Annotated in this window: 31 protein-coding genes (2 of these 31 cut by a window edge); 18 read left to right on the top strand and 13 right to left on the bottom strand. The window is 46.8% G+C overall.

Features of this window, described 5'->3' with window-relative positions; all coding sequences use genetic code 11:
- On the bottom strand, positions 1 to 351 hold the 5' end (the start) of the coding sequence (locus tag IDJ77_RS23700) for a tetratricopeptide repeat protein (protein WP_191191466.1). The gene continues 372 nt to the left of window position 1, outside the view; the window shows 351 of its 723 coding nt (coding positions 1–351); it begins with the start codon at positions 349 to 351; the stop codon falls past the left edge of the window.
- A 205-nt stretch (positions 352 to 556) separates the two neighbouring features.
- On the opposite strand from IDJ77_RS23700, the gene IDJ77_RS23695 reads away from it, so the two are divergent.
- From IDJ77_RS23695 to IDJ77_RS23660, 8 genes are all read left to right on the top strand, one after another.
- A complete protein-coding gene (locus IDJ77_RS23695; RefSeq protein ID WP_191191465.1) occupies positions 557 to 1,792 on the top strand; it encodes a TolC family protein in 1,236 nt (411 codons plus the stop codon).
- Positions 1,789 to 2,730, top strand: a complete 942-nt coding sequence (locus tag IDJ77_RS23690; protein WP_191191464.1) for an efflux RND transporter periplasmic adaptor subunit — start codon at positions 1,789 to 1,791, stop codon at positions 2,728 to 2,730. Before IDJ77_RS23695 ends, IDJ77_RS23690 begins: the two co-directional genes overlap by 4 nt.
- Entirely contained in the window at positions 2,727 to 5,792 is a 3,066-nt protein-coding gene (locus IDJ77_RS23685; RefSeq protein WP_224751212.1) for an efflux RND transporter permease subunit, read from the top strand. Before IDJ77_RS23690 ends, IDJ77_RS23685 begins: the two co-directional genes overlap by 4 nt.
- A gap of 140 nt (positions 5,793 to 5,932) precedes the next feature.
- Positions 5,933 to 6,610 (top strand): response regulator transcription factor, encoded by a 678-nt coding sequence (locus IDJ77_RS23680; protein ID WP_191191463.1) that lies wholly within the window; start codon positions 5,933 to 5,935, stop codon positions 6,608 to 6,610.
- 8 nt (positions 6,611 to 6,618) lie between these two features.
- Entirely contained in the window at positions 6,619 to 7,992 is a 1,374-nt protein-coding gene (locus IDJ77_RS23675; protein ID WP_191191462.1) for an ATP-binding protein, read from the top strand.
- A gap of 81 nt (positions 7,993 to 8,073) precedes the next feature.
- Positions 8,074 to 9,345 (top strand): TolC family protein, encoded by a 1,272-nt coding sequence (locus IDJ77_RS23670; protein WP_191191461.1) that lies wholly within the window; start codon positions 8,074 to 8,076, stop codon positions 9,343 to 9,345.
- Between the two features lie 38 nt (positions 9,346 to 9,383).
- Positions 9,384 to 10,478, top strand: a complete 1,095-nt coding sequence (locus IDJ77_RS23665) for an efflux RND transporter periplasmic adaptor subunit (protein WP_191191460.1) — start codon at positions 9,384 to 9,386, stop codon at positions 10,476 to 10,478.
- A gap of 72 nt (positions 10,479 to 10,550) precedes the next feature.
- A complete protein-coding gene (locus IDJ77_RS23660; RefSeq protein ID WP_191191459.1) occupies positions 10,551 to 13,688 on the top strand; it encodes an efflux RND transporter permease subunit in 3,138 nt (1,045 codons plus the stop codon).
- A 75-nt stretch (positions 13,689 to 13,763) separates the two neighbouring features.
- Here IDJ77_RS23660 and IDJ77_RS23655 read toward each other — a convergent pair whose 3' ends face one another.
- The 8 genes from IDJ77_RS23655 to IDJ77_RS23620 all read right to left on the bottom strand — a co-directional run bounded on the left by IDJ77_RS23655 (position 13,764) and on the right by IDJ77_RS23620 (position 27,047).
- The gene (locus IDJ77_RS23655; protein ID WP_191191458.1) at positions 13,764 to 14,795 is read right to left on the bottom strand and encodes a YncE family protein; all 1,032 of its coding nucleotides are present in this window, start codon (positions 14,793 to 14,795) and stop codon (positions 13,764 to 13,766) included.
- A 137-nt stretch (positions 14,796 to 14,932) separates the two neighbouring features.
- The gene (locus tag IDJ77_RS23650; RefSeq protein ID WP_191191457.1) at positions 14,933 to 15,832 is read right to left on the bottom strand and encodes a glycerophosphodiester phosphodiesterase family protein; all 900 of its coding nucleotides are present in this window, start codon (positions 15,830 to 15,832) and stop codon (positions 14,933 to 14,935) included.
- Positions 15,833 to 15,850: 18 nt separating this feature from the next.
- Positions 15,851 to 16,984 carry an alpha/beta hydrolase-fold protein gene (locus IDJ77_RS23645; RefSeq protein ID WP_191191456.1) on the bottom strand — a complete coding sequence of 378 codons (1,134 nt, stop codon included), beginning with the start codon at positions 16,982 to 16,984 and terminating at the stop codon, positions 15,851 to 15,853.
- A 24-nt stretch (positions 16,985 to 17,008) separates the two neighbouring features.
- Positions 17,009 to 20,203: a TonB-dependent receptor gene (locus tag IDJ77_RS23640; protein ID WP_191191455.1), complete on the bottom strand. Its 3,195-nt coding sequence runs from the start codon at positions 20,201 to 20,203 to the stop codon at positions 17,009 to 17,011.
- Between the two features lie 325 nt (positions 20,204 to 20,528).
- Complete coding sequence (gene rhaM / locus IDJ77_RS23635) at positions 20,529 to 20,843, bottom strand: L-rhamnose mutarotase (RefSeq protein WP_191191454.1); 315 nt, start codon at positions 20,841 to 20,843, stop codon at positions 20,529 to 20,531.
- 106 nt (positions 20,844 to 20,949) lie between these two features.
- The gene (locus tag IDJ77_RS23630) at positions 20,950 to 23,217 is read right to left on the bottom strand and encodes a GH92 family glycosyl hydrolase (protein ID WP_191191453.1); all 2,268 of its coding nucleotides are present in this window, start codon (positions 23,215 to 23,217) and stop codon (positions 20,950 to 20,952) included.
- 74 nt (positions 23,218 to 23,291) lie between these two features.
- A complete protein-coding gene (locus IDJ77_RS23625; protein WP_191191452.1) occupies positions 23,292 to 25,595 on the bottom strand; it encodes a family 20 glycosylhydrolase in 2,304 nt (767 codons plus the stop codon).
- A gap of 12 nt (positions 25,596 to 25,607) precedes the next feature.
- Entirely contained in the window at positions 25,608 to 27,047 is a 1,440-nt protein-coding gene (locus tag IDJ77_RS23620) for an alpha-L-fucosidase (protein ID WP_191191451.1), read from the bottom strand.
- A 344-nt stretch (positions 27,048 to 27,391) separates the two neighbouring features.
- On the opposite strand from IDJ77_RS23620, the gene IDJ77_RS23615 reads away from it, so the two are divergent.
- The 6 genes from IDJ77_RS23615 (at position 27,392) to IDJ77_RS23590 (ending at position 39,697) form a co-directional block, all read left to right on the top strand.
- On the top strand, positions 27,392 to 28,027 hold the full coding sequence (locus IDJ77_RS23615; protein ID WP_191191450.1) for an RNA polymerase sigma-70 factor: 636 nt from the start codon (positions 27,392 to 27,394) through the stop codon (positions 28,025 to 28,027).
- Positions 28,028 to 28,540: 513 nt separating this feature from the next.
- Complete coding sequence (locus tag IDJ77_RS23610) at positions 28,541 to 31,675, top strand: SusC/RagA family TonB-linked outer membrane protein (protein ID WP_191191449.1); 3,135 nt, start codon at positions 28,541 to 28,543, stop codon at positions 31,673 to 31,675.
- Positions 31,676 to 31,679: 4 nt separating this feature from the next.
- Positions 31,680 to 33,275 carry a SusD/RagB family nutrient-binding outer membrane lipoprotein gene (locus tag IDJ77_RS23605; RefSeq protein ID WP_191191448.1) on the top strand — a complete coding sequence of 532 codons (1,596 nt, stop codon included), beginning with the start codon at positions 31,680 to 31,682 and terminating at the stop codon, positions 33,273 to 33,275.
- Positions 33,276 to 33,464: 189 nt separating this feature from the next.
- Entirely contained in the window at positions 33,465 to 36,719 is a 3,255-nt protein-coding gene (locus IDJ77_RS23600) for a VCBS repeat-containing protein (RefSeq protein WP_317174368.1), read from the top strand.
- On the top strand, positions 36,719 to 38,053 hold the full coding sequence (locus IDJ77_RS23595) for a vanadium-dependent haloperoxidase (RefSeq protein WP_191191446.1): 1,335 nt from the start codon (positions 36,719 to 36,721) through the stop codon (positions 38,051 to 38,053). The genes IDJ77_RS23600 and IDJ77_RS23595 overlap by 1 nt, the downstream gene beginning before the upstream one ends.
- Positions 38,054 to 38,137: 84 nt before the next feature.
- Complete coding sequence (locus tag IDJ77_RS23590; RefSeq protein WP_191191445.1) at positions 38,138 to 39,697, top strand: FG-GAP repeat domain-containing protein; 1,560 nt, start codon at positions 38,138 to 38,140, stop codon at positions 39,695 to 39,697.
- Positions 39,698 to 39,891: 194 nt separating this feature from the next.
- Here IDJ77_RS23590 and IDJ77_RS23585 read toward each other — a convergent pair whose 3' ends face one another.
- Positions 39,892 to 42,558 (bottom strand): glycoside hydrolase family 2 protein, encoded by a 2,667-nt coding sequence (locus IDJ77_RS23585; protein ID WP_191191444.1) that lies wholly within the window; start codon positions 42,556 to 42,558, stop codon positions 39,892 to 39,894.
- Positions 42,559 to 42,991: 433 nt separating this feature from the next.
- Here IDJ77_RS23585 and IDJ77_RS23580 point away from each other — a divergent pair, with 433 nt between their 5' ends.
- The 4 genes from IDJ77_RS23580 (at position 42,992) to IDJ77_RS23565 (ending at position 51,728) form a co-directional block, all read left to right on the top strand.
- Entirely contained in the window at positions 42,992 to 44,104 is a 1,113-nt protein-coding gene (locus IDJ77_RS23580) for a FecR family protein (protein ID WP_191191443.1), read from the top strand.
- 133 nt (positions 44,105 to 44,237) lie between these two features.
- Positions 44,238 to 46,400: a glycoside hydrolase family 3 N-terminal domain-containing protein gene (locus IDJ77_RS23575; RefSeq protein ID WP_191191442.1), complete on the top strand. Its 2,163-nt coding sequence runs from the start codon at positions 44,238 to 44,240 to the stop codon at positions 46,398 to 46,400.
- Positions 46,401 to 46,780: 380 nt separating this feature from the next.
- A complete protein-coding gene (locus IDJ77_RS23570) occupies positions 46,781 to 50,221 on the top strand; it encodes a SusC/RagA family TonB-linked outer membrane protein (protein WP_191191441.1) in 3,441 nt (1,146 codons plus the stop codon).
- A gap of 7 nt (positions 50,222 to 50,228) precedes the next feature.
- Positions 50,229 to 51,728: a SusD/RagB family nutrient-binding outer membrane lipoprotein gene (locus IDJ77_RS23565; RefSeq protein ID WP_191191440.1), complete on the top strand. Its 1,500-nt coding sequence runs from the start codon at positions 50,229 to 50,231 to the stop codon at positions 51,726 to 51,728.
- A gap of 13 nt (positions 51,729 to 51,741) precedes the next feature.
- Here IDJ77_RS23565 and IDJ77_RS23560 read toward each other — a convergent pair whose 3' ends face one another.
- From IDJ77_RS23560 to IDJ77_RS23550, 3 genes are all read right to left on the bottom strand, one after another.
- A complete protein-coding gene (locus IDJ77_RS23560) occupies positions 51,742 to 52,815 on the bottom strand; it encodes a sialidase family protein (protein ID WP_191191439.1) in 1,074 nt (357 codons plus the stop codon).
- Between the two features lie 67 nt (positions 52,816 to 52,882).
- Positions 52,883 to 54,637 carry a hypothetical protein gene (locus IDJ77_RS23555; RefSeq protein ID WP_191191438.1) on the bottom strand — a complete coding sequence of 585 codons (1,755 nt, stop codon included), beginning with the start codon at positions 54,635 to 54,637 and terminating at the stop codon, positions 52,883 to 52,885.
- A 6-nt stretch (positions 54,638 to 54,643) separates the two neighbouring features.
- On the bottom strand, positions 54,644 to 57,671 hold the 3' portion of the coding sequence (locus IDJ77_RS23550; RefSeq protein ID WP_191191437.1) for a glycosyl hydrolase. It continues 227 nt past the right edge of the window; only the last 3,028 of its 3,255 coding nucleotides appear in the window; its start codon lies beyond the right edge, outside the window; the stop codon is at positions 54,644 to 54,646.

Genomic DNA, 57,671 nt, shown 5'->3' with positions numbered 1-57,671 from the left:
CAATCCCTTATGCAATATTTCCTCACACTTATCAAAATTTCCGGATTGCCCATACATATAAGACAAGTCGAGGTATTTCAATTTGTTCCTTGGATTCATTTTGAGTAAAATCTCACAATCATTAGCTGCCGATTGATAATCTTCTAACTCGGCATACGCACTGGCGCGCAGCTGCAGAAATTTGCCATATAACGAATCCTTCGGCGATAACCTGTCAATTTCATGCGTGCATATTTCAATCGACTTCGAATATTGCTTGTTATCGAAATAGGCATTGGCCTCAGAAAGTTTACTGGTTTGTAGTGTAAATACACAACCCAGCACTAAAATTGTATTTATAAGGTGAGACATATGATATTGGAAAATCTGAATTAAAATTAAGAAAAAGATCTGATTGGCGTAGCTGTAGTTAATCGTGGTTATTGCGAGCCCGCAGAGCCTCTTTGAAAAAGGTGTAGTCTGCAATGCCTACATATTATCGCACACAAAATTTCTACAGATTTCTGTACCAGATTTACAAACAAACCTTTTAAACAGGTTCTGTAGCCGATACCGAATGAAATACATCTTATCCCTGTTTGCTTTTATCCTCACCATATCCATCTGTTATGGGCAAAGCAAAACGCTGGATGAATACCTGCAGCAAGCTTTAAAGAACAGCCCGCTGATAAAGGACCTGAACAACCAGGTGCTGGCAGCCCAAATAGATAGCGTACGCATCCTCGCCGGTTTTAAACCACAGGTTGCCCTGAATGCGGGCGGGCTTTATGCCCCGGTGATAAAAGGTTACGGCTATGCCGCTGCCATCACTAACGAACGCACGCTAAACGGGCAGCTTACGGTTAGCAAAACCTTCATCGGTAACAATTACCTCAACACCCAATTCGCGGCCATCGGGCTTAGCCAGGATTCGTTGCGCAACAGCGTAAAACTATCCGAGCAGGACCTGCGCCGTACCATTATTGGCCAATATATTACCGCTTACGGCAGCCTGCAGCAACAGCAGTTTAACCAGGAAGTTGTTGACCTGCTTACAAAGGAAGAAGAACTGCTAAAAAAACTCACCCGCAGCAACGTATACCGCCAAAGCGATTACCTCACCTTTTTGGTTACCCTAAAAGGGGCGCAGCTACAGCTCTCGCAAACCAAACTGCAATACAAAACAGATTACGCCACGCTGAACTATTTAAGCGGCATAGCTGATACCACCATCAGTGAGATAGCCAAACCCGAATTGCAGCGCGCCGTAGTTTACGACCGCAGCAACAGCATATTTTTTAAACAATACCAGCTGGATAGCATGCGCCTGGCAAACAGTCGTAAGTTGATAGATTATAGTTATCGCCCAAAATTAAGCGCCTTTGCCGATGGTGGCTACAACTCTGATCTCACCAGCCAGTACTACAAAAACTTCGGCGCAAGCGTTGGCTTTAGCCTTACCATGCCTATATACGATGGCGGGCAAAAAAAGCTTGCTTACAAAAAACTCTCCTTAGAGCAGGAAACACAGCAGGTGTACAAGGCTTTTTACTTTAACCAGTACAAGCAGCAAATAAACCAGCTAAACCAACAGATAAGAGAATACGACAAACTGATCGCCGAGATAAACGAGCAGTTTAAATATTCGGAAAGCCTGATCAAGGTAAACACCCAGCTGATGCAAACCGGCGATTTGAAGATTGCCGACCTGATACTGGCCATAAACAGCTACCTCAGCATAAAAAATCAGCTTGCCCAAAACGTAATAAGCAGGCTGCAATTGATAAACCAACTTAATTACTGGAGCAGATGATGAAACAATATATAAAACCCTTTACTGTTTTACTGGCCTGCCTGGTAATTACCGCGATTTACAGCTGCGGCGGTGGCTCTGCTGCCGATGAGGAAGAAACCGTGGCAAATCCGCAAACACCCGTTACCATCACTACTATTGATAACAGCGCGTTAGCCGATTCTATCGAATTGAATGCCACCTCCTCTTTCCTGCAAAAAAACTATGTAAAGGCCAATGCTATCGGTTACATCCAAAAAGTGAATATACAGCCGGGGCATTATGTAGAGAAGGGGCAGCTGATGTTCACCATTAAAACCAAGGAGGCGCAAAGCATTGGCAATACCATCAATGTGCTGGATACAACCTTTAAATTCTCGGGCATCAACAATATCCGTGCGTCGCGCAGTGGCTACGTAACCGATCTTATCCACCAGGTGGGCGACTATGTACAGGATGGCGAACAGCTGGCCACCATCAGCGACCGCGAAAGCTTCGCCTTTGTTTTACAGCTGCCTTACGAACTGAAAAAGGTATTGCAAAACAACCAAAACCTGGTACTCACCCTCCCCGATGGCGAAAAGCTGAACGGGCATGTGGCCAGTACCATGCCGTCGGTAGATTCGCTTTCGCAAACACAGGGCATCGTCATTAAAGTAAACAGCAGCCACCCGATCCCTGATAACTTGGTTGCTAAGGCGCTCATTATTAAAACGGCGAAAAGCAGCGCGCCATCGCTGCCAAAATCTGCCGTACTCTCCAACGAAACGCAGGACGAATTTTGGGTAATGAAACTGATAAACGATACCACCGCCATAAAAACGCCGGTGAAAAAAGGCATCGAATCGGGCGGCAGGGTGGAGATCATCTCGCCGAAATTCAACACTAACGACAGGATAGCCGTAAGCGGCAATTATGGTTTGGCCGACACCGCTAAGGTTAAAATTGTGAAACCATGAACCAGCTGGAAAACTTTTTCATCACCCATAAAAAGCCCATTAGCCTGGTGCTTTTTATGGTGCTGCTGGGCGGGATCTTTTCCTACTCGCGCTTGCAGACCTCGCTTTTCCCCGAAATTACCTTCCCAAAAATAAAGATCATCGCCGATGCAGGCCTGCAGCCCGTAAACAAAATGATGGTTACGGTTACCAAGCCGCTGGAGAACGCCGTTAAGCAAGTGCCCGACTTGCATTACGTGCGCAGTACCACCAGCCGCGGCAGCTGCGAGATCTCGGCTTATATGAATTGGGATGCCGATATCGACCTTAGTCAGCAACGCATCGAATCGCGCATAGCGCAGATCAAAAACATCCTGCCGCCCGAGGTAAATGTATCGGTAGAGAAGATGAACCCTTCCATCCTCCCGGTGAGCGGCTACACGTTAGAGAGCCATAATCTCTCTCCCATAGAACTGAAGCAGCTGGCCACTTACACAGTAAAGCCATTCCTGTCGCAGGTGGATGGCGTATCCGAGATCAGGGTTATTGGCGGCAAAACCAAAGAATATTGGCTGGTGCTCGACAGGCAAAAAATGAGCGCGCTGGGCCTTACGCCCGATATGATCAGCAATACGCTTACGCAAACGGCCTTCATCAAATCAAACGGGTACCTGGCCGATTATAAGATGCTGTACCTCACTGTGACCGATGCCAGCGTAAACACCAGCGAGCAACTGCAAAACCTGGTGCTGAGCAATAACCGCAAGCGGGTTATCCAGTTGAAAGATATTGCGGAGATCCAAATAAACCCCGGCGTGGAGTATACCAAGATAAACGCCAACGGGCACGAGGGTGTGCTGATAGCGGTTATTAAACAGCCCAACTCCAACCTGGTAGACCTCTCTGCCGCCATAACGGCCAAAGTTGCCGACCTGCAAAAGGTACTCCCCAAAGGCGTTACCCTAAAACCCTACTACGTACAGGCCGATTTTGTAAACGAATCGGTAAAGAGCGTGAGCGATAGCTTGTGGATTGGTTTAGCGCTGGCCATTATTGTGGCTATTATTTTTCTGCGCTCGTTAAAGGCAAGCGCAACGATATTGATCACCATCCCCATTACGCTTTGCCTTACGCTTATTATGCTGTATGCCTTTGGCTACACACTAAATATCATGACGCTGGGTGCTATTGCGGCTGCCATAGGTTTAATTATTGATGATGCCATTGTGGTGGTAGAGCAAATTCACCGCACGCATGAAGAGCACCCCGAAGAGCCAACGCTCACCCTGTTAAAGAAAGCTATCGATTACCTGTTCCCTGCTATGGTGGGCTCCTCTATCAGTACCATCGTCATATTTATCCCCTTTTTGATGATGACCGGGGTGGCAGGCGCCTATTTTAAGGTAATGACCGATACCATGATCATTACCCTTGCCTGTTCCTTTTTTGTAACCTGGATAGGCTTGCCGGTAATATACCTGCTGCTCACCAAAGAAAAACCTGCCAACAGCAAGCTGGCTAAAGAGGAGGTGCATGAGGTAAAAAGACAGCGCTGGGTATCGTTCTTTATCCTCAATCCTCTTATCAGTATTATCATGATCCTGGCCCTGGTAGCCGTCATCATATTTATCCCGGGCAGGCTCGAAACCGGCTTTTTGCCCGATATGGATGAAGGCAGCATCGTGCTGGATTACACTTCCCCCCCGGGTACCTCCTTAGAGGAAACCGACCGGATGCTGCGCGAGATAGAGAAACTCATTATTAAAGAACCGGATGTTGCCACCTATTCGCGCCGTACAGGCACGCAGATGGGCTTTTTTATTACCGAGCCAAACACCGGCGATTACCTGATCCAGTTAAAAAAGGGCCACAGCAAAACTTCCGAGGAAGTAATTACCGATCTGCGTACACAGATAGAAGCTTCGCAGCCTGCCCTGCGGGTAGATTTTGGGCAGGTAATTGGCGATATGCTGGGCGATTTGATGACATCCACGCAACCTATCGAAATAAAAGTATTTGGCGACGACCAAGCCAAACTGCAAACGCTCGCCAAACAAATAGCAGATATCACCACCAACGTACAAGGCACGGCCGATGTATTTGATGGCATTGTGATAGCGGGCCCATCGGTAAACATTGTGCCCGATTATGCCAAACTTGCGCAGTATAACCTTACCCCCGCCGCGCTGCAAACGCAGGTACAATCTGCACTGGAAGGGAACGTAATCGGTAACCTCTTCGAGCGGGAACAGCAATCACCTATTCGCATGGTATACCCAGGCAGCCGGATGCAGGATGTAGCAGGCATCAAAAACCTGAATGTATTTTTAGCCGACGGCAGGCTGATCCCCATCACCTCGCTGGCTACGGTAGAACTTCACCCCGGCGATGCCGAGGTTGAACGCGAAAACCTGCAGGCCATGGGCGTTATCAGCGCCCGGTTAGAAAACAGCGACCTGGGTACGGTGATCCCTGCCATCCAAAAAGGCATTGCCGATAAGGTAAATTTACCGCCCGGTTACCACGTAGAATATGGCGGCGCCTACGCCGAGCAGCAGCAATCGTTTAAAGAATTACTGATGATATTGATCACCTCCAGTCTGCTGGTTTTTGGGGTGATCCTGTTCCTGTTCAAGCAGTTCAGGATAGCGCTGCTAATATTGGTAATAGCCGTGCTGGGCATTGGCGGCAGTATGCTGGCCCTATTCTTAACCAATACCCCGCTGAATGTGGGCAGCTATACCGGGCTCATCATGATCGTAGGCATCATTGGCGAGAATGCCATTTTCACTTTCTGGCAATTCCGCGAAAGCGCGAAAACCGGCTCGATAGATGAGGCGATAGTTTATTCCATCTCCACCCGCCTCCGCCCAAAACTGATGACAGCGCTGGGTGCCATTATCGCCCTTGCCCCACTGGCATTAGGTATAGGCGCGGGCGCGCAACTGCACCAGCCATTGGCCATAGCCGTTATCGGGGGCTTTTTGGCGGCCCTGCCCTTGTTGCTGATTGTTTTGCCAAGTATGATCCGCGTGTTTTACCGTAACCATAATTTTAATAAACCGGTGGTAAAGCAACCGTAAAGTGGCTTGTTCGGGCTTGTTCGCGCTACAGGTCGAACGCGAACAAGCTTTTAACTTACCCTATTATTGCTATTGGATATTATAATCCCAATAGGCTAACTTTGCCGCATCGCCTTATTTGAAAGGGCAGTATTTGATCTATGGATACCATTTGCCTTGTTGAGGATAACGAAAAGGTTTCATCATTTATAAAAAAGGGGCTCAGCGAGCATAAGTACGGTGTTGATGTTACCCCAACAGCCGAAGCCGCCCTGCAAATGCTGCAGCAAAAGAATTACAACCTCGTTATATTGGATGTGATGTTGCCCGGCATGAGCGGTATCGACCTTTGTAAAGAGGTGAGAAAGAACCAGCCGCTGTTGCCCATTTTGATGCTGAGCGCCCTTGGCACCATTGACGACCGCGTTAACGGCCTAAAATCCGGTGCCGACGATTACCTGGTAAAACCCTTTCACTTTAATGAGCTGCTTGCCAGGATAGAAGCCCTGCTGCGCCGCAAAAAAGTAGCCGAGGAAGAGAACCACATCCTCAGTTTTGGTGGCTTAAAGCTAAACACCTGGGATAAAACCGCCGAGCGCGAAGGCCAGCAGATCATCCTCACCGCAAAAGAATACAGCCTGCTGGAACTGTTTATCCAGCACCCTGCAAAACTCCTTTCGCGCGAGTTTATCATGGAAAAAGTATGGGGCATTAACTTTGATACCGGCACCAACATGGTGGATGTGTATGTAAACTATCTCCGTAATAAAATTCAAAAGGGCTTCGATAAAAAATTGATCCATACGGTAATAGGCATGGGCTATATTTTAAAGGATTAATACCGGCCATGAAGATAAAAACCCGCCTCTCCCTTTATTTTACGCTCATTAGTTCGGGGGCGTTGCTATTGGTGTTGGTGGCGGTGTATATCGCGGTTTTTTCTTTTTTTACAGCCGATTTTTACAACCGCCTGCAGGAACGTACCCGGCTGGCCTCGCAGCTTTATTTAAAAGCCGATGAACTTGCCAATGACTCGTTGATGCAGGTACAGCAAAAATACCTGGAGAAGCTGCCCGATGAAGTGATTCGCATTTACGACGATTACAATCTCTCGGCCTTCGATATGAAAAATCATATTTTCTGGAATAAAGAAATCATTGAACAGGTACGTAAAGAGGGCACTATTGAGTACGAAGAAGGCAAGCGTAAAGTATTTGGCAAGTACTACCACGATAACCAGGGCAATTATGTCATCCTGGCTTCGGCGGTAGACACTAACCTGTCGCACCGCACCGTAGTACTGGCAAAAATAACGGGGGTGCTCTTTATAATATTTGGTACCGGCTTGTTTTTCGCCGGGCGGGTGTTCGCGCAAAAGGCTTTGTCGCCGGTAGATAGGATCATCTCCCAAATAAGTAATATCCAGGCCAGCAACCTGCATTTACGGGTAGACGAGGTGAACACCAAAGATGAGATTGCCCAACTGGTAAATAACTTTAACCGCCTGCTGGAGCATTTGCAAAACGCCTTTGAGCTGCAGCAAACCTTTGTGGCCAATGCATCGCACGAACTTCGTACACCCCTTACCAGCATCATGGGCGAGGTGGATGTAGCCCTCAACAAAAAACGCAACATGGCCGAGTACGAGCGTGTACTCCACTCCATTGCCAACGACGGCGGCCGCCTGCAGGAAACCATCACCAGCCTGATGGAGCTTGCGCAGGTAGACCTTAACTACACCCGCGCCGCACTTACCCCAATTAGGGTTGATGAGTTGATATGGGAGCTGGATGAATCCTGGGCCAACAAAAAAGGTCCGGGCCAACTAAAGATCCAATTGGCCGATCTGCCGGAGGACGAGGAACTCCTCACCATCCCGGCGCATAAATCTATGCTGTATATCGCCCTGAATAACATTATCGATAACGCCTTTAAATATTCGGGCTCCAACCCGGTTGTATTGAATTTTAAGGCTGATGCTGCAGGTATCAGCATTGCTATAACAGATCAAGGGCAGGGCATCAGCAAAGCTGATATCGAAAAAATATACCAGCCGTTCTTTAGGGTGAATACGGATAAGTCTGTATCGGGTAGCGGTATCGGGCTGTATATCACCAGCAAGATCATCGAATTATTTAAAGGCGACATCCACGTGGCCTCGCAACCCGGCAAAGGCAGCACCTTTACCGTGGCTTTTTTGAAAGTCAATACCCCATCGTAATTCTAATGCTAATCTAATTTGGTTTTAATGCGCCTCTAATTTGAGTGAAATAGGTTTGTATCATCAAATTCTATTGAACTCATGATAACCAGGTACATCCGAATCGCCTTCATCGCAGCACTGCTCATTGCAGTTGCCCGGGGCGCACACGCACAAACAGACACGCTTAAAATAACCTTTAAAGATGCCGAAAAGGCCTTTTTAGATAAGAACCTAAACCTGCTTGCCCAAAAGTATAACGTTGATGCCGCCCAGGCATTGGTAAAGCAGGCAAAGCTTTGGGATAACCCCATTTTAAGCACCGACCAAAACATCACCGATGCCAACAAAAAGTATTTCGACCATAGTTCGGGCAACGGGCAGGTGTTTGTACAGCTTAGTCAGCTTATCAAAACCGCGGGCAAACGCGGCAAACAGATCCAGATAGCACAGGACGGCGTGCAGATCCAGCAAGCGCAGTTTAACGACCTGCTGCGCAACCTGCATTACAACTTACTGCTGGATTTTTCGCAGGTGGCTAACCTGATGGATCAGCGCAAGGTTTACCAAACCGAAATAGCATCGGCAACCAATATGGTAAACGCCATCGAAAAATCGTACCAGGCCGGCAACAACTCGCTGAAGGATGTGATCCGATTAAAAGCGCTAAACTTTGGCTTGCAGAACGACCTGGTTGAAATAGACCGCCAGATAAATGATCTGCAAAGCGAACTAAAAACCCTGCTTACCGCCAACGAAACGCAATTCATATCGCCGCAGATCACCTTTAACAATACCGATACTACGTTGAATGCCGCCACCCTTGCCGAACAGGCAAAAACACTCCGCGGCGATTATTTGGCGAATAAATACCTGTACGACCAAAACGTACACAACCTTGCGCTGCAAAAAGCAATGGCCGTGCCCGATATCACCATCGGTAGCACATACGATCAGCATAGCAGCTATGCCAATAACTATGTTGGTTTAGAGATCAGCCTGCCACTCCCCCTGTTCAACCGAAACCAGGATAATATCAAAAACGCCAAACTTGCTGCCCAAAGTCAGGAATACACCGTACAGGGCAACGAACTGCAGTTGAAGAACGATGTATACTCGGCCGTTAACCAATACAAGTTGAGTCAGCAATTGCTAAGCACCAACGAAACAGACTTTTACAACAAGTACGATCAGCTGTACAACAGCATGCAAAAAAGTTTCCAGCAGAAACAAGTGGGATTGCAGGAGTTTATCGATTTCTTCGACTCGTACCGCGAAACCAAACTGAAGATCTTACAACAACAACTTAACCTGCAAAAAGCCATTGCCGACCTCAACTTCGCGGTAGGCACCACGGTAGTAACGCCACTTTAATCAACCAAAAACAGCAACACATCAGCATAAAAAACAATATGAAAAAAGAACTCATATATATGGCAGCCGGCTTATTCGCCCTTGCATCCTGCCAGGAAAACAAAACCGGTACCATGGAAAGCAAACAGGTTTGCGTAAGCGATTCCATGGCCAAGATCATTACCATCGATACCGCTAAAACCACGCAAATGAAGGATGAGCTTTCCCTATCGGGCGAGGTATCTTTTGATGATAATAAAGTGGTAAAAGTGTTCCCCTTCACCAGCGGCCAGGTGATGGAAGTAAAGGTTTCGCTGGGCGATAAGGTAAGCAAAGGCCAAACCCTTGCCGTATTGCGCAGCGCCGACGTAGCCGGTAACTATACCGACCTGACCTCTACCAAGGCCGATCTGGCCATCAGCAAGCGCCAGTTGGAGCAAGCCGAATACCTGTACAAAAATGGTATCTCCAGCGAACGCGACTATACAGAAGCAAAAGAGAATTACAACAAAGCCGTAGCATCAAACAGCAAGGTGCAGCAGCAAATAGCCATCAACGGCGGCGGTAACACCAGCGCAAGTGGCTCATTGGTGATAAAAGCGCCCAGCGACGGCTACATTGTAGAGAAGAATATCACCGCGGGCAATTTTATCCGTCCGGATAACAGCAACAGCCTGTTCACCATCTCCAATATGAAGGATGTATGGATCTGGGCCAACGTGTTCGAATCCGACATTGCCAAGGTTAAAAAAGGCTATGACGCAAAGATCACTACGCTGGCCTATCCTGATAAAGTATTCAACGGTAAGGTAGATGAAGTAAGCTCGGTATTGGACCCCGATAATAAGGTAATGAAAGTACGTATCGCTTTACAAAACAAGGATATGCTGCTGAAGCCCGAGATGTTCACCACCGTGCTCATCACCAATAAAGAGGCCAGCAGTTCGGTAGCCATCCCGGCATCGGCTGTGATATTTGATAGCAGCAAAAACTTTGTGGTGGTGTATAACGACAAATGCAACTTACAGGTACACGAGGTAAGCGTAATAAAAACGGTTGATAATATCACCTACATCTCATCGGGTTTAAAACCGGGCGACAAGGTGATCTCTAAAGGTCAGCTATTGCTTTACGATGCTTTAACCGAAGAATAAGTCACCAAAAAGATTGTCTGTAACACAAATTGTTTTTACGGTAACCAAAGCGGCTGCCATTATTTTAAGTAAATGAACAAGCTCATCAAAAATATCATACACTTCTCGCTCAGGCACCGGGCGATGGTGTTTTTCCTTACCGGTGTTTTGGCTGTATTGGGCGTCTGGAGTTATTTAAATACCCCTATTGAAACATTCCCCGACGTAACCAATACCCAGATCATCATTATTGCCCAATGGCCCGGGCGCAGCGCCGAGGAGGTGGAGAAAATGATCACCGTGCCAATGGAGACCGTGCTAAACTCGGTACAAAAAAAGGCTAACCTGCGTACTACCTCATCATTTGGCTTATCCTACGTGCGTATCATTTTTGATGACGACGTGGATGACGCCTTTGCCCGTCAGCAGGTACTTAGCCGCCTGGGTAATGCAGACCTGCCCGATGGTGTAAAACCGGAGGTAGAGCCGCCATACGGCCCAACCGGCGAGATTTATCGGTATACGCTCAAAAGCAAAACAAAATCTATCCACGATTTGACTGCCATACAGGATTGGATCCTCGACCGCCAGTTTAAATCGATACAGGGTGTGGCCGACGTAAACAGCTTTGGTGGCGAGGAAAAAACTTACGAGGTAAGCGTTAACCCTTCCCTGTTGCAAAAATATGGCTTAACATCGCTTGATGTGTATACCGCTATTAACCGCAGCAACATTAACGTAGGCGGCGATGTGATTGAGAAGAACGACCAGGCCTTTGTGGTACGTGGTATCGGTTTGATCAACAACATCAGCGAGATCCAGAATATCATCATCAAAAACGTAAATAACGTACCTATACTGGCGAGCAACGTTGCCGATATAAAGGAAAGCGGCCTGCCCCGTTTAGGCCAGGTAAGCCGCGACCGGCAAAAGGACGTGATAGAAGGTATTATTGTAATGCGCAAGGGCGAGAACCCTGCCGAGGTGCTGGCGAAGATCCGTGATAAGGTTGCCGACCTGAATGATAATATCCTGCCAAAAGGAGTGAAAATCGACACCTTTTACGACCGTACCAACCTGATGGATTTTTGTACCGAAACGGTGATCCATAACCTGTGCGAGGGTATTATACTGGTAACGGTTATCGTGTTCCTGTTCATGGCCGATTGGCGGACAACCTTAACGGTAGCCATCATCATCCCGCTGGCGTTGCTGTTTGCCTTTATTTGTATGCGCATTAAGGGGATGACGGCCAACCTGCTCTCCATGGGTGCGGTAGATTTCGGTATCATTATAGATGGCGCGGTGGTGATGGTAGAGGGCATATTTGTGGCGCTCGATCATAAAGCGAAAGAGGTAGGCATGCAAAAGTTTAATGGGCTGGCCAAACTGGGCCTGTTTAAAAACGTTGGTGCCGAAATGGGCAAGGCTATCTTTTTCTCTAAGCTGATCATCATCACCTGTTTGATCCCAATCTTCGCTTTCCAGAAGGTAGAGGGTAAAATGTTCTCGCCTTTGGCTTACACACTGGGCTTTGCCTTGCTGGGTGCGTTGTTGTTCACCCTTACTTTGGTGCCGGCATTATCCAGCATCCTGTTGCGTAAGAATGTAAAAGAAAAGCACAACCCTGTAGTTATCTTCTTTGAGAATGGCATCCGGCGGATGTTTACTTTTACCTATAAAAATCAGAAACTAAGCTTAATTATCGCGTTCGGTTTCATGGCGCTTACCTTCTTCTCTGCCAAGTTCCTGGGCACGGAGTTCCTGCCCGATCTGAATGAAGGCGCATTATGGGTAGAGGCCGAGTTGCCGATGAGCGTATCCTTAAACCAGGCAGAAAGCATCAATCAAAAAATGATGCAGATACTGGAGAAATTCCCCGAAGTAAAACAAACGCTGGCACAGGTTGGCCGCACCAACGATGGTACCGACCCTAAAGGGTTCTTCGATGTACAGATCCAGGTGGACCTGAAAAACAAGAAAACCTGGCCAAGCGGCTTAACCGAAGAGGAGCTGATAGACCAGATGGATACCCAATTACGCAAGCTTCCGGGTATCGTGTTCAACTATTCGCAACCTATCCGCGATAACGTGGACGAGGCCGTAGCCGGTGTAAACGCCAGCATGGCCGTAAAGATCTTCGGTACCGATTTTGAGGTGCTGGATAAAAAGGCGGATGCCGTAATGAAGGTATTGAAAGACATTAAAGGTGTCGACGACCTTGGTGTGCTGCGCAACCTTGGCCAGCCCGAATTCAGGATAGAGCTTGACCAGCGTAAAATGGCACTGTATGGCGTTGCTACTGCTGATGCTAACTCGGTGATAGAAATGGCCATTGGCGGTAAAGCCGCGACGCAGTTATATGAAGGCGAACGCAAATTCGATATCCGGATCCGTTACCAGAAGGAGTACCGCGATACACAGGATAAGATAGAGAACCTGATGGTGCCTACGCTCAATGGTTCGAAAATCTCCATCAAAGAGATTTCTACCATTAAAGAATTAACAGGCCCGGCGTTTATCTTCAGGGATAATAATACGCGCTATATCGCTGTAAAATTCTCGGTACGTGGCCGTGATCTGGGCAGCACCATTGCTGAAGCACAAGCCAAGGTGAATAAAGATGTAAAATTAGACCATGGCTACGCCTTTACCTGGAACGGTGAGTTTGAGAACCAGATCCGTGCATCAAACACACTGGCGCACGTAGTGCCTATCTGTTTGCTGGTGATCTTCCTGATACTGTACATGATGTTTGGTAACGCGAAAGATGCCCTGCTGGTGATCATGAACGTACCGTTCGCGCTGATAGGCGGGATCCTGGCCTTGCACATTACAGGTATTAACTTCAGCATCTCCGCAGGTATTGGTTTCATCGCCTTGTTTGGGGTGTGTATCCAAAACGGGGTGATCCTCATCTCTGTGTTCAAGAAAAACCTGGAAGCGGGCCTGCATTTAGATGAGGCCATCCTTACAGGGGTGATCTCCCGTGTGCGCCCCGTGGTGATGACGGCCCTGATGGCAGCCATTGGCTTAATGCCGGCGGCCATATCAACCGGTATCGGGTCTGAAACACAAAAACCCCTGGCAGTAGTAGTGATAGGTGGTTTGGTTACCTCAACCATACTCACCCTGCTTATCCTGCCTGTAATTTACGCCATTGTGAACAGGTTTATTCACAAACGCGAGAACCGTAAGCTGTTAAAGCGGATCGGTGCTATAAACGCCTAAAGTTGCCCCCACTATAGATGAAAGCTGGCTGCCCCCAAAAGGGCAGCCTCTTTCTATTTAAAGGAATTGCAATAACTACTTTCCTACTTCAATTATATGGAAAGTACCCGGTATCATTTTAGGACGGGGGTTGGCGTTTTCGGCAGTGGGCGCGACGGCTTCCAGTTTTGCGGTTGGTAAAAACAAGTGGTGGGTAAGCACATCTATACCAATAGTACGCGCGCCCTTTTCGGTAGTGATGTTTTCTACAAATGCGAATTTGCTGGCGCTGATCTCTTTGATCACAGATATAGTGCCTTCGTTATTGGACGTGTAGGCTCTCTTTAGTATAGGGTCGAACGCAACGCCATCGCAATCACCAATGTGGAATTTGGCCAGGTTTTTACCGTTTGTTGCATCCATTACTACCAGGGTTTGGTTGCCGCCGCAGCCCACAAACAGGCGGTTGGTAGCGCGATCTATAGCCAGGCCGGATGGTTCGTCGCCATCGTTTATTTTGTAGCGGGCAATTACTTTATAGGTAGCCGCGTCAATGGCAACAACTTCGTTAGTGGTTTCTGAATTTACAAACACTTTGCCTTTACCGTCAGATACGCCGGTTTCGGGTTTACCGCCAAGGGGGATGGTTGCTACCACCTTATCGGTAGCAGGGTCTATTACCGATGCATCGCTGCTGCGGCCATTAAAGGCGTATACCTTTTTTGAGAAATCATCATAAAAAATAGCATCGGGGTTGGTACCTACTGGGATCCTGGCAATTTCGGCGTTGGTTTGCAGATCGAAGACCGTACAGCTGTTATCGCGGCCATTGCTGGTGTAGCCTTTGTTTAGGGCCTTTACCAATGCTATGCCGTGTACGCCGTTGGTGTTAGCAATAACGCCGATAGAATCACCGGTGGCTGTACTCAGGATGTTTACCTGTGTGCCATGCGATACGTAGATCTTTTTATTTTCGGCATCTACCGTTACATAATCCCAGCCGCCAGCGCTTTTTATGCTGTGGCTTTTAAGGATGTGTAACCCGGTTTTTGTTTGGGCGAATGTATTTAAGGAAGCCATAGTTAACGTAGCTACAGCAAGACCTTTAATTATTTTTGAGTGTTTCATAACTAGGGCTTAATTTTACGCTATGATAGGATAGTAATCTGTAGGAATATTGGATAATTACAGGTGTTGCGTTACCAAATAAAACGACAATAGCCTATGGCAGAAACCACAGGCAATTATTGTTTTATTGCACAAACTTACCTGCTGCGCGTTTGGTAGCTTCCAAATAAAGCAACCAGCTTATCCGGGAAATCGGTGATGATGCCGTCCACTTTTAAATCGGCCATTTTTTGCATGCCGGCCTCGTCGTTCACCGTCCATGGTAATACCTGTGTTTTTGCCTGGTGCGCCTGCTCTACAAAGCTGCTATCTATCAGCGTATAATACGGACTGATCACCTGCGGCGTAAAACCAAGTTTTTTAACGTTATCGGCAAAACTCTCTTTATTGGCAATAAGGTATGATAACACCTGTTTGGGGTAAGCCGTGTGCAACACCTGCAGGGGCCTTACATCAAACGATTGGATGGTAACGCGCTTTGCAATCTTTTTGCTGTTTAAAACATCCATCACCAGCTTTACAAAAGCATCCGGCGCGGGGTGGGCGGTACCATCACCTGCGGGCGCGCTTTTAATTTCCAGGTTGTAATAAACAGGTTTAAGGTGGTTTACTTTCACATACCTTTCTACGCTGTCTATCAGTTCTGCAAGCAGTGGCTTATAGGTTTTAAGCTTCTTTTGAGCAGCAAATTGCGGGTGCGGTTTGCTGCCGGCATCGTAAAGCCTGATGCTATCGTAAGGCATGGTAAAAAGAAGCAGGCCTTTTTCTTCCGCTTTGCCTATTTCGCTGCCATCCGGCTTCAGCATAAAATCTGCCGACATATACGTATCGTGCGATACCACAACTTTCCCGTCTTTAGAAATCACGCAATCCAGTTCAAGGGTTTTCACGCCCAGGTCTACAGCGTGCAGCATAGCGGGGATAGTATTCTCGGGCATTAGGGCACGGCCTCCCCGGTGTGCCTGCACATCCAATTTTTGCTGTGCCGATGCATAAAGCGCCTGGCAGCAAAGGGCTATCAATAATATTTTTTTCATGGTGATGTTTTATAGCTATTATTTAAAAAGTAAAGGTGCAAACTCGGTAAGGTACCGGCGCCAAACCTGGTAGCTGTGTACGCCTTCGGTTTCTTTATATTGGAATTTGATGTTTTTAGTTTTAAGCCAGTCGACATATTTTCTCAACGCGGGTGCAAGGTAATCGTCTTTTCCGATGCCTATCCAAACCAGTTTTAATTTTTTGTTAACCGATTCATTTAAGTTGGGGAAAGCCTTATCCAGGTCAGGATCGAGCAGAATAATGGCCGGGCTGAAAGAACCTACATAATCAAAAACGTCGGGATTATTTAAGCCTGCATCCAGCGTTTGCGCGCCACCCATAGACAGGCCTGCAACCGCACGGTATTTTTTGGTTTTACCCACATTGTAAAGCTTTTCCACCATCGGGATAGCTTCTTTAAACAACTCGGCCATAAACAGCTCTTCGTTCTTTTTGTAGGCCTCTTTGGTACGCTGGCCGGTGCCGGGCTCAAACATCTCCGGCGCGCCATAACCAAGCGTATTAATGATGATCATCGGCTTTGCTTTGCCTTCGGCAATAAGGTTATCCATAATGATGTTTTCCCTGCCAGCGGTAACCCAGGCGCTTGTTTCATCGGTAAGGCCATGAAAAAGGTACAACACCGGGTAAGGTTCTTTCCTTTTAGGGTCGTAGCCCGGCGGGGTGTAAACACGCATATCCCTGTCATCGCCAACAATTTTCGATCTGAAAAAGTGCTGACTTAACACACCATGCGGCACATCCTTCAGTTCCCAGCTTAATTCTGCCGGACCGGGCACGTAAGCAAGGCTTTGTGCCAGCGCGCGTTTAAATAATGGTTTGATGTACGGGTTGTTGGGGTCGGGCAAAACGTTGCCATCAACCGAAAAAGTATACCGGTAGATATCCGGAGCGAAGTTTGCCGAGAAGCTCCACACGCCGCCGGTATCTTTTACCATTGGGCGGGGTTTCAGGTCATCCATTATCAGCATCACCTTTTGGGCATTGGGTGCCAGGAACCGAAAGGTTACCATCCCGTCTTTACTCACCTGGGGCGATTGGATATTTTTTGGCGCCGGGCCTGTAGCAACCTGTGCCTTAACCCCGGTTAGGGCAAGGCACAGGATAACTGTAACAAGATATTTTATCATGTTCTGTTTTTTAATATGGTAGGCTTAAAAACCGTAACGCAGGCCCAACTGAAACTGGTAAGGGTTACCCGTTGGGGTTACCACACCTGTGTTTGGGTTAACATTATAGTTGTAATTATTAGTAGTAGCGTTGAAACTGGCCAGCGAGTAAATGCTTTGGTTACCCATTGTTTTTATTACGCCTTTCTTTTTGTTAAGCAAATTCACCACGTTGAACAGATCGCCCGAGAATTCGATGTATTGTTTTTTGGTGAATGTTCTGATGCGTTTGGCAATGCGCAGATCAAACTGACCGTAAAAACCATTTACGCCACCGTTTCTTTCGGCTACCTTGCCTATACTTTTACGTACATATTCCTTCAGACTTGGGCTAACGTCAGGGTTATCCAGCAATGCCTGGATACCCGTACGAATAGCGGCAGGCACAGCAGGGTCGTTAGGGTCAAAAATGTAAGCAAGATCGTTTGAGGCAACAAAATCGCCGTTTACGTTACCCGATACTACCAGCGAGTATCTGGTACCGCCTATGCCCGAATATCTTAAGCCTACGGTAACACCGTAAAAAGTTGGCAGCGTACCGTAAACAATCACTTTATTTCTGAACTGGTTGTCAGACGCGCTCATTTTGCTCAAATCGCGCGGATCATCCCTCACCGGCAAAGCCAATGTAGCGGTATTGGCTACGTTACCATTGTATGAAGTATTATCTTTTGTATCGTTATAAGTGTAGCTGAAAGAGATTTCGCCATCTTTAAAGTAGCGGAAGGTACCATCAAAAACAAACGCGTATTGGTTTACTTTACCATCGCTGTTTAATGCCAGCACACGGCCAACACGGTTGGTTTTGCGGCCCAGGGTCCAATCGGCAGCGCCGTTTGTTGGGTTGATGGTAGCAGCAGGCACGTATACCCCACGGTTGCCTTCGTTTGTTAACCTAAAGTACGGCTGATCTACCATATTGGCATCCGTGTACATGTAGTTGTTACGGGCAAGGCTTCCGTATGCGCTGATGCCTAATCTTAAACGCTCGGTTATGAAACGGTTGTACGAAAAGTTACCCTTGTATAATACCGGGATCTTTACATCTTCGCGGTTGAGGTTGATGGTTGACAAGCGTGCAACACCTGCTACGTTAAACAGTTCGGCACCAGGGGTGGTTGATGGGTTGCTACGGTAAAGCGGGAAGTTTGGAGATGGCACCAGGTTCGGCCCTGTTGCAGATCGGGTGATATCAACCGAAGCCAGTTTTGTTCCATCAAAAACCATGTTGTTGATCATGGTGTAGTTCAATATATCCGAACCGAACATACCTGCACCTATGCGGATGATATCTTTTTGGCGTTCGCCGATATCCCAGGTAAATTGTACCCTTGGCTGGATCTGGAAGGTGTTAAGCGAATGATCTGTCCTCAGCTTAAGGTCGTCAAATACTACCTGGTTAAAGTTTGGCTTATCCAGGTAATTGGTGTAATCGGCCCTGATGCCGGCCATCATATCCAAACCCGGCGCCAGTTTTGTTTGCATTTGTGCATATAAACCCGCGTTAACAAAATTCTGTTTAACGCTTGGGTCGCTCACCAATGGGATCTCACGGGCATAACGGTATGGCGCAAGGTTGTTAAAGTTATCAATACCCGTGAAGTAGAACCGGCCATTCACCTCGCTGCCGTAACGCGAATTCATGTGGGTGTACATGAGGTCGGTACCGAAGGTAAAATTGATCTTATCGGTATTGTAATAAATATTATCGGTTACCTGGGCAACATCGCTGAAGAAATACTCCGGCGCATAGCGCTGTCCGCCCAACTGTATCGACGTAAATACGCTTTTACCGCCAACGGTTGATTGCACACGCTCCACAATAGCGCGCGGAATGGTTGCGGTACCTGCCGGCAGCTGGCTGCCCGAGATACTTTCTACCGATGCGGTAAGGTATTGCGCTTTTAACTCGTTGGTTACATGTGGCGTTAAGGTAGAACGTAATGTGGCCAGCAAGCTATTGCTTTTGTTGCGGCTCGTACCGTAAACCTCGTATAAGCTGATAGCTGTGTTATCGCCGATGTTCTGGTTGTTCAGATCGTAGATGTAGTTATTGCTCAGCGTTAGCAAATTCTTGCTGTTCAATTGATAATCCAGGCGGCCATAAGCGGCAGTGGTACTTTCTTTTTTATCGAACGAACCTGTTTGCGGGCTGCCGGCAACACCATATTTGCTGCGTGCAATACCTAAGTAGGTATCAAGTGTGCTTTGTGTTAAGCTGTAACGCTGCTCATCGGCAGGGCCCTGGATATCTGCAATTTGCAGGGGCCGGGCGTCGCGCTGATGATCATAGGCTACAAAAAAGTGAAGCTTATCTTTAATAACAGGGCCACCCAGTGAGAAACCGTACTGGTAGGTAGAGAACGGCACATTACGCTTATTTCCGCGCGTATCATAAGGGGATGACAGCTCATCGGCCCTTAAAAACGTAAAGGCACTACCTGTTAAGGTGTTTGTACCCGATTTGGTAGCTGTATTGATGGTACCGCCACCGCTGCGGCCATAAGTAACATCGTACTGGTTGGTTACTACTTTAAACTCTCTTACCGCTTCTATGGAAATAGAATAAGGCGAGCCGGTACCTGCTGTACCGCCAAAAGTGGCGTTCTTAGCTGTCATACCATCAATAGTAAAGTTGGTTGATGTTGCCAGCTGGCCGGAGATACTGCTGCCGCGCGCAAGCGGAGAAAGATCAACCAATGAGGTAAAATTCCTTCCGTTTACCGGTAGTTTGCTGATGTTACGCGAGTTTACCGCTGTAGAGGCTCCCAGGTTGGGGATGTTGTTCTGCATGCTGCTGGCGTTTATCTCTACCACGTTTAAGGCGTTTGTAGCTATCTGCATTTTTACATCAAGGCGTAAAATATCGCTCAGGTTAAGCGTGTAGCCGCTTCTTTTTTGCGCTCCGTATCCCAAAAACGTAACATTAATGGTATAGGGGCCGCCCAATGGCAATTGCTTAAAGGTGTATTCGCCTTTTGGGTTGGTAATGGTGCTGGTTGTAAAACCCGTAGATTCGTTGCGGACCACCACTGTAGCACCGGGTATGGTTTCTTTCTTTTCATCAGTAACGGTACCTATTATACCGGCCTGGGAGGTTTGGGCTACTGTTTCCGTTCGCCACAGGCAAGCAGATAAAAACAGCAGGATAGCTATGGTTTTTCGTAAGTTTTGTAACATAAGTTGCAGTGTTTGTTAATTGGGCAAAAGTACCCCTGCCCTGTTAACCCACACTTTGGCTTACATTACCAAATCAATAACATTATTTGAATTAAGATTCTTCTATTTTATAAAACACCGTGTATTTCTAACGATTTAATAATAATTTGGAAACTTCGGGTGTGTAACCCAACAGCTACGCGCAATAAACGGCACGAGGGAAAACGATGCAAGGAAGTGAATACCAGGTCTTTTAAATGGCCGGGGCAATAAAGGAAGGCCGGAATATAGAGCCCGGTTTGGAGCTAATTCGGCGTTTATTTTGATGAGCGATTGTGAATTACAATTAAGGCATATAAAACACCTGTGCCAGGGGTTGGCTTACGGGTGAATTATCCGGGTTGGTTTCCATAATATCGGCCATGTACTGCCACCAGCGCTGTACAATGGGATGGGAACCCAAATGCTGCGACGACTGCCCCGATGACTGCTCCTGCACCGCGAATAAAGTGTTGGTGCTCTCATCTAAAAAAATAGAATAATCGCTTACACCTGCCTCTTTCAGCAACAGCTTCAACTCCGGCCAGATCTCTGCATGGCGTTGTTCATAAATACTTTTGCAGCCCGGTTTTAGCTGCATTTTAAAAGCTATTTTTGCCATTTAGCGTAGCATAAGTTGAATTTCCACTCTTTTATGCTGCTAATTTACTCTTTTCGTTCACTCTTGCCCCTAAATAAATTTAAGGGCGAGAGCGATCGTAGGCGGTTTAATAAACCGATCTCGGCCTCGATGCAGGCGCTACACCAAACACCGTTGATGGCTTACTCCCCATGGTGATCACAATGCTGCCGCCTTTGGCGAGGTCGCTGTGCAACAGGTACGATTTGGCGTATGGCTTGCCGTTAAAGCTGATGCTTTGGATGTACTTGTTGGCTCCTATATTATTCTTCACGCTAATGTGGAAGCTTTTGCCGCCGGCAAGTTTCAGCACCGCATCATTAATAACCGGGCTTCCGAACACATAAGCGCCGTTTGCCGGATTGGCCGGGTAAAAGCCCATGGCCGATAATACATACCAGGCCGACATCTGCCCTACGTCCTCATTGCCGATTATGCCATCCTTTTTATTGGTGTAAAAGCTATCTAATATAAACCTTACTTTTTCGGCGGTTTTGTATTGCTGGCCTGCGTAGGCATACATATAGGTAATATGGTGACTTGGCTCGTTGCCGTGCGCATACTGTCCTATCAGGCCCGTGATATCGTTTGAAGCCTCATTGCCCATATCGCCCTTAACGGTGAACAGCGAATCAAGCTTTTTAACGAAGGCATCATGCCCGCCCAATAATTGCATCAGCCCTTCCACATCCTGCGGAACCAGCCAGGTGTATTGCCAGGCGTTGCCCTCGGTAAAATCATCCTTCATGTGGCGCGATACAAAGGGACTGAATGGGGTACGCCATTCGTTGGCACCCAGGCGGCCGCGCATAAAGTGGGTTTCCTTGTTGTAGTAGTTCTGATAGTTTTTGCCGCGTTTAGTGAAATATTCGTAATCGGCTTGCTTGCCCAGCGCCTTGGCCATTTGTGCAATGCACCAGTCGTCAATGGCGTATTCCATGCCGGTGGCTACGGTTTCGGTCATGGTATCGGCAGGGATGTAGCCCAGGTCCTTAACAAACTTTAAACCACGGCGGTCGCCCATGGCGGTAGTTTTTACGGCCTTATAAGCCAGTTCGCGATCGAAACCCTTATAGCCTTTCAGGAAGGCGTCGGCAACCACCGGGATGGCGCTGTTACCTACCATACAATCTGTTTCGCTACCCATTAAATGCCAAACAGGTAACCTGCCCTGCTGCTGGTAGATGGCGAGCATGGAGCTGATAATATCGTTAACCCGCTCCGGCTGGGTAATGGTCATCAAAGGGTTCTCGGCACGGTAAGTATCCCAAAGCGACATGGTGGACACGTTGGTAAACCCAGCCTTATGATGCACCTTTTTATCGGTTCCCAGGTAATCACCATTATAATCATTATAAACCGACGGCGCTATCATGGTATGGTACATGGCGGTATAAAAGGTACGCATGCGCGCCGGGGTAGCTTTTATAGCTATTTTGCTTAGCTCCTTATTCCATAAGGCATTGGCGTCTGTTTTTATTTTATCAAAATCCCAGGTGCAGACTTCTGCGTTGATGTTCAGCAGGGCGTTATCTGTACTTACCGGAGAGACGCCTACTTTAATTTTTACCTTTTCGCCTGCGGCGGTAGCAAAACTGAGTACCCCTTTTACGTTGCGGCCTTTTAGTTCGGCACCGCTGGCTTTGGCAAGACTATCATAAACCGCAAAATTGCTGATGCGTTTAGAGAAGACCGCAGCAAAATAGATCCTATCATCTACCGACCAGCCCGATGAATGGCGGTAACCGATCACCGTGGTATCGTTCACCTGTTTGATAAAGGTTTCTACCGGGTGATCCCAGCCGATGCCTTTTTGCAGATCAATAACGATATGCGCATCGCTTGATTTGGGGAAGGTATATTCGTGCATACCTACCCTGGTAGTGGTGGTCAATCTTACGCCAACATTGTAGCGTTTTAATTTCACCGAGTAGAAACCCGGCTGAGCAACTTCATCTTTATGACTAAACAACGTATAATAACCACTGTTATATCCGCCTGCAATATTGCCGCTTAATACCTTTACATCACCGGTGGTGGGCATAAATTGGATATCGCCCAGGTCGCCGATGCCGGTACCGCTTAGGTGGGTATGGGCAAAGCCGGCGATGGTGCTGTCGGAATAGTTATAGCCCGAGCACCAGTCCCAATCTACCACTTTGATATTTACCGGGCCTAACTGCACCGCGCCAAAAGGAACGTTAGCGCCTAAAAACACGTGCCCGTGCAGGGCAGTGCCTATAAAAGGGTCGACAAAACTGGTATAGTTAACCGCTTTTCTGCTTTGTGCGAACGATGCCGTACAAACAGAAATTAAAAATATCGATACGAGAGATAACCTTAAATACTTCTTCATCTTAATTAATTAACAGCCATTCCGCTGTCGTTTATAATTGCCTTGTACAATTACCAGAAAACTTAAATCCATCCTCAGTTTTTCAACCATTCGGATGGAATATCCTTTGGCTCGGAGCCATTAACACTATACTTTAATTTGAGGGCATAACCGCCGCCGCCTTCAATAAAATCGAGCGCTACGGGTTGCAGGCCTTTCTTTAAGGCAACCTGTCCGTTTTTTTCAATTGCCGCGTGCAGGCCATCGTTATCCACTACGTTACGGTTGGCAATTTTTAGCGTACCGCCATCATCGCAGGTGAGGTAAAAGCTGTAGATGCCATCCGCAGGGATCTCCAAATAACCGCGGTATTTGATAGCGAAACTTGGCGCTTCGGCTTCTTTGGGCACGGTAATACTTTTTACGGTAAAGGCAGTATCGGGTTTGGTTGTTGGTATCAACGATGTGTTTTTATACAATTGCCTGTACTCGGTGCACACAAGCCCTTTACTTAGATTTTGTACCGAAGCAGGTTCGGCCAGGGTTTGTTTTTGATATTGCAGGTCGTAGGCATCTCCCATCGAGCCATCGGCCTTAAAGGCAGCCACGCGGATGCGCTGAGATGTTTTGATAACCAGCGGCTCACTTAACACGGTCGACTTTATATTTGGCAAAGTGCCATCTGTAGTATAGCGTATGGTTAAGCCCGGCAGCGGTTTTTCAATATCCAGCTTGGTTTCATCGGTAAACACGTTGGAGAATAAAAAGCCGCCCAAGTCCGGCAGGCGGTAATGTACTTTCAATACATCTAAGCGGGGGTACTGCGCCGTTAGGCGTTGCCTGTACGAAGTATAGTTTTGCTTATGCGTCCACAATACCTCGGCCAATGCAGTCATGCGGGGCATGTACATATAATCGGCGCGGTTTTCAGTAGGGATGTACTCCGTCCAGATGTTGGCTTGCGCGCCAATAATGTTTTGCGCCTCGGCATCGGTTAACCCCGTAGGGATAATTTGAAAATTGTAAACGTTAGGGATAGAGTTTTTATCGGGCGGGGTATCAAAGTACAAGGGGTTACCCGGCGTCATGATCACCTTATTGCCCAGCTTTGCGGCTTCTATAGGTGCTTTTGGCACCCAGCTGCGCCAGTACATAATTACTGCGGTTTTGGTTACGCCGCCTTCCAGTACCTCGTCCCAGCCTATCAGCTTGCGTCCTTTGGAGTTGAAGAACTTCTCCATATTGTTGATGAAATAGCTTTGCAGCTCGGCTGTATTCTTCAAACTTTCCTTTTTCATCAGCGCTTTACATTCCTCAGATGTTGCCCAGGACGAACGGTCTACCTCATCGCCGCCGATGTGGATATACTTAGAGGGAAAAATATCCATGATCTCGCTGTAAACATCCTGCGCAAATTTAAAGGTTGATGGCTGGCAGGGACAAATAGGCTTGGTGAACAATTCGCCAAACGCGCTTTTACCGCCATCGCAGCTTAGCAGATCGGGGTATTCGTTTATAGCCGCCATCATGTGGCCGGGCATATCAATTTCGGGGATAATATCAATTTTACGGGCGGATGCATAAGCAACCAGCTCTTTCAGTTGTGCCTGGGTGTAAAAGCCGCCGTAAAGGGTCTTGCCGTTTTTTTGAATAATGTGTGTTTTATCTATCTCAAAATCGGGGTTATCGGCCGCACGTTTCATGCAGGCGGTATCCTGGTTATTGAAGGTACGCCAGGCGCCGTTTTCGGTTAGCCTGGGATATTTTTTGATCTCTACGCGCCAGCCCTGGTCATCAGTTAAATGCAGGTGAAACTTGTTAAACTTGTAAAGCGCCAGCAGATCTACAAACTTATGCAGGTAACCTATCGAGAAAAAGTGTCTCGATACATCCAGATGCATCCCGCGGTAAGCATATACCGGTGCATCGTTTATGGTAACAGCCGGCAGGCTTAAACTGCTTGCTGCTTTCAACCCGGCACGTTCTGCCGAGGCCGGTAATAGCTGCCTCAAAGTTTGCACGCCCATAAACATCCCGGTAGCGGTGCTTGCCGCAATAGTAACTTTTGCAGGGCTGATACTTAGTTTATAACCCTCCTCTGCTTTAATGCTGCCATCATATTTAAGGTTGATGGATTTACCGCCCCCAACCGCGCTTTGCTTTAGTTTTTTACCAAAACTATTGGCTAACAATTGATTTAAGATAGCTGCTTCGTTTTTAAAGGCAGCCGCTGCTACAATAGTAGTAGTGGGCGTAACCACAAAACTTCCTGTTGCCGGTACCAGTTCTGTTGGATATGGAATAATGGGGTAACGGGCATCTGCCTGTTGTGCCGAAGCACTTGCAAGGGCAAATACCGTTAAGGAAAAAGCTAAGGCTGAAGCTTTAAATAATTTCATCGGGGGGAATATTTAGTACGTTATTTTTAAAGTTGAAGCATATGGTTTGCCAGTGCTTTGCATGGCAGCCGGGATGGTTACTACCAGGTCATCGCCGGTTAATTTGTATTTAAGGCTTTGTTTTGTGCCAAGCATGCTTACCTTTTTAATGGCTTTGATGTTATTCACCTTCATGCTTACGGTTTTGCCCAGTTTTACGCCATCCTTATCAGCCAAAATAAAGGCATATATCGTATTAGCGTTTTTCGCCTTAGTATAGTATATATTACCGGTAGAATATGGCGCTACCGATGTTGAGCCATAAATGCCCTCACCGTTCACCTGCATCCAGCCGCTAACCTCCTGTAAGCGGGAGTAAGCAACCGGGTCCCAGTCGCCATCGGGGCCGGGACCTATATTTAATAAGAGGTTACCGCCGCGCGATACGATCTTCACCAACAGTTGCACAATTTGCGTGGCTGTTTTGTAATGGTCGTTCGGTACATAGCTCCAGGAATCGCCCATGGTGATACAAGTTTCCCAGGGATGATCGAGCGGGGTTTCGGGTACCTGCTGCTCAGGTGTGGTATAGTTTTCAAATTCGCCGGTTACGGTGCGGTCAACAACAATTAGGCCGGGTTGCTTGGCGCGGGCCATGCCTGCAATTTTGGGCATATCAATATCCTGATTAAATTTAATGCCCTTTTGCCAGTCAACCGTGGTATCAATAGTGCTTTTGGGCCTAACCCAGCCGCCATCCAGCCATAATATATCCACCTTGCCGTAATCGGTCATCAGTTCGCCTATTTGGTTGTAGGTAAAATCTTTAAACTTCTGCCATTTATCGGGGTGCATGGCCGGGTCGTAGTTTACGTTACGATCCTTAGGCGGGAAATACGGCCACCAGTAATCTTCAGAATGCCAGTCGGGTTTAGAAAAATACGCGCCTATCATAAAATTTTCCTTCCGGAAAGCATTAAAGATCTCCTTGGTTACGTTGCTGCGCGGATTGGCAGAGAATGGCGTTTTAGCCGAGGTGATCTTATAATCGGTCTGCTTAGTATCAAACATGCTGAAACCGTCGTGGTGCTTGGTAGTGAAGATCACGTACTTCATGCCGGCACTTTTTGCGGCGGCCACCCACTTCTCGGGGTTAAATTTTACGGGGTTAAAAGTGGTTTGCAGGTTTTCATAGGCTTTTACGTAGCCATTATAGGTGGCACCGTAAGGGCCTTTGCGCTGTGTCCAGCCTTCGTCTTCGGGGCAAATGCTCCAGCTCTCTACTACACCCCACTGGCTGTAGGTGCCCCAATGCATAAAAAGGCCGAACTTAAGGTCCTGCCAGCTGCTTAACTTTTGTTTCACCAGCTCGTCGGTTGGTGCCTGGTAGGTTTTAGACATGTTGTGCTGTTGCGCAAACAAAATTGTAGCATTTACAAGCAGCAGAAGCAGTGCAAAGAGTTTTTTTATCATTACTTATTTATTTAAATATCGGGGCATTTTGTAAACTATTGACACTTTTTCAATCGTTTTTGCCTACATCGAAACCAATTTTATCACTTGCTGATCCTTTTTTTCAGCTTTTTGCTCAAAAAAGCAGGGGGATATTGTATTTTGTACACTCAAGGGTAATGTTTCACCTTAAACACTACATTATGCAGCAAATTAAGGACTTTGCTTTATGTATTACTCACACTAAGTTCTAAATCTTTTTAAAATATTTTAAAAATTAAGCGAAGTTGTTGATATTTTGCATTTAATGTACTATAATTGTTACGCGGATGTTAAGTTTTCACAGGCTTTAAAAAAAGTATACCTTGAAGAACAAAAATGCAAATATCGTTGACCTATGGAGCCGTGTATGTAACCACGACGATGAAAAAGCATTTGAACAGCTGTTTTACGCACTAAACAGGCCTCTCATTAAATTTTGTGTGTTGTATGTACGCCAAAACGAGGTGGCCGAAGATATCGTGTCGGAGCTGTTTGTAAAATGCTGGCAAAACCGCCAAAAACTCTGCGGTATAAACAACCCCGCTACCTACTTATATATAGCGGTAAAAAACCAGTCGCTTAATTACATAAAAAAGTATTCGAATATCCATATGGTGCAGATAGAGGATACGGATGAATTTGCCCTGGTAAATACCTACAACCCTCAAAAAGAACTGGAAAAGAAAGAACTTATTTTTAAGCTGGATAAGGCCATCAGCGCCTTGCCACAACAATGCCGCATCATTTTCAGGTTAATTAAAGAGGATGGCATGAAATATAAAGAGGTTGGCGAAGTACTGGATATATCGCCGCGTACCGTACAAACACAACTTTTCAGGGCGCTAAAAAAGCTGACCGCGGTTTTAGATCCCGATCAAAAACGGGCGCGCCATTCGGTTTTAAACGCTCCAATTTTATTTATGCTGGCTGCTTTGTTTGCCCGCTTTTTTTTCTTGTAGTGTAACCACCATCGCGTTACTGCTATGGCCGGTTTTCGGGGTCCTCAGCCCGCCATTATCAGTTTATTTAATCTTTTTCTGCCGCCAACACCCTCTGCGTGAATTGCTATGCCCATTTTTTGGTTAACAAATTCATTATCATTATCATAGTGTACCACGCACACTCATAATGTTTCCATAAAAAATTTAAAATATTTACAAATCGTGTAGGCAATGTTAAGTTTTTAATTGTCCTAACCCATGAAGCCCGCGTAGTGCATGTGCCAATAGCAATTACGCAGTTTACAGGGCTATAACCGGTATTGAACAAACTAAAACTAAATAAATTGCCTATGTAAAATAAGTACTTACCCACCCCATAAAGCATAGTTACCTGGTGGAACTACCGCTTAACGAAAACTAAAACTGTTTAAACAAGATGCCCGAAGTACGGGATCTTGAAATTAACCCCTCTTTAACTAATTAAATATGGAATTTTTTAAACATCCAATGGGTGTAAGAAATAGGTATCGGATGTCAGAAGCGCTTCCGATATGTAAAGTTGCCCTGGCATTTTTGATAATTGCAAGTACGCAACTATCGGCTGTAGCGGCTCCTGTAAACACTGCTCCCACAAATTTCAACAAAAGCAACTTCGTGCCTGTTACCGGTTTAGTTACCGATGAAAATGGCGAAGCGCTTGTAGGTGTAAGTGTTGCCATTAAAAGCACCGGCACCGGTACTCAAACCGATGCAAGCGGTAAATTCACCCTTGATGCTGCTGTAAACTCAACATTGGTATTTAGCTACGTAGGTTTTAAAACACAGGAAGTTGTTTTTACCGGCAAAGCGCTAAGAATTACCATGGTATCAAACACCAAACTAAACGAGGTTGTAGTAACAGCTTTGGGTATTAAAAAGGACGAACGAAAATTAGGTTATTCGGTAACGACGGTTAAAGGCGACCTGTTAAATACAGCAAAAGAAACCAACGTTGCCTACTCCTTACAAGGCCGCGTGGCCGGTTTAAGCATTAGCGGTACCAATGGTGGCCCTGGCTCTTCGGCACGTATATTATTACGTGGTGTTACCAGTACTACCGCATCCGGCCCGTTATTTGTAATTAATGGCGTACCAATGGATAACACCCAAAGAGGCCAATCGGGCGAGTGGGGTGGTGCAGACTTTGGTGACGGTATCAGCAACATTAACCCTGATGATATTGAAACCATGACCGTGCTAAAAGGCCAATCAGCCTCTGCGTTATACGGTACACGTGCAACCAACGGTGTTATCTTAATTACCACTAAATCGGGTAAAAAAAACTCAGGTTTTGGTGTTGAATACAATAGCAACTACCAGGCAGACAAAGTGGTGGACAATACCGATTTCCAAACCGTTTACGGCCAGGGTCAATTTAAAAGCGGCGACAAATTTGGCTCTAAACCGGCTAACGTTGCGGATGCACTTGCGTCCGGCAACCTTGCTTGGGGTGCTAAACTTGATGGATCGCAGGTAATTCAGTTTGATGGTAACAGCTACGCCTACGCAAAAACAAGTGACGATTATACCAAATTCTACAAAACCGGTAGCACGTTTACAAATACCGTATCGTTAACCGGTGGCAACGAAACGGGGGCCTTCCGTTTATCATTATCTGATGTAAACAACCACGCTATTACGCCAAACAGTGGTTTAAACCGGAAAACTTTCAACTTTAACGGTTCTCAAACTGTCATAAAAAATTTAGATATCAACCTGATAGCTAACTACATCCTCGACAACGCAAAAAACCGTTCTGGTTTGAGCGATGGACCGGGTAACCCTAACAACGTACAGTACTTAGCACCAAACGAAGCCCAAAGCATTCTTTCGCCGGGTACTACCTCAAGCGGTGCTGAGCAAACTTTTACAAATGATATTTATGTAACTAACCCATATTTCGCGGCTTATAACTTTGTAACCAATACTACAAGAGAGCGTTTGATATCATCGATATCTGCTAAGTATGCTATAACGCCATGGGCTTACGTACAAGGCCGTGTTGGGTACGATAAAATACACGACGGCCGTTTGGGCATCACGCCAACAGGTACTGCATACGCCGGCAACAACGGCAGCATGTCTACCCAAACCACTCAAATAACCGAGTTTAACTCGGATGTTTTAATCGGTGTAAAACATGATCTGGTAAAAGATCTGTTAAACCTCGATCTGTCTGTGGGTGGTAACATTCGCAAAAGCGATGCATCAGGCACTTATGTAAATGCAAACCAATTTATTATCCCTTACTTCTACGATCTCTCTAACGGAAAAACAAGGGATAGCGGTAATCAGGGCATCTCTAAAACTCAAGTTAATTCGCTTTACTACACCGCAGATTTTGGTATTAAAAACTATTTAGTTTTAGGTACAACAGGTCGTTATGATGTTTACAGTAGTATTGGAAGCGGCATTGGCAGGGGTATCTTTACACCTTCTGTTTCTGGTAGCTTTATCTTCTCCGAGCTTTACCACATCAATGGTTTAGATTTCGGTAAACTAAGAGTGTCTTATGCAAACACCAGCGCTGGTGCAGATCCATATGCTAACTTGGTTTATTACAATGTATCTAACGCCATCAATGGTACAAGTGCAGGTAGTTTTGATGGTTTACTGCCAAATCTTTTCTTAAAACCATACACTTTGAGCGAGTTTGAGATTGGTACATCGTTAAAATTCTTTAACGACCGCTTTGGTTTAGACGTAACATACTTTAACAGGAAAACCAAAAAAGAGATTATCAAAGGCTCACTTGATATATCTACCGGTTACACGCAATACTATATCCCAACAGCCTCTACTCAAAACAAAGGTTTAGAGGTTGAGTTGCATGGCTCTCCATTAAGAAGCAGCAGCTTTAACTGGACATCTTCGTTCAACTTCACCTACGTTAATAACAAAATTTTATCAACCGATGCCACCAATGCCAATATCGGTTTAGGCACCTATCGCCCGCTGAACGCTACAACTGCATTTATTGCCGGTATGTCGGGTCCTCAAATTTTGGCTAACGATTACTTACGCGATGGAAGCGGTAACATCATTTTTGATGCGCAGGGCATCCCAAAATCAACCGGCCGTGTAGCCATGGGTAGCGTAATACCTAAATTCTACGGTGGTTTTAATAACGATTTCAGCTACAAAAACTTCAACTTCTCATTCCTGGTTGATTACCGTTTCGGTAACAAAATTTTATCTGCAACAAACTATTACAGTATTTTCCGCGGATTAAACAAAATGACCCTGGATGGCCGTGAAGGTGGTGTTGTGGGTGTTGGTGTTAACGAAGCAGGTACGCCAAACACAGTTAACGTAGCCGCTCAAACTTACTACCAGAGCTTAGCGCGTGGTATCTCTGCATTAAACGTGCTCGATGGCAGCTTTATTAAACTACGCCAGGTAACAGTAGGTTACTCTATACCAAAAACTACTATAGCAAACACACCGTTTAACTCAATAACTGTATCATTAGTAGCACGTAACTTGTGGACTATCATGAAACATACCGACAACATTGATCCGGAATCAAACTTTGCTCCGGGTATCAACTATGCCGGTATTGAAGGTACAAGCGTTCCCGCTGTTAGAACTTACGGGTTAAATGTAAACTTTAAATTTAAAAAATAACAAGATGAAAAAACGACTTATATATAGTTGCCTGCTTGCAGGTGCCACCTTGATAGCGGGTTGTACTAAAAACTTTGATGCCATAAACACCAACCCTACCAAAGTAAACGCGGAGGTTTTCCCGCCAAACTTTTTATTAGCGCAGTCACAAATAAAGTTCTCTAACAGTGGTTACGATCAATTACTTTTTCAAAGTATGTGGTCGCAATCGTTAGCCTGTACATATGATTACTATGGTAATGGTGATAAATATGTTTACGCCGGCAGCGGCCGTGGCTACTTAGAGCGTACCTGGAACACCAGTTATGGCGCTGCAACCCTGGTTGATGAAATGAAAAACCTGATTAAAGGCAAAGCTGAATTTACAAACCTGGATAACGTTGGCACCATTATGCGCATGCTTATATTACAGCGTATTACTGATGCTTACGGTGATATCCCTTTTTCACAAGAGGGCCAGGCCAAGGCAGGGATAGTAAACCCTGTTTTTGATACTCAACAAAGCATCTATACCTCAATGCTTAGCCAACTTGAAACCGCAACAGCGGCTTTAGATGTAACTAAAGACAAGCCTTCTTCTGACTTGTTTTACAATGGCGACATTGCTCAATGGAAAAAACTGGGTTACTCGTTAATGCTAAAAGCTGCCATGCGCTTAACTAAAGTAGATCCGGCCACCGCGCAAAAATATGCTGAAAAAGCGTATGCAGGCGGCACCATGGCTTCAATTGCTGATAATGCTAAAGTTAAAGCTGATAACGCAAACGGCAACAGCAACAGCGATGTTAACGCATTGTTGGTAAAAGACGATTTTAGGGAAGTAAGATGGTCAAACACGCTGATCAGTTACATGCAGTCAACTTCCGATCCACGTGTAAGCGCGGTAGCAGAAATTTCTGCAGGAACCGGAAAAGCTGCTAACGAAGTACAAGGACCAGGCATAAACACAGCAGCCCTGCAAGTTGGCTTGCCTAATGGCTATGATCTTAACGGTGGAACCACAGATGTTTCAAAAGCGCCTGGTTACCCTGGTGCCACCCCTGCCGACCCTACCGTTAAAGATGATGTTGCCGCCCCGGTTGGCAAATATTCGCGCCCAAGGTTTGCCGTTTACGACGACCGTAGCCGCATAAACATGCTGTACACTTATGGCGAAAGCGAATTGTTATTAGCCGAAGCTGCAAGCAGGGGCTGGGCTACAGGTAGCGCTGCTACCCACTACGCTAATGCGCTTGCTGCCGACATCGCAACTATAGCGCAATTTAGCGATGCCGGCGCAGTTCCGGCCGGTACTATTACAACCTATGTGGCTGCGCATCCTTTGGTTGCTGCAACTGCTTTACAGCAAATTAACATGGAGTACTTTGTAGTTACATCTACAACTTTCAACTTCAACGAAACATGGGCTAACTGGAGAAGATCAGGTTTCCCGGTTTTAACTCCTGTTAAATATGTTGGTCAGTTTACCGATGGTTCTATCCCGAGGAGAAACCCTTACCCACTTGGTTTACCTTCAACCAACGCAGCAAATTATGCTGATGCTGTTTCGAGGCTGAGTGGTGGCGATGTTTTCACCGCGAGAGTTTGGTGGGATAAATAAACCCATATGCTACAAAAAACCAGGGCTGCAATTGCAGCCCTGGTTTTTATTTAAAGCAGAAAATTTAGCACCCGCCTTTCAATAGCAATCGCTATTTTTATATTTCCCGTAATTAATAAATAACCCCCTGTTTAAATGCGTTACTGTTTCTTCGGTATTATCAAAAAGAGCTTCCTTTTAACATTAAGTGTGCTCGCAATACCCTGCATTGTTCAGCAAGTACAAGCCCAGCAAACGCTATTTAATTTATTACCCGCCGCGCAAACCGGCATTACCTTCCGTAACGATCTTAAAGAAGACGAGCGCCTCAACGTGCTCTCCTACGAATACCTGTACAATGGCGGCGGTGTTGCCGTTGGCGATATTAACAACGATGGCCTGCAAGATCTGCTGTTCACCAGCAACATGGGCCAAAACAAACTGTACCTTAACCTGGGCGGTTTAAAATTTAAAGACATTACCAGCGAAGCCGCATCTGGCCTCGCCGGCAGGGCCGGTGGCTGGAAAACCGGCGCAACCATGGCCGATGTAAACGGCGATGGCTTACTGGATATTTACATCTGCTACTCGGGCCTCGGCGAAAATGATATACGCCGCAACCAGCTTTTCATCAACAAAGGCAAAAATAAATTTATTGAGAAAGCCAAAGAGTATGGCCTTGATGACCCCGGCTACAGCACACAAGCTGCATTTTTTGATTACAACAACGATGGTAAGCTGGATATGTTCCTGCTGAACCATAACGTTAAAAAGATAAATAATATTGAACTGGCGCAGGCTAAAAACCAAACCGACGAACTGGCGAGCAATAAGTTGTTTGAGAACCAGGGTGGCCATTTTGCAGATGTATCTAAAAAAGTGGGCATCATCCAAAACCCACTCACCTTTGGGCTTGGGCTGGCTATTGCCGATATTAACAAAGACGGCCTGTTGGATATTTACGTAACCAACGATTATAACGAACCAGATTATATATACCTGAACAACGGCGACGGCACTTTTAGCGAGCAATCGCAAAAGATGCTGAGGCATATGTCGCAATTCTCGATGGGGGTTGATATTGCCGATATTAATAACGACGGACTGCCGGATATTATCACACTGGACATGCTACCGCCGGATAATCGCAGGCAAAAGCTGCTGCAACTGCAGGAGAATTACGAAACCTTTGAGCTGATGCTAAACCAGGGCCTGTACAAACAATACATGCGCAATATGCTGCAGCTGAACAACGGCGATGGTACCTTCAGCGAGATTGGCCAACTGGCGGGCGTCTCCAATACCGATTGGAGCTGGTGCCCGCTTATTGCCGATTTCGATAACGACGGCTATAAAGATATTTTCATCTCCAACGGCTACCTGCGCGATTATACCAACAAGGATTTTCTGCGCTACTGGGGTGATTATAAAATGAAGAAGGCGATGGACAGGGAGCCCACTCTGCTGATGGACCTGGTGCAGGCCATGCCATCTACCACCCTATCCAACTACATTTATAAAAACAACCACAACCTCACCTTTACCGATAAAAAGCAGGATTGGGGTATCACCAATCCCGGCATTTCCAGCGGCTCGGCCTATGCCGACCTGGATAATGACGGCGATTTGGATATCATTACCAACAACATCAACAACGTAGCGTCTATCTTCAAAAACACCAGCAGGGATGCGGCTAACAGCAATTACCTGGCTGTAAATTTGGCAACTGATGCTGGCAAGGTGGTTACAACGGGTGCCCGGGTTTATGTTTATACCGGCAAAGCCATGCAATACGAGGAGCTTAACCCAAGCAGGGGGTACCTGTCCTGTGTATCCACTGTACTAAATTTTGGCTTGGGCGATGCAAAAGCTGTCGATTCGGTAAAAGTGATATGGCCGGGCAACCAAACACAGGTGCTTACCAATGTTAAGGCCAATCAAAGGCTCAATTTAGCTTACAGCGACGCCGTTAAAGGTGGAAATGCCGCTACCTCAACGATGCAGAAACAAACATTCAGCAAAGTAAAAGCACCTGTAGAATACACCAATGTAGCAAACACCATCAACGATTTTAAGCGCCAGCCTCTGATGCTATTCATGGCGTCTAAAACTGCGCCGGTAATAGCCAAAGCTGATGTAAATAAAGATGGGCTCGAAGATCTTTTTATCGGTGGCAGTGAAGGTACCGCGGGCAAGCTATACCTGCAAACGGCAGGCGGTAGCTGGTTGGCAAAAGATATTGCCGACTTGAATGCAGAGAACACCTCGGCGGCAGCATTTTTTGATGCAAATGGCGATGGCGCGCCCGACCTGTACATCGCCAAAGGCGGCTACGCATTATTAGAACCCGGATCGAACGAATTACAGGATAAACTTTATTTAAACGACGGCAAGGGCAACTTTACCTTTAGCAGCACCGCATTGCCGGTATTGAATGCCAGCAGTAAATCGTGCATCCGCCCCTGCGATTATAATAACGATGGCAAAACAGATCTGTTTATTGGCGGCCGTATTGTGCCGGGCCAATATCCCGCAGCACCACGCAGTTATCTGCTGGAAAATAATGGCGACGGCACTTTTACTACTATCCCCGCACCTTTTAACAAAGCAGGCATGGTTACCGATGCACAATGGGCCGACTTGAATGGTGATGGCCGCAAGGACCTGGTGCTCTGCGGCGAAATGATGCCTATACTGGTTTACATTAACACAAAAACCGGTTTTGAAGATAAAACCGCCGGGTACTTTGACAAACCTCAAAGCGGCTTTTGGAATAGCATCGCCCTGACTGATGTTGACGGCGACGGCAAACCGGACATTGCTGCCGGCAACCTGGGCACAAACACGCAGATACAAACCAAAGACAACCAACCCGCCGAACTTTACTATGCCGATTTCGACAATAATGGTTCGATAGACCCCTTCCTGAACTTTTATGTACAGGGTGTAAGTTACCCATTTGTAAGCCGCGATGAGCTGAACGATCAGATCTTCCCGATGCGCCGCAAGTTCAGATCGTACAAGGATTATTGCGATGCCACTATGGCGCAGATCTTTTCACCGGAGGAATTAGCGAAAGCCACCAAACTAACTGCAGCAAACGTTGAAACTACCTTGTTTTTAAACCGCAGCGGCAAATTTGTAAAAGCTGAATTACCGGTAGAGGCGCAATTCTCCGCCGTATCGCAGATCCTTACAAGCGACTTTAACCACGATGGCAAACCCGATTTGCTGCTGTTTGGCAACCACATGGATAACCGCTTAAAGTTGGGCAGTTTTGATGCCAACTATGGCTGCCTGCTTGTTGGTGATGGCAAGGGTGGCTTTACTTACCAGGCGCAACCAGCATCGGGCCTATGCGTAGATGGGGATGTAAAATCGGCATCCGAACTCAAAATAAATGGGGTTAAATACCTGATGCTGGGCGTAAGCAACCAGGCCTTACAATTTTACAGGGAAAACTAATGATCAAAAAAACATACTTACTGCTTTCTTTTATCTGGATAGCACAATGCGCCCGGGCGCAACAGGCAAAAGCGCCCGATTACCTGGCGCTGGATAAGGCCATTAATTCGGTATCGGCAGTGATGATACACGATGTAGTGAACCCGCCCGCCGCGGCGCGCTACTACAATTACTTTATGATCGGCCCCTATAACCTTGTGGCATTAAATAATAAGGATATTGTGCCGATTGGCAACTTCATCAAAAGCTATACCCAGGATAACACCATCAGCCTCGCACCCGGGCAATACAATTACAAAATAGCCGCTGTATACTGCATCCTCGAAACGGGTAAACTCATGCTCCCCTCGGGTTATATGCTGCAGGATGATGAAGACAAGTATATCGCGCTGCTCAAAAAAAACAACATCAGCGACGATACCATCAAAGCATCCGTTGCCGCGGCCGCCGAAATGACTGCCAAAGTAATTGCTTTTAGCCGCGGCGACAACTATAACCGCCTGAGCGGAAAGCTGCGCTACACGCCTCTTAAGGGTGGCAAAAACTGGTACCCTACCCCTCCTATGTACATGGAAGCGGTAGAACCAAACTGGAAAACCGTGAGGCCTATGATGATAGATTCATCCAAACAGTTTATACCTGCCAGGCCCGCGCCATTCAGCACCGATACCACCAGCGAGTTTTACAAGCAGGCTTATGATGTGTACAAGATCTCGCATCATCCCTCTACCGAGCAGGTTAACATCGCTTCCTTTTGGGATTGTAACCCCTTTGCGGTTACCACCTCGGGCCATATGGCCATCGGCTTTAAAAAGATAAGCCCGGGCGGCCACTGGATGAATATCGCAGGCATCGTAACAAAAAAAGCCAACTTAAGCTTTGATGCATCGGTACAGGTACTGGTATTGGAGGGCATTACCCTGATGGACGCCTTTATCAGCTGCTGGGACGAGAAATACCGCAGCAACGGCATCCGCCCCGAAACTTACATCACCCGCTACATCGATAACAAGTGGGCGCCCTTTTTACAAACTCCGCCCTTCCCCGAATACCCGAGCGGGCATGCGGTATTGTCCAATGCTTCGGCAACGGTGCTCTCCTACCTGCTGGGCGATCACTTTGAATACACCGATGATTCGGAGATCCCGTATGGTGTAGGCCCGCGCAGCTTTAAATCATTTATTCAGGCTGCCGAAGAGGCATCGGTTTCCAGATTTTATGGCGGCATCCATTTTAGGGATGCTATAGAAAACGGCAACACGCAGGGCCGCCAGGTAGGTGCCGATATTGTTAAAAAGCTAAAGGCAGCTAAAGTGCAGCCGCTGATAAAATAAAATTGCTATAATTAATCGTGATATATTTATTACGAAGCATCCGTTGCCGCAGTAGACACGTATTTGTAATAAATACACGCGTTTATGGGATGGAGGGGATGTGTTTTAGCCGTATGTTTTTCTTTTACTTTATTCGTTACCCTCAACTCCTTTACCGCAAAATCCACCAAAAATATTCCGGCTATTGATGACGGCCACGAGCTTTTTATCCGCTATTGCGGCCTTTGCCACATGCAGCCCGATCCGCAAAGCCTTACCAAAGAGATCTGGAAAAACCACGTGCTGCCTATTATGGCCAGCCGCATGGGTGTTATCTACCCGGGTTATGATCCGCTTCGGGGCTTATCTGATGAGGAAAGAGCAATCGTAAAAAAGAACAATATCATTCCCGATAATCCCATCATTGCTAAAGAAGATTGGGACAAAATAGAAAAATACATCATCAGCGTAGCCCCCGATAGCATTCCATACGATGAAAAACGAATTGGCCGCAGCGCACCGCTCAGCCAGTTTGTGCGCAAGAACATCCAGATAGACGAGCAATCTCCATCCATGATCACCGAGCTTAAATACAACACTGCTACTAAAACGCTGTGGATAAGCAATTTTTACAACAAGATCATCAATTGGCAATACGATAAAGGCATCACCAAAACCTATAACATTAGCGGCCCGGTGGTTGATTTTAACTTCTACAAAAACCAAACCTACCTTACCGAAATTGGCAAGCTCTATCCTACCGAACTAAGCAACGGCAGCTACACCCGGCTCAATAATGAAATCGAAGCGCCCGTTTTAAGCAACCTCCACCGTCCCGTACACACCGAAATTGAGGACCTTAATGGAGACGGTATCCCCGAAATAGTGGTTTGCAACTTCGGCAATAAAACAGGTTCTCTATCGCTGTTTAAAAAGGCGAAGCCGGGCAGTGCATACAAAGAGGATGTATTGTTACCAGTGCCGGGCGCGGTAATGTGTTTTGTAAAAGATATGGATGGCGACGGTAAAAAAGACATCATTGCTCTATTTTCGCAGGGCGATGAGAGCGTTTATATCTTTTACCAGAAAGAGAACCTGAAGTTTAAAGGCAAGCGGATCCTGCGTTTCCCGCCAAACTATGGCACTACGGATATGGTGCTGACCGATTACAACCAAGATGGACTTACCGATATCATCACCGTGCAAGGCGACAACGCCGACTACTCCAACATCCTGAAACCCTACCACGGCCTGCGGCTGCATATTAACCAGGGGAACGGTAATTTTAAGGAGAAATTCTTTTACCCCATTTATGGCGTAACCAAATTAGTGGCCGAGGATTTTGATAACGATGGCGATATAGACCTGGCCGCGTCCTCCTTCTTCCCCGATTACGGCCGGTTGGTAAACGAGTCGTTCATCTACCTCGAAAATACCGATAGTAAAACCTACAGCTTTAAATCGTACACCATCGATGGCGGCCTGCCCATCAAATCCCTAACATTAGAAAAAGCCGACGTAGACGGTGACGGTGATGTAGACATTATCTTAGGCAACTTTGCCCAAACGCCAGGTGCCGTACCCCAATACCTCGATGAGCATTGGAAAAGCGCGCAATACGGCTTGATATTGTTGGAGAACCAATTGCATCAGCCGAAGAAATAACACGTATTGGGACAGTTCGCATATGATGCGCCGTCAGGTGCTACAGCTTTGTAGCTTATATTGTAAACAAAAAAAAATGCGCCGTAGGTGCTACCCACAACATCCTTTGCGATGGATAGCACCTACGGCGCACAAAAAAATTATCGTCTGTTTCTACAAAGCGCTTGCACCTAACGGCGCATTTTGTTTTCTATTTAGTTACCAACGGTTATAAACCTCTCCGCCGTATTCCATCCGCTGATGCTTACTTGCGGCGCAGGGGCGTTTTTAACAGGCGTATAATCTATCACCACCCTCTTCACTTCGCCCGGTAAAACCGAAACGTAGTTATCGCTATAAAATGCCGGCAAGATCCGCTCTTTTGTACCCGCATCCACTACCGATAAACGGTTGAAGAACGCCAGAGGCGCACTGTTACTGTTGGTTAAGGTTACCTCTATTTTACCGTTCTGCAAGGATTTGGCACTTGCTGTTAATTGGGCCTTATCCATTTTCTGTAAACCCGTGTAATCGCCTTTTTCGTTAGGCATCCAGTAAATATTCTGGCTCAGCGGTGTTTTATCTTCAGCTAAAAGCTCCAGCACCACAAACGCGCCATCTTCCCTGGCCGCAGCATCAATGTTTTTTTTGATCGATAAATATCGCTTGGTAGCAGCTGCCGTCACATCCACAAAAACCTGCGTTATCAGGGTTTCCTTGCCGGCCATATCATACATTTTCGCAATCAGCATCATATTGGTTTTTGGGCTAAAAGTATTATTGGCCACCATCACCATACCATCGGTTGGGTTGTACATTACGTGCAGCGGGGCGCTGCCGTTATGCAGGCCGTAAAGGCAGGCGTTGGGGTCGAGGTAGTAATCATACATCTGCCCGCGCATGGCCGTCCATGGGTTTTGGGTTTTCCAAATGATGGTACCGGTGTACCAATCCCACATGTGCGAGCTAAAGCCCTCCATCAAAGCGCGGTATTGCTCGTAATTTACCAGCTGTGCCTTGTTGGCAAAATCTTCGGCATCTTTCACCTTCCCGTATTTAATTATTGAGCCGTCGTAACCAATGTATTTATGATAATCCCAAACCGGGTCCGTTTTGGTTTTGCCCGTCGCTTCATCATAAACAGGCGGCACCATGCTTTCCTTCGGGATAAATCTTTTCAGCGATGTATAATCGCTTACCCCTACCGAGCCTACTTCCGAATTAAAAGGGAAGGTCCGCTCGTTCCAGAACACCGTTAGCGGCTGTATACCATAAGGCCCGTCGCCATTGCCGCCATTCACATTGCGCGACATGTTCTCCGAGTTGGAATACTCAATAAACCAGCGGGTGTTATCCAGCGCGGGCATAATGGTATCGCGCAGCGCTTTCAGGATATCTTCGGGCGGCGTAATTTCGTTACCGCCGCACCACATCGCCAACGATGGGTAATTGCGGATCAGTTTCACCTGATCTTTGATAGATTCCAGGTACAGATCGTGGTCTTCGGGGTATTTGCGGCGGGTCCATTGGTCTTCCAGTTTCATGGGATCCAGCCAGCGGCCATTACAATCGCCCGATCCCCACATATCCTGAAAAACCAGCATTCCGTATTTGTCACAAGCTTCATAAAACTCGGGGCGTTCTATTAACGCACCGCCCCACACCCTGATCAGGTTCAGGTTCATATCACGGTGAAAACGTACCTCGGCGTCATAACGGGCATCTGTAAAGCGCAGCATCTCGTCGGATATGATCCAATTGCCGCCTTTTATAAACACCTTTTGCCCGTTTATATTAACCTGGCGGCTTTCGGTGCGGCTGTTCCACTCGGTGGTCAGCTGCCTTACGCCAACCGAAATATTTTCCTCGTCGGATACCTTATCGCCATCGGCAACAAACTGCAGTTTTAATTTATATAGGTTTTGCGGGCCATAGCCATTTGGCCACCATAGTTTTGGGTTAGCCAGGGTGTAATCATCCAGCTTAATTTCTTGTACAGAATTTGGTTTAAGCGTAACTTTCTTTATTATCTTTTTACCATCCAATATATATTGCAGCGTGCCGCTAACCGGCAAGGCTGTGGCGTTTTGCAATTCGGTACTTACCTTAATAACGGCAGGCTGCTGCGCACCTTCAGGCTGGCGAACGCCGGGCACCAGCGTAATTACATGAGGGTCTTTTATCTTCACCGCGCCTGTGGTTTGTATGGTTACCTTATCCCATATGCCGGTATTGCGGTCGCGCACGGGTTGGATCCAGTCCCAGCCGGCGGTGTATTGGATGCCTACATTTTTGGCAATAGTGCCATCGCCGCCCTGTCCGCCGTTGGCATTGCCCACCACGTCGGGCGGGTATACGATCACCGCAAGCCTGTTATCGCCACCGGCGGTAAGCCATTTGGTGATATTAAAGCTGCGGCGCATAAACATGCCCTTATTGAGTTGATTGTTAAGCTTGCGCCCGTTCAAAAACACATCAAAGCTGTAGTTTACACCTCTAAAGTTGAGGTAAACCTGTTTGCCTTTGGCTGCTGCCTGTTTAAAATCCTTCACAAACCAATAGGTGTAGTAATCGCGCCCTGTTTTGTAGATATCTGGGATCTGCTCGTTATTCATCCCGTAAAACGGGTCGGGCATTTGCTTATTGGCTACCAGGCTGGTTAACACTGTCCCGGGTACGGTGGCCGGCATCCAGCTGGCGGTGCTGTACACTGGGCTTGATAGGACTGTTCCCTGTTCTTTCACTTTGGCGATCGGGGCGCATTTCCAACCGGAATTTAATTCATAACTATTCTGCGCTTTAGACGGAACTGCCATTAAAACAGCATTTAACAACAATATCGAAATAAGCGCGGCCTTGTTAACGGTAAAAGTTTTGATCATTTTTTTGAAGTATGTTATGTGGACCTGAAAGTACCGGCGTTTTGCAAAGCGTTTGCCCGGGTGAGTTAGCGATACCGCTTGTTACAAAAAGCGCTTTGTACCCTAATGACAACGATTGCGTGCTTTTTGCCTACATGTAAATTGAATACTTTTTTAACATTTTCACGTATATTTTAATATTTAGTGTAACCGAGTGCTAAAAATCAACGTCTTATAACTAAATTGGCACTGTAAATGCCCGTTTTAAAATGTTTTAACTAAAAAAACATATGAAGGCCGGCGGATTAAACCTAAGTGTAATAAATTTTAAAAATAGTAGCAAAATATAGTGGTGGATAAACCCATGATTTTGGTTGCGTACATTTTTTTAAAAAATTTGTAAGTAATTTCAATCAAATGTTGTCCTATGTAAAAAGTGCGGGTTATTATAAAGATGGGCAACGATAAATTTATTGAACTGGTTTCAAAACACCTTACAAATGATATTACGCCGGCGGAAAGCGCCGAGCTTAAGCACCTCATTACCTATTTCCCCGCCTATAAGCAACAATTTGATGACCTGGGTATGTACTGGGATCATACCGACAACGAGTACACTGATGATGCTATAGCTTTCCAGAAAATACAGGATAAAATAAAAAAACTGGAGGATAAAGGCGAAAGCGAACCCGAAGATAGCGTCATCATTCTTCCCATTGCCCCATCCCCTAAACGCATATTCCGCCTTTGGCCTGCCGCCGCCGCCGCGATAGTTTTAGTAGCTGCCGGGCTTTACCTTTTAAACATTTTTGTTTTTTCGGCTAATGATTCGCCTGAAATATCAACCGCGGGCTGGCAGCAAAAAGTAACAGCCAAGGGCGCAAAATCAATCCTTACCTTGTCGGATGGTACGCGTATCACCCTCAATTCGCAAAGCACACTAAAATACCCCGCTAACTTTAGCGGCGATACCAGGGAAGTTACTTTAAGCGGAGAGGCTTATTTTGATGTGAAAAAAGATAAGGAACACCCTTTTATCATCCATACCGATAAAATGAATGTAAGGGTGCTGGGCACTACCTTCAACGTAAGATCGTACCCGCGCGATACCGTTAGCGAAACCACCCTGATCAATGGCGCCATTGAGGTTACTTTAAAAGACCGGCCTGCCGACCGGATCATCCTGAAACCAAACGAAAAACTCATTGTAAAGAATGACAATGCCGGTGATTCAAAAAAACTGCCGGACGCGGTTAACGCAGGTGGTACGCCGGGAGCGCAGTACGTACTCACTACATTAAATTACATTGGCGGGAAAGATAGTTCCGTATCAGAAACCTCCTGGATACACAACCGCTTCTCGTTTGAGAACGATAGCTTTGCTGTACTTGCCGAAAAGATGGAGCGCTGGTATGGCGTGGATATACAGTTTAAAAACAACAAAGCCAGGCAATACAATTTTAGCGGTGTTTTTGAGAACGATACCATAGAACAGGCATTGAACGCCCTGCGCGATATCGAAAAATTCGACTACAAGATATCGGGTTCTACCATTTATATATATTAGATATCTCAATACACCCGCTTAGTTTCTAAACAGCGGTGTCATAAAATTGAAATCGTAGCCCCCCGCTTATGTTTTCACATACTGGTAAGGCTAACCACAATACACCCAAACCGGCAAATTTTACTTTTACTAAATGAAATTATCTATCTCTTTTTTACTTGCAGTTACAGTATTCACAGTAGTGGCTAATACCTCGCTTGCACAGCAGGCACCCGCGTATTTAAACCCAAAGCTAAAAGACGAAGAGCGCGTTAAAGACCTTTTGGGCAGGCTAACTCTTACAGAGAAGGCTATGTTATTAGGTTACCGCAACCAACCGGTAGAGCGCCTCAACATCCCGGCCTATAACTGGTGGAACGAGGGGCTGCATGGCGTAGCACGCGCCGGCGAATCAACCGTTTTTCCGCAGGCTATAGCTATGGCGGCAACGTTTAACCCGCAATTGGTAAAACAAATAGGAGATGTAATTTCAACCGAAGCACGGGCTAAGTACAACCTGGCCGTTGCCAATAATAACCATGGGCAATATGTAGGGCTAACCTACTGGTCGCCAAACATTAATATCTTCCGCGATCCGCGCTGGGGCCGTGGCCAGGAAACCTACGGGGAGGACCCATTTTTAACCGGCCAGATAGGCCTGGCTTATGTACACGGTATGCAGGGCAGCATTCCGGGTCAGTTTAAAATAGCGGCAACGGCAAAACATTTTGTGGCCCACAGCGGCCCCGAAAACACCCGCGATTACTTTAATTCGGTAGTGAGCGAGCAGGACCTGCGGAACACTTACCTGTACGCTTTTCATAAATTGGTTAGCGGAGGTGTGTCCAGCGTTATGACGGCTTATAACAGTGTTAACGGCATCCCCACTTCGGTAAATAACAACTTGTTGCAAAACATCCTGCGGAAAGAATGGGGCTTTAAAGGTTACATCGTTACCGATTGCGGCGCGCTGGATGATGTTTACCTCACACATAAATACCTCAAAACACGCACCGAAGCGGCAGCAGCCGGCGTCAAAGCCGGGCTTAATTTAGATTGCTCGGGCGTGTTACAATCTGATGTAGAAGAAGCTGTAAAACAAAAGATGATCAGCACCAAAGACGTAGACCAGGCTTTAACCCCGGTGCTGTTAACACAAATAAAACTGGGTTTTTACAATGACCCGAAGCTTTCCCCATACTACAATTTTGGTGCGGATAGCATTCACAACCAGGCTCATATCAGCCTTGCACGTGCCGCCGCGCAGCAAAGCATGGTGTTGCTGGAGAACAAAAACAATGTGCTGCCTTTAAAAAAAGAAGCTTACAAAAGCATTATGGTTTTAGGCCCCAACGCGGCTTCGCTTGATGCGCTGGTGGGCAGTTATCACGGACTTAACGCCAATATGGTAAACTTTGTGGAAGGGATCTCTGCTGCGGTAGATAAAGGTACCCGGGTAGAATATGACCTGGGCGCGGGCCAAACCGATACTACCCATTTTGGCGGCATCTGGGCTGCCGGCAATGCCGACCTGACCATTGCCGTAATAGGCCTTACCCCGCTTGATGAGGGCGAAGCAGGCGATGCCTTCCTTTCGGCTGCAGGCGGCGATAAAAAAAACTTAAACTTACCGGCAAGCCATATCGCCTTTATGAAGGCCTTGCGCAAGGATGTTAAAAAACCCATTATAGCTGTGGTAACGGCGGGCAGCGATGTTGATATTGCCGCTATTGCCCCGTATGCCGATGCCGTTATTTTGGCCTGGTATCCCGGCGAACAGGGCGGCAATGCCCTTGCCGACCTGATATACGGCAAGGTAGCCCCATCCGGCAGGCTGCCGTTAACCTTCTATAATTCGATAAAAGACCTGCCCGAATTTGGCGATTACAGCATGAAAGGCCGCACTTATCGGTACTACACCGGCAAAGTACAATACCCTTTTGGCTACGGGCTTAATTACACAACTTTTACTTACGAAGCCAAAAGCAAGGTAAAAGCCGAATACAAACTGGGCGATACCATCGAAGTGGCCTGCAACATCGGTAACACCGGCAAAGCCATGGGTATCGAAACCGCGCAGGCGTATATTGTTTACCCGGCCAATGATAATTTACCCGTACAGGAACTAAAAGCCTTTGATAAGCTTACCCTTGATGCGGCAGAAAGTAAGACAACTGCACTGAAGATCCCGGTGGCCGAACTGCAAAAATGGGATGCCGAAAAACATAAACTTAAATTATTCCCCGGTACTTATACGCTTAAAGTTGGGCGCGACGCAGCCGATAAAGCCATTGAGCAGCAATTCGTTATTAAATAGCGAATTGCCTCAATAAAAAACCCAGGTTATTTGTATTGCTAAGATTATTGATTTATCTTAATTGGCTTTAAGAGAGGGCATACTTTATAGGTATTATGGCAGTTTTTTGGAGAAAAAACCGGGGACTCCTCCCCGGTTATCAACCAATCAATTCTCTGATGAACAATTTAACCCTCTCATCAAATACTATACGTACGGAAGTTGCCCTCCGGTATAAGAACAATTTTAACGGCTTAATTGCCTACAACAAATCGAAAAAGAATTAAATTAATTAAAGATCAATATCCATAATAACATTTGGCGAGCAGTTATTACCATAAACACGTATACCACCCCTTCAGCGTAAAATTGCGAAAGCAAGCTATTGAACGACCGTTGATATGAAACTGAAAATTCTTTTCATAGTTGTCATAAACGTCCTGGCAATTCTGCCTGCGCTTGCCCAAAATAAAATATCACTAAATTTAAAAAATGCTGATTTTAAGAAGGTTTTAAAAGCGGTTGAAAAGCAAAGCGACTACCACTTTGTTTACAGCGAGCATAAAATACCTGCTGATAAGAAAGTAACTATTAATGTTCAAAACGTAGAGGTTACCAGTATTTTGGACGAGGTGTTTGCCAACACCGGCTATACCTATAAAAAACTGGCCAATAACTTAATTGTGATAGTGCCTGCCGGCGAGCAGATCAATTCAGGCAAGGCCATAGGGCAGGTAGTGGACGAGAACGACAAGCCCTTGCCCGGTGCCAGCATCCAGATAAAAAACTCATCGTTCACCACTATTACCGATAACAATGGTGATTTTACGCTGGTTGCCCCCGATAATTCCACACTGGTAATTACCTATGTGGGTTACAACACTATGGAGGTACCCTACAACGAAACGGAGATCTTAACCATCAGGATGTCGCCCAATGACAAGGCACTCAACGAAGTGGTTGTCACCGCGCTCGGTTTAAACAAAGAAGAAAGACGGCTTGGTTACTCTGTGAGTCAATTAAGCGGAAACGAAGTATCGGAAACCAGAGAGACCACTTTTATCAACGCGCTTGCAGGCAAGGTGGCGGGGCTAACCGTACAATCGCCACACAACGGGCCGGGAGGGTCGTCCCGCATTATTCTCCGGGGGTATTCGTCGTTCTCGGGATCAAACCAGCCACTATATGTTGTTGATGGGGTACCTATCAACAGCAATACAAAAGAAAATACTGATGAACCCCTAAAGATCTTCGGCGGCAGCGACCCGGGCGACGGCTTGTCTTCCATCAATCCAGACGATATTGAATCGATCAGTATCCTGAAAGGAGCCTCGGCCGCGGCGCTTTATGGCGGCGGCGCCCAGGGCGGTGTTATACTCATCAGCACAAAAAAAGGGCTAAAAAGCCCGGGCGTAGGCATAGCTTTTAACAGCAACACCGTTATGGAGAAAATGGTGCCTTATGATGGTTTTCAGTACGAATACGGCCGCGGAAACAACGGAAAACTTTATACCGCAGCTGATAACATCAGCAACAGCAATTATTTAACGGGCCAATCATGGGGTGTTAAGTTTGCGGGGCAGCAAGCCCTGGGAGCCGATGGGAAAATTGAACCCTACCGGCCCCAAACCGTTTCGGAGCGTTTTAATATATTGTTCCAAACCGGGATAACCACAACCAACAGCCTCGCGTTCACAAAAACAACCGATAACAATAGTTTTAGGGTGTCGTTATCGCAAACTAAAAACAATACGCCTATACCAGGCTCGGGTTATGAACGCTATAACGGGGTGCTGCGTTTTATACAGGATTTTGGCAGTAAGATACATACCGATTTTAAGGTAGACCTATCTAAAACCCTGCGCTTAAATGCCCCCTTGTTGCGGGGCGACGACCGGGGCTCGTTTTCCAAATACTTCGTCCGATCAGACAATGTTACCGATATTGATTTTCTGAACCAGAAAGATGCCAATGGCAATTACCTGTATGTATATACCAACCCCTACATACAGCTTCAAAAGGTGATCAACAACCAAACGCAAAACCGGGTTTTAACCGCCGCCAATATCACGTACGATATCTCAAAGCATTTTCATTTTAACCTCATCGGCGGGCTGGATTATGTAGGTACCGATGGGCTTTTTGTGAACTTCCCTAATAATAAAAATGGTAGCGGTACTATTACCAACAGCACCATTACCCAGCGCCGCAGCGATGTGCGGGCGCTGTTGAATTACGACCGTACCTTCACCGATTTTAGCGTGAGCGCCTTTGCCGGTACCGAGTTTCAGCGATCAACCTTTAGTTCTTTAAACATTACGGGCACGGGCCTTACCGACCCAACCTCCACCAACATCAATAACACTACCATCGGTTTGCCTGTACAGGTATCTACCCCCCGCTCAAAAACAAACGCCATTTTTGGCGCAACCCAGTTAGGCTATAAAAACCTGCTCTTTTTAGAGGTAACCGCCCGTAACGATTGGTACTCGGCGCTCTCCTCTACCCGCCCGGGCTTTGTAAACCATATTTTTTACCCATCGGCCAATCTGAGTTATATTTTTTCGGACGCGTTCAGGATAAACCCTAAAGTACTTTCGTTTGGTAAACTGCGCGTGTCTGTAGGCCAAACCGGCAGCAACCCCAACCCCAACCAAACCGACCTGACCTTTAAATTTACCGAAACCGTAAATAACATACCGGGGCAGCAAATAAGCAATACCTCGCTGCCGCCTTCATCCTTAAGGCCCGAAACCACTACCGAGACGGAAATAGGTACCGAGCTTAAATTTTTTAAAGACCTGTTCTATTTGGATGTGGCCTGGTACAACAAAAAATCGAAGAATTTTTTGCTGCCCGTAACCCTACCTACTGCCACCGGTTTTAATTCCACCTACCAAAACGCAGGTTCGATGATCAACCGCGGGCTCGAGATCCTGCTGAACGGAACGGCTATAAAAACAAAAGATTTCTCGTGGAATATTATCGTCACCTATGCTAAAAACAATAATAAGGTAACCGCTTTAAGCGATGCGCTTGGCACTAACGGCGTTGCATTTTATTATACCATAAAAGCCAAAGCTGGTTACCCGCTGGGGTCGATATTCGGCACGCCGCTGCGCAGGGATGCAAACGGGAATTTGCTTTACAAAGCCGTAAGCACCGACGGCAGCAACGTAAAAACAGCGGTTGTTATAGATAAAGGCGCGCTATCTTACGACGCAAATGGCAACCCGGTAAGAAATACCGCTGGCGCCCTGGTTGTTGATAATGAAACTTACCTGGGCAACATAAACCCCGATTGGTCGGGCGGCATCACCAACACTTTCCGCTACAAAAATTTCAGGTTCAGCTTTTTGATAGACGGGCAATTTGGCGGGAAGATCTTTGAAGACGGAGCCAGGTGGGCGGCGTTTTTTGGAAACTCAAAGGCCACCCTGCTTGGCCGCGATGGCAGCTACATACCACAAGGCATGGTAAACACAGGCACGGATGCAGCGCCTGTTTATGTAAAAAACACCATGCCTTACAGCCCTTATCAGCAATACAACGCGTTTGCCTCACTGGCCAACTATGCCGATGAGATGTCGGTGTTCAGCCGTACTTTTATCAAATTCAGGCAGGTATCGCTGGGTTACACGCTGCCAAAAAAGTTATTGAGCGCAACGCCTGCCAAAAGCGCCACTTTCTCGTTAATAGCACGTAATTTGTTCTTTATCAGGAAAGACCTCCCTATATTCGACCCGGAATCGTCCGACAGTATTGGCAATGGTTATGGATATGATACCGGCGGCCTGCCCGGCAGCCGTACCTTTGGTTTTAATTTAAGCGTAAGTTTTTAATATCGGGATGAAGTACACACGGCCAAAATTACTCTTACTCCTGCTGATGGCATTAACGCCGTTGGCCTGTACGAAGAATTTTGCCGAATATAACCTTAATCCCGATGGCGTAACTACCCCGCAGCCAGCCTACATGTTTTCTGATGCGCTGGTGAAAACCTCCGGGCTTGATATGGAGCCCCGCACAAATTACTGCCACGCTTTTATGCAATACGGCTATAACGATTTTTGGTCGGGCACAAGCTATACGCTGTCTGATGATATTGCACGGCGTTACTGGAACAACTTTTACATCCCCGTATTGCAAAACCTGGAGTTTATCATGCCGCTATTAAAAGCAAATACCGGTATGGTTACCACCTACGCCGCGGCGCGTATCTGGCGTGTATTTATCTATCAAAAATTGACCGATTATTATGGAGATATCCCTTACAGCCAGGCTGGCAAAGCATTAGAGAGCGGCATTTTTACGCCGGCATATGATAAGCAGCAACTTATTTACGCCGATCTCATCAGCGAATTGAGGGCATCCATTACACTGCTCAGCAACAACGCGCCCGAAGCCGTACAGGGCGACCAGTTTTATAGCGGCAGCACCGAGCGCTGGAAAAAACTCGCCGCATCTTTATTGCTTAGAATGGGGATGCGCTTTATCAAGGTAGATCCACCGCAGGCCGAGGCGCTGGTTAGAGAAGCACATGGTTATGGTGTAATGGCATCCAACTCGGATATGCCGGTATTAAAGCATAACATCAACGCGCCAAACGGCTACGCGTTCAATCTTGCCGATCAGCACTTCTTTTTACACAAAACCCTAATAGACCATATGCGCGCAAGCGGCGATCCAAGGCTAAAAATATACGGCGGGGTTTATGATAAAGAGGCCTTTTTAGGAGGAGTTATTACTTCATCAGATACTTCCAAATTCAACGGCTATAGTTTTAACGCAGCCGACCCTTCGCCCAATACCCGAGTAAACTATGCCGTATATCAGCCAAAGGACACGCCTTTCTTTGATTTTCAGTATGCCGAGGTGGAGTTTTTGTTAGCCGAGGCCATCCTGCGGGGTTTTATTACAGGCGATGCCGATATGCACTACCAGGCAGGTATTACCGCGCACATGCAATCCTTAGCTATGCTGCCCACCGCGCCATCTATAAGTAATGCACAGATCGCCGATTACCTGGCCAAAAACCCGATGGTGGACGTAAAAAATCCAACAACAGAACGGTCGATAGAGCGCATCAATACCGAGTTTTGGGTAGCCGGTTTTATTTCTGATGCGGATGAAGTTTACGCTAACTGGCGCCGTACGGGGTACCCAAAACTGATCCCAAATCCAAATACCATAACCGGGAACAGCAATTCGCCGGGCGTTATCCCACGGAAGATCCCCTACCCACAGGTGGAGTTTACACTGAACAACGCCAATGTTACCAGCGCGCTCTCGGCGTACGGCGGCATGAACGATTTTAATGAAAAGGCCCGTGTTTGGTGGGATAAGTAAGCGGTAATTAGATTTATACGCCCTCCTTTAATACCACATGCTTGATATTTTTACGGTTGAAGGTGTAGGTGATATGTATCAGCCCGTCTTTTGTTTGAATGATGGCGGGGTAACTGTACTCTTCTTTGGTCCCATCCTCTAAAACGGCTATATCATTCCAGGTTTTACCATCGGCAGAACAGGCAACACGCAGCTTGCCGCGCCCGTTGAACCAATCTTTACCAGGGACATCCGGGTTATATACGATCAGTTGTCTCCCGCTTTTAAGCGTTACGGCATCTGTGCCCGAGTTTGGGTTTAACAGCGTGGTTGCCGAAAGCGCGCTCCAGCTTTTCCCTTTATCGTATGACCATGCCTGCACCACCTTGCCTTGCTTGCTACGGCATAAGATCTGCAGGTTGCCATTTTTGTATTTGAGGATGCTCGGTTGTATCACATCAAACTTACCCGCGGTATCCACGGGTATAGCTGTCCAGGAATTACCCAGATCTGTTGATCTTTCGATATGTACCTTCCACCTGCCGTCGTTTTCTTCTGTACTTGATGGGGATAAGATGCTGCCATCGGCCAACTGTACGGGTTTGTTTTTGATCGGCCCGAGGATTCCGTTAGGCAAGCGCTTGCTTTCAGACCAGGTTGCCCCATCATCGCCAGATGTTTTCATCATTCCCCACCAATCCCTTGGGTTGGGCCCAACTTTATAAAAAAGGAACAGCTTGCCCCTTTTGGTTTGAAACAGCACCGGGTTCCAGGTTGGGAAACGGGTGGCACTATCGATAACGCCATCGGCCACCATCTTTGGTTCGGTTTTTCCGTTTGCGCCGCTAAGGGTAGTCAACCATATAGAAACATCGGGCCTGCTTTCTGCCGAGCCGCCAAAACAGGCCATCAGCAACTCCCCTTTTTTTGTTTCAACAATTGTGGAAGCATGGCATTGCTCAAACGGCGGGTTACTAAATACCAATTCCTTCTTAACCTTTTGCCAGGGCGTTTGCGCCCATACGCTGTTGAACACTGGCAGCAAGGCACAAAGCACCAGGTATTTGGGGTTGACATAAGCAGGGATGATGGTGTTTCGTGATCTCATTTAAACAATTCGAATTTCAGCTTTACTCCCCTGCCGGGGAAACTTCTGCTTTTTTCTTCAAGAATAACTAATATCCGTCAGAAAAATTCAACGTCAGGCTATTTGCTGAGGGTTTAATACGGAAAATTCCTTTACCTGTTAATTCAGAAAAGCTACCATTGGGTGTATGGATGCGGTAATCGAGTTCCTGGAACCGGCAACTGATATCAGAGTTGCCGATGGCCAGGAAAGGCAAACTTGCTTTTGCAGCTACGTTAAGATCCAGGAACCAGTTGCCGCCCGCTTTACCCGTGGTGGTTATGCTTAGATTCTTTTCATCCAGGTTTATTATTAGTGTGCCCTTGCCGGATTTCAGCGGCCAGGCAATACGCAACTTACCCGGCAAGGGGTTGCTGATCTTAGGGTTACCGCCGGTTAAGGGGACAACCACACCGTTTTCAATAGTTTTAAAGCTTAAGCCGGCTATATCGTCGGCGGTGCTCCATAAATAACCATCCACAAAGGGCAGGGTGTAAAAGGCGCAAACGTTGGTTTCTACCTTTTTGGTGAGGTAGGCCGATGGCAGTTTCTCATTAAACAAATGGATATCCCTGAAACGCAGGGTGCCTTTTTCCCAAAGTAGGTTGGCGCGATAAAAGCGGCTGTTAAACCACACGGTTTTGCGGTCGCTGGTGCCGATATCCTCATTAACGGTTACCGATGTGGCAGGCGTGGTTTTATAATGCTTACGAAACCAGGTCCCCGATTCTACCAGCGTTTCTACCTTTACTTTTTTCTCATCCCTTAATTTTGCTATCAGCGGCATCTGGATCTCAAAGCCTTTGGCCATAGCATCCCAGGTAAAGGAGTTTTCCTGCCCGGCCTGGGTGTATCCAAATTCCATCGGCTCGCCATCTACCAGTTGTTTAAAAAACCAGTTCACCCATTCGGCGCTGCCGCCGGCTTTTGGATAAACGGGTTCGAGGGTTATTACGCCCTGCCAGGTGGTTCCAAAGCCGGTATCGTACTGCCTCATTGGGTCGCTCCCCAGCATCCGGAATATCGGCACCGGGATCTGGTTCTTCTCGTTCTGCGCCGGCATATAGGAATTTACTTTGCTTGGATAATAGGCCTGGTTCCAATAGCCACCCCAAAGGGTATAGCCATCGGTACCATATTGGTCCTTACAATTACTGGATGCTACGATGTGGTATTTCTCGTACAAATAATTCAACGTATGCTCATCTATAAACCAGGAGCCGACCGATTTGGGATAGTAGCCGAAGATGGTTTTAAAATCCTGCATATAAACATCGGCCAGCTTTTCCCTTTCTTCGGGCGTGTAACCTGTAGAGAAACCGATGTTGGCGTGCCAGTCCCAGGGGTAGCGGCCGCGCCATTTTAGGCCCGCTTTCTCTACCATGGGCTGGGGAATTTCCCACCAGGCGCCAATTTCAAAACTATCGGCGGGCAGGCTTTTAAGCAGCTTTTGGTAACGGGCATCCATCAGTGCATCGTATTGCAGCAGAAACGTTCCGCGCAGCTTATACTTGTTCATGATCTCTACCTGTTTTACAACCGTTTGATACAATACATCTTCGGTTATTGCCGGGTCTCTCGGCTCCAGTAAACGGATAAAGTTTACAATATTAACTATACGCGGTTTTACCTTTGGTTTGGGTGTGATGCTAAACGAAGAAAGTATCGCGATAAACCCAATGCCTGCCAGTAAGCTTGCCGCAATTGCTTTTAATTTCATAGCTTTTTTCAATTTGTTGCCTTTTTGATAATGGTGAAATAACAGGAAAACCAATAGCGTTATAACGATCTGTACTTTGTTCATTCGTTGCTAATATTTTATCACATCAATTTTAACCGGCCCTAACAAGCCCGAAGATTGCAAGCCGCCTTTCGGATCGGGACCATAAATTACGGATGTTGGCCGCGTACCTGCGGGCATTAAACTATCGCCAACCAACCTGTTCACCCAATTATTCACCACCTTAATTTCGAGTTTATTTTCTCCCGGCTTAAGCGCTTTGGTAATATCAACCCGGTATGGCGGCGTCCAGGCTCCGCCCATTTCCCGCCCGTTAACAAAAACTTTGGCTATCGATCTGGCTACACCCAGGTCGATGATATAGTTAGCGCCTTTTTCCAGCGTGCCTGTTTTAAAAGCAGTACGGTAATAAGCCGTTCCCGAATAATATTTTATACTGTCGTTAGCGCTTTTGGCCCAATCTGTAAGTGTTTCGAATTTTACCGGCTGAGCCGGGCCGCGCATCGTTTTATCAAAACTCACCATCCAGGGTTGTGTAATGCTGATGGTATTTATCGCGTCCGGGTAGTTTGAACGGTTTGATTTAGCTGCCGACGCAGGTTTTCTGAAGATCACAAACGCGCTTTCCAAAGGCGCAAGCCGCATCGGCACCAGCGTCGTTTTTGCTGTTTGATGATACGAAGGCAGGTCTCGCACACTTCCGCTTATTGCATCCCAAAGCTCGGGACTTTTGCCCTTAACCCGGAACTCCGCATCAAATTTCACCGGGACATCTTTCTGGTTCGATACAAAATAAAGCTCTCCTTCTTTTAATTGCCTGTGGATAAATAATATATCATCGCTTTTTGCGGCTTTAAAATCGGCACCAACCTTAAGCATGCTTAAAGCCTCCTGCATGTCCATGCCGCTTATCACCATACCTTTACCATAGCGATTTACTTTTGTTGTTTTGCCATCGACGTTACCCCAAAGTTCAGTGGCCAGGCTTTGTACCGTTTTGTCTGCCGATGGATAATCGCTCAAACTCGGCGAGCGCAAAGGCCTCGGCCCTAAAACAACCGCGCCCTGCTTCACCAGGTCTTTTATTTTAGCCAGCAGTTCCGGGCGTATGGTCTCTAATTTTGGCAAAACAAGGATGCTGTAACTGATGCCATTTGGCAGGGTAAGCTTACCATTTTTTACAGTAAGTTTTTGTTTGATCACATCGCCGTTGATATAATCGAAGGAGTAGCCCAACGGCAATGCCGGGTCGGTAACGCCTATCATTTTGGGGGCGTCCTCGCCTATAAAATAGGCTGCATCTGCCACGTACTGCCCTTGCTGCAGCATCATATTGCAGCGTTTAAGGTATTTCAGCAGCACATCCATATCAAAAAACCAGGTGTTCAACCTGTTAAATTCTACGCCGAACCAGGCCGTTAAGCCCGGGGCGGCATGTACCTCCGGCTGCTGAATATATACATGCAGCAGGGTATTGTTTATACCCTCTGTAAAAAAGCGGTCGCCGCGTTTTTTAAACATGGCCGGGTAACGCCCAAAAGGTGCACCTGCGGCGGTGAACGATTCTGCCGAAACCTTAATCTTTCCATAAATATGTGCCGAAGACGAGGCCGCACGGTTCTCGATATCGCCGAGGTCACCCTCGCTCCAAAATTCGCCGCCTATCTCGTCCGATTGCCCGCCGTATTGTAAAAACTCGCCGGGATAACCCCAGTGCCCGTAATTTTCCAGCCAGGTGGTTAGGCCGTTTTTATGGCTGATCTCGCGCAAGCCACCCACATATTTATACGATACGTCATCGGCTATCAGCCTTCTCAGATCCCACAAAAAACGGTCGGACATGTCCTGGCTGCCAACAACCTTTCCCTGCAGCGTGGGCAGGTAGGGCGTCGGGTCGTATTGGTACGCTTGTTTAAATTCAGTTACCAGGTTATCCGTCCAGTTTTGGCTGCCGGTTTCGTAACTATCCTCCACCACTACCCGCCACGTTTTGCGGTCGGCCGCCGGGATGCGTTTTAAGATCTGGCCCATAAAAGCATTAAAGTGATCGGCAACATGCTCTTTGCTCATCTTATCTACCTCCAGTCCGCGGCCTTCGGGCGGTGCGGGAGCGTTGGTAACCGTGGTGGGTGCCATCCCGGTGCGCTCTATCACCCAGTTACCAGCGGGTACTTTCCAGTTAAGCGTGCCATCAGCAGCCATTGCGGATGATATATCCAACACCTTTGCCGGGTCGATGGCGTAGTTAGAAGTTTCGTTAGGTTGCGGCGCCCACTGGTAGGCCGTCCAAAAAGGGTGCGGCGTAGGCCACATTTTAGCCAGCGATTTCTCCATATAATTCTCCACCACCGGCACTGCCGACAACTTCAATTCCGTAAGCCCAGAATTTGACGTAACTTTTGTAAACACCACCCTAAAGCTTGTTGCAGTGGTAGCAGGGATAGAAATATTGGCGGGGCCGTAAGGCATAAAGCCTGTATTCAGCTCGGGGTTGGTACGATCAATGGAAAAATGCTTAACGGTTACGTAATCCGCATTCACTTTAGCCTGGATATCCCCTTCTAAATACACCGGCCTTTTAGTGGTATTTATCACCACGCTGCGTACTGTGTATGAGCCTTGTGTGCTTATGTCAACAGAAAATTGCTTGCCGCCTTTTAAAGCTACTCCCGTGGCATCGTTCCCATCAAATAAGTTAGCTAACGAATCTACCGCCGGAGCTGATGTGAACTTTGGTTTTAAAATACTGATATCGGCTGTGTAATCATCCGCTACCGGGTATGCAATTACCTTTACATCCTGGAAATTTTCCTTGGGCTTTATTAATTTTTGATTGAGCAATAAAGGTCCATTAACCATCACCTGCGAGGATGTTAAATAACGCATAGATTGCTGCGGTTTTACCCATGGCCCGCCGGATTGGCTCCAGCCGGGGCTGTTAAAGATGCCTATCTCGATATTTAACCTCGTAGCGGTTTTAAGCGCTGTATGCATAATATCCCACCATTCATCCGATAGCATCTTTACCTTACCGTACGGCACCTCATCCATTCCGATATTGCCGATGAAGGCCCGGTTTATGCCTACTTTCTTCATG

Origin of the sequence: Mucilaginibacter pankratovii, assembly GCF_014773265.1 — a bacterium.
Taxonomy (GTDB): domain Bacteria; phylum Bacteroidota; class Bacteroidia; order Sphingobacteriales; family Sphingobacteriaceae; genus Mucilaginibacter; species Mucilaginibacter pankratovii.
This window is presented reverse-complemented; position numbering and strand designations above follow the sequence as displayed.

Excerpts from the sequence above, each read along its gene's own strand:
- IDJ77_RS23675 (WP_191191462.1), top strand. The coding sequence starts at position 6,619 with ATGAAGATAAAAACCCGCCTCTCCCTTTATTTTACGCTCATTAGTTCG.
- IDJ77_RS23630 (WP_191191453.1), bottom strand. The coding sequence starts at position 23,217 with ATGAAGAAGTATTTAAGGTTATCTCTCGTATCGATATTTTTAATTTCT.
- IDJ77_RS23660 (WP_191191459.1), top strand. The coding sequence starts at position 10,551 with ATGAACAAGCTCATCAAAAATATCATACACTTCTCGCTCAGGCACCGG.
- IDJ77_RS23560 (WP_191191439.1), bottom strand. The coding sequence starts at position 52,815 with ATGAGATCACGAAACACCATCATCCCTGCTTATGTCAACCCCAAATAC.
- IDJ77_RS23665 (WP_191191460.1), top strand. The coding sequence starts at position 9,384 with ATGAAAAAAGAACTCATATATATGGCAGCCGGCTTATTCGCCCTTGCA.
- IDJ77_RS23555 (WP_191191438.1), bottom strand. The coding sequence starts at position 54,637 with ATGAACAAAGTACAGATCGTTATAACGCTATTGGTTTTCCTGTTATTT.
- IDJ77_RS23670 (WP_191191461.1), top strand. The coding sequence starts at position 8,074 with ATGATAACCAGGTACATCCGAATCGCCTTCATCGCAGCACTGCTCATT.
- IDJ77_RS23640 (WP_191191455.1), bottom strand. The coding sequence starts at position 20,203 with ATGTTACAAAACTTACGAAAAACCATAGCTATCCTGCTGTTTTTATCT.
- IDJ77_RS23650 (WP_191191457.1), bottom strand. The coding sequence starts at position 15,832 with ATGAAAAAAATATTATTGATAGCCCTTTGCTGCCAGGCGCTTTATGCA.
- IDJ77_RS23685 (WP_224751212.1), top strand. The coding sequence starts at position 2,727 with ATGAACCAGCTGGAAAACTTTTTCATCACCCATAAAAAGCCCATTAGC.
- IDJ77_RS23590 (WP_191191445.1), top strand. The coding sequence starts at position 38,138 with ATGGGATGGAGGGGATGTGTTTTAGCCGTATGTTTTTCTTTTACTTTA.
- IDJ77_RS23690 (WP_191191464.1), top strand. The coding sequence starts at position 1,789 with ATGATGAAACAATATATAAAACCCTTTACTGTTTTACTGGCCTGCCTG.
- IDJ77_RS23645 (WP_191191456.1), bottom strand. The coding sequence starts at position 16,984 with ATGATAAAATATCTTGTTACAGTTATCCTGTGCCTTGCCCTAACCGGG.
- IDJ77_RS23575 (WP_191191442.1), top strand. The coding sequence starts at position 44,238 with ATGAAATTATCTATCTCTTTTTTACTTGCAGTTACAGTATTCACAGTA.
- IDJ77_RS23565 (WP_191191440.1), top strand. The coding sequence starts at position 50,229 with ATGAAGTACACACGGCCAAAATTACTCTTACTCCTGCTGATGGCATTA.
- IDJ77_RS23655 (WP_191191458.1), bottom strand. The coding sequence starts at position 14,795 with ATGAAACACTCAAAAATAATTAAAGGTCTTGCTGTAGCTACGTTAACT.
- IDJ77_RS23625 (WP_191191452.1), bottom strand. The coding sequence starts at position 25,595 with ATGAAATTATTTAAAGCTTCAGCCTTAGCTTTTTCCTTAACGGTATTT.
- IDJ77_RS23680 (WP_191191463.1), top strand. The coding sequence starts at position 5,933 with ATGGATACCATTTGCCTTGTTGAGGATAACGAAAAGGTTTCATCATTT.
- IDJ77_RS23570 (WP_191191441.1), top strand. The coding sequence starts at position 46,781 with ATGAAACTGAAAATTCTTTTCATAGTTGTCATAAACGTCCTGGCAATT.
- IDJ77_RS23695 (WP_191191465.1), top strand. The coding sequence starts at position 557 with ATGAAATACATCTTATCCCTGTTTGCTTTTATCCTCACCATATCCATC.
- IDJ77_RS23610 (WP_191191449.1), top strand. The coding sequence starts at position 28,541 with ATGTCAGAAGCGCTTCCGATATGTAAAGTTGCCCTGGCATTTTTGATA.
- IDJ77_RS23585 (WP_191191444.1), bottom strand. The coding sequence starts at position 42,558 with ATGATCAAAACTTTTACCGTTAACAAGGCCGCGCTTATTTCGATATTG.
- rhaM (WP_191191454.1), bottom strand. The coding sequence starts at position 20,843 with ATGGCAAAAATAGCTTTTAAAATGCAGCTAAAACCGGGCTGCAAAAGT.
- IDJ77_RS23605 (WP_191191448.1), top strand. The coding sequence starts at position 31,680 with ATGAAAAAACGACTTATATATAGTTGCCTGCTTGCAGGTGCCACCTTG.
- IDJ77_RS23620 (WP_191191451.1), bottom strand. The coding sequence starts at position 27,047 with ATGATAAAAAAACTCTTTGCACTGCTTCTGCTGCTTGTAAATGCTACA.
- IDJ77_RS23595 (WP_191191446.1), top strand. The coding sequence starts at position 36,719 with ATGATCAAAAAAACATACTTACTGCTTTCTTTTATCTGGATAGCACAA.
- IDJ77_RS23580 (WP_191191443.1), top strand. The coding sequence starts at position 42,992 with ATGGGCAACGATAAATTTATTGAACTGGTTTCAAAACACCTTACAAAT.